This is a genomic window from Effusibacillus dendaii, assembly GCF_015097055.1.
GTDB classification, from domain to species: Bacteria; Bacillota; Bacilli; order Tumebacillales; family Effusibacillaceae; genus Effusibacillus; species Effusibacillus dendaii.
The window spans coordinates 1,550,001-1,602,774 of the sequence record NZ_AP023366.1 but is presented as its reverse complement, the minus strand read 5'-3'; the positions used below and the strand labels follow the sequence as shown (position 1 = coordinate 1,602,774).

The 52,774-nt window shown below is 49.1% G+C and carries 71 protein-coding genes, 1 rRNA gene, 3 pseudogenes and 2 riboswitches (2 of these 77 only partly in view); of the genes and pseudogenes, 49 read left to right on the top strand and 26 right to left on the bottom strand.

Annotated elements, in window-relative coordinates; translation table 11 throughout:
- Window positions 1-443 carry the 5' portion of a peptidylprolyl isomerase gene (locus skT53_RS08790; RefSeq protein WP_200760694.1) on the bottom strand. Its footprint begins 286 nt before the window's first position, so only the first 443 of its 729 coding nucleotides appear in the window; the start codon lies at window positions 441-443; the stop codon falls past the left edge of the window.
- Window positions 444-576: 133 nt separating this feature from the next.
- Here skT53_RS08790 and skT53_RS08785 point away from each other — a divergent pair, with 133 nt between their 5' ends.
- The 6 genes from skT53_RS08785 (at window position 577) to skT53_RS18515 (ending at window position 4,424) form a co-directional block, all read left to right on the top strand.
- Window positions 577-1,089, top strand: coding sequence for a low molecular weight protein-tyrosine-phosphatase (locus tag skT53_RS08785; protein ID WP_226375386.1), 513 nt, complete (start codon window positions 577-579; stop codon window positions 1,087-1,089).
- Between the two features lie 13 nt (window positions 1,090-1,102).
- Window positions 1,103-1,933: an inositol monophosphatase family protein gene (locus skT53_RS08780; protein WP_200760693.1), complete on the top strand. Its 831-nt coding sequence runs from the start codon at window positions 1,103-1,105 to the stop codon at window positions 1,931-1,933.
- 259 nt (window positions 1,934-2,192) lie between these two features.
- Complete coding sequence (gene ytvI, locus skT53_RS08775) at window positions 2,193-3,293, top strand: sporulation integral membrane protein YtvI (RefSeq protein WP_200760692.1); 1,101 nt, start codon at window positions 2,193-2,195, stop codon at window positions 3,291-3,293.
- A gap of 31 nt (window positions 3,294-3,324) precedes the next feature.
- Entirely contained in the window at window positions 3,325-3,921 is a 597-nt protein-coding gene (locus skT53_RS08770) for a GNAT family N-acetyltransferase (RefSeq protein WP_200760691.1), read from the top strand.
- Between the two features lie 85 nt (window positions 3,922-4,006).
- Complete coding sequence (locus skT53_RS18520; RefSeq protein WP_226375385.1) at window positions 4,007-4,243, top strand: hypothetical protein; 237 nt, start codon at window positions 4,007-4,009, stop codon at window positions 4,241-4,243.
- Entirely contained in the window at window positions 4,233-4,424 is a 192-nt protein-coding gene (locus skT53_RS18515) for a 4-vinyl reductase (protein WP_226375384.1), read from the top strand. The genes skT53_RS18520 and skT53_RS18515 overlap by 11 nt, the downstream gene beginning before the upstream one ends.
- A 254-nt stretch (window positions 4,425-4,678) precedes the next feature.
- Here the strand turns inward: skT53_RS18515 and skT53_RS19160 are convergent, their stop codons facing one another.
- The gene (locus tag skT53_RS19160) at window positions 4,679-4,840 is read right to left on the bottom strand and encodes a hypothetical protein (protein ID WP_404828961.1); all 162 of its coding nucleotides are present in this window, start codon (window positions 4,838-4,840) and stop codon (window positions 4,679-4,681) included.
- Window positions 4,841-5,061: 221 nt separating this feature from the next.
- On the opposite strand from skT53_RS19160, the gene skT53_RS08755 reads away from it, so the two are divergent.
- Window positions 5,062-5,988, top strand: coding sequence for an SPL family radical SAM protein (locus tag skT53_RS08755; protein WP_200760690.1), 927 nt, complete (start codon window positions 5,062-5,064; stop codon window positions 5,986-5,988).
- Here the strand turns inward: skT53_RS08755 and cls are convergent.
- Window positions 5,983-7,425, bottom strand: coding sequence for a cardiolipin synthase (gene cls / locus skT53_RS08750; RefSeq protein ID WP_200760689.1), 1,443 nt, complete (start codon window positions 7,423-7,425; stop codon window positions 5,983-5,985). The two genes, skT53_RS08755 and cls, sit on opposite strands and share 6 nt — an antisense overlap.
- Window positions 7,426-7,566: 141 nt before the next feature.
- Between cls and trxA the strand changes: the two genes are divergently transcribed.
- From trxA to skT53_RS08730, 4 genes are all read left to right on the top strand, one after another.
- Entirely contained in the window at window positions 7,567-7,872 is a 306-nt protein-coding gene (trxA, locus tag skT53_RS08745) for a thioredoxin (protein WP_200760688.1), read from the top strand.
- A 49-nt stretch (window positions 7,873-7,921) separates the two neighbouring features.
- On the top strand, window positions 7,922-8,863 hold the full coding sequence (locus skT53_RS08740) for a 4-hydroxy-3-methylbut-2-enyl diphosphate reductase (protein WP_200760687.1): 942 nt from the start codon (window positions 7,922-7,924) through the stop codon (window positions 8,861-8,863).
- Window positions 8,864-8,952: 89 nt separating this feature from the next.
- Window positions 8,953-9,825 carry an S-layer homology domain-containing protein gene (locus skT53_RS08735; protein ID WP_200760686.1) on the top strand — a complete coding sequence of 291 codons (873 nt, stop codon included), beginning with the start codon at window positions 8,953-8,955 and terminating at the stop codon, window positions 9,823-9,825.
- Between the two features lie 62 nt (window positions 9,826-9,887).
- Window positions 9,888-10,574, top strand: a complete 687-nt coding sequence (locus skT53_RS08730; RefSeq protein ID WP_200760685.1) for a FadR/GntR family transcriptional regulator — start codon at window positions 9,888-9,890, stop codon at window positions 10,572-10,574.
- Window positions 10,575-10,607: 33 nt separating this feature from the next.
- Here skT53_RS08730 and skT53_RS08725 read toward each other — a convergent pair whose 3' ends face one another.
- On the bottom strand, window positions 10,608-11,255 hold the full coding sequence (locus skT53_RS08725) for an SGNH/GDSL hydrolase family protein (RefSeq protein ID WP_200760684.1): 648 nt from the start codon (window positions 11,253-11,255) through the stop codon (window positions 10,608-10,610).
- Window positions 11,256-11,414: 159 nt separating this feature from the next.
- Between skT53_RS08725 and skT53_RS08720 the strand changes: the two genes are divergently transcribed.
- From skT53_RS08720 to skT53_RS08670, 11 genes are all read left to right on the top strand, one after another.
- On the top strand, window positions 11,415-11,873 hold the full coding sequence (locus tag skT53_RS08720; protein ID WP_200760683.1) for a hypothetical protein: 459 nt from the start codon (window positions 11,415-11,417) through the stop codon (window positions 11,871-11,873).
- 207 nt (window positions 11,874-12,080) lie between these two features.
- Window positions 12,081-12,224, top strand: a riboswitch (cyclic di-AMP (ydaO/yuaA leader).
- 210 nt (window positions 12,225-12,434) lie between these two features.
- A complete protein-coding gene (gene ehuB / locus skT53_RS08715; RefSeq protein ID WP_226375383.1) occupies window positions 12,435-13,340 on the top strand; it encodes an ectoine/hydroxyectoine ABC transporter substrate-binding protein EhuB in 906 nt (301 codons plus the stop codon).
- Between the two features lie 33 nt (window positions 13,341-13,373).
- Window positions 13,374-14,006 carry an ectoine/hydroxyectoine ABC transporter permease subunit EhuC gene (ehuC, locus tag skT53_RS08710; RefSeq protein ID WP_200760925.1) on the top strand — a complete coding sequence of 211 codons (633 nt, stop codon included), beginning with the start codon at window positions 13,374-13,376 and terminating at the stop codon, window positions 14,004-14,006.
- Window positions 14,007-14,009: 3 nt separating this feature from the next.
- A complete protein-coding gene (gene ehuD, locus skT53_RS08705) occupies window positions 14,010-14,660 on the top strand; it encodes an ectoine/hydroxyectoine ABC transporter permease subunit EhuD (protein WP_200760682.1) in 651 nt (216 codons plus the stop codon).
- Between the two features lie 23 nt (window positions 14,661-14,683).
- Complete coding sequence (gene ehuA, locus skT53_RS08700) at window positions 14,684-15,505, top strand: ectoine/hydroxyectoine ABC transporter ATP-binding protein EhuA (RefSeq protein ID WP_318978603.1); 822 nt, start codon at window positions 14,684-14,686, stop codon at window positions 15,503-15,505.
- A gap of 5 nt (window positions 15,506-15,510) precedes the next feature.
- Window positions 15,511-16,005, top strand: a complete 495-nt coding sequence (gene ectA / locus skT53_RS08695; protein WP_200760681.1) for a diaminobutyrate acetyltransferase — start codon at window positions 15,511-15,513, stop codon at window positions 16,003-16,005.
- 75 nt (window positions 16,006-16,080) lie between these two features.
- On the top strand, window positions 16,081-17,373 hold the full coding sequence (gene ectB, locus skT53_RS08690) for a diaminobutyrate--2-oxoglutarate transaminase (protein WP_200760680.1): 1,293 nt from the start codon (window positions 16,081-16,083) through the stop codon (window positions 17,371-17,373).
- Between the two features lie 25 nt (window positions 17,374-17,398).
- Window positions 17,399-17,800 carry an ectoine synthase gene (locus skT53_RS08685; RefSeq protein WP_200760679.1) on the top strand — a complete coding sequence of 134 codons (402 nt, stop codon included), beginning with the start codon at window positions 17,399-17,401 and terminating at the stop codon, window positions 17,798-17,800.
- Between the two features lie 27 nt (window positions 17,801-17,827).
- Window positions 17,828-18,730: an ectoine hydroxylase gene (gene thpD / locus skT53_RS08680; RefSeq protein ID WP_318978602.1), complete on the top strand. Its 903-nt coding sequence runs from the start codon at window positions 17,828-17,830 to the stop codon at window positions 18,728-18,730.
- A gap of 152 nt (window positions 18,731-18,882) precedes the next feature.
- Window positions 18,883-20,367 (top strand): FAD-linked oxidase C-terminal domain-containing protein, encoded by a 1,485-nt coding sequence (locus skT53_RS08675; RefSeq protein WP_200760678.1) that lies wholly within the window; start codon window positions 18,883-18,885, stop codon window positions 20,365-20,367.
- The gene (locus tag skT53_RS08670) at window positions 20,348-21,667 is read left to right on the top strand and encodes a (Fe-S)-binding protein (RefSeq protein WP_200760677.1); all 1,320 of its coding nucleotides are present in this window, start codon (window positions 20,348-20,350) and stop codon (window positions 21,665-21,667) included. Before skT53_RS08675 ends, skT53_RS08670 begins: the two co-directional genes overlap by 20 nt.
- A gap of 51 nt (window positions 21,668-21,718) precedes the next feature.
- On the opposite strand, the gene skT53_RS08665 is transcribed toward skT53_RS08670, so the two are convergent.
- Window positions 21,719-22,996, bottom strand: a complete 1,278-nt coding sequence (locus tag skT53_RS08665) for an MDR family MFS transporter (protein ID WP_200760676.1) — start codon at window positions 22,994-22,996, stop codon at window positions 21,719-21,721.
- Between the two features lie 151 nt (window positions 22,997-23,147).
- On the opposite strand from skT53_RS08665, the gene skT53_RS08660 reads away from it, so the two are divergent.
- From skT53_RS08660 to skT53_RS08650, 3 genes and pseudogenes are all read left to right on the top strand, one after another.
- On the top strand, window positions 23,148-23,870 hold the full coding sequence (locus tag skT53_RS08660; protein ID WP_404828941.1) for a cytochrome c biogenesis CcdA family protein: 723 nt from the start codon (window positions 23,148-23,150) through the stop codon (window positions 23,868-23,870).
- 29 nt (window positions 23,871-23,899) lie between these two features.
- Window positions 23,900-24,550, top strand: a complete 651-nt coding sequence (locus skT53_RS08655) for a TlpA family protein disulfide reductase (protein ID WP_200760675.1) — start codon at window positions 23,900-23,902, stop codon at window positions 24,548-24,550.
- A 35-nt stretch (window positions 24,551-24,585) separates the two neighbouring features.
- Window positions 24,586-24,711, top strand: a pseudogene (locus skT53_RS08650) (YwbE family protein); the annotation flags it as partial.
- 53 nt (window positions 24,712-24,764) lie between these two features.
- On the opposite strand, the gene skT53_RS08645 reads toward skT53_RS08650, so the two are convergent.
- Window positions 24,765-25,022, bottom strand: a complete 258-nt coding sequence (locus skT53_RS08645; RefSeq protein WP_200760674.1) for a hypothetical protein — start codon at window positions 25,020-25,022, stop codon at window positions 24,765-24,767.
- 518 nt (window positions 25,023-25,540) lie between these two features.
- Here skT53_RS08645 and skT53_RS08640 point away from each other — a divergent pair.
- From skT53_RS08640 to skT53_RS08625, 4 genes are all read left to right on the top strand, one after another.
- The gene (locus skT53_RS08640; RefSeq protein ID WP_226375382.1) at window positions 25,541-25,939 is read left to right on the top strand and encodes a histidine kinase dimerization/phospho-acceptor domain-containing protein; all 399 of its coding nucleotides are present in this window, start codon (window positions 25,541-25,543) and stop codon (window positions 25,937-25,939) included.
- 90 nt (window positions 25,940-26,029) lie between these two features.
- Window positions 26,030-27,049 carry a zinc-binding dehydrogenase gene (locus skT53_RS08635; protein WP_200760672.1) on the top strand — a complete coding sequence of 340 codons (1,020 nt, stop codon included), beginning with the start codon at window positions 26,030-26,032 and terminating at the stop codon, window positions 27,047-27,049.
- A 75-nt stretch (window positions 27,050-27,124) separates the two neighbouring features.
- The gene (locus skT53_RS08630; protein ID WP_200760671.1) at window positions 27,125-28,837 is read left to right on the top strand and encodes an adenine deaminase C-terminal domain-containing protein; all 1,713 of its coding nucleotides are present in this window, start codon (window positions 27,125-27,127) and stop codon (window positions 28,835-28,837) included.
- A 20-nt stretch (window positions 28,838-28,857) separates the two neighbouring features.
- On the top strand, window positions 28,858-29,832 hold the full coding sequence (locus skT53_RS08625; RefSeq protein WP_200760670.1) for an NAD(P)H-dependent flavin oxidoreductase: 975 nt from the start codon (window positions 28,858-28,860) through the stop codon (window positions 29,830-29,832).
- Window positions 29,833-29,876: 44 nt separating this feature from the next.
- Here the strand turns inward: skT53_RS08625 and skT53_RS08620 are convergent, their stop codons facing one another.
- The gene (locus skT53_RS08620; protein ID WP_200760669.1) at window positions 29,877-30,995 is read right to left on the bottom strand and encodes a mandelate racemase/muconate lactonizing enzyme family protein; all 1,119 of its coding nucleotides are present in this window, start codon (window positions 30,993-30,995) and stop codon (window positions 29,877-29,879) included.
- A gap of 21 nt (window positions 30,996-31,016) precedes the next feature.
- The gene (locus skT53_RS08615; RefSeq protein WP_200760668.1) at window positions 31,017-31,586 is read right to left on the bottom strand and encodes a M23 family metallopeptidase; all 570 of its coding nucleotides are present in this window, start codon (window positions 31,584-31,586) and stop codon (window positions 31,017-31,019) included.
- 92 nt (window positions 31,587-31,678) lie between these two features.
- Here skT53_RS08615 and skT53_RS08610 point away from each other — a divergent pair, with 92 nt between their 5' ends.
- Window positions 31,679-33,133 (top strand): hypothetical protein, encoded by a 1,455-nt coding sequence (locus skT53_RS08610; protein ID WP_200760667.1) that lies wholly within the window; start codon window positions 31,679-31,681, stop codon window positions 33,131-33,133.
- Window positions 33,134-33,285: 152 nt separating this feature from the next.
- Here skT53_RS08610 and skT53_RS08605 read toward each other — a convergent pair whose 3' ends face one another.
- A complete protein-coding gene (locus skT53_RS08605; RefSeq protein ID WP_200760666.1) occupies window positions 33,286-34,008 on the bottom strand; it encodes a HoxN/HupN/NixA family nickel/cobalt transporter in 723 nt (240 codons plus the stop codon).
- Between the two features lie 244 nt (window positions 34,009-34,252).
- Window positions 34,253-34,432: riboswitch (cobalamin riboswitch) on the bottom strand.
- A 280-nt stretch (window positions 34,433-34,712) separates the two neighbouring features.
- Between skT53_RS08605 and tnpA the strand changes: the two are divergent.
- The 3 genes and pseudogenes from tnpA to skT53_RS08590 all read left to right on the top strand — a co-directional run.
- A pseudogene (tnpA, locus tag skT53_RS08600) lies at window positions 34,713-35,036 on the top strand (IS200/IS605 family transposase); the annotation flags it as partial.
- 7 nt (window positions 35,037-35,043) lie between these two features.
- A pseudogene (locus skT53_RS08595) lies at window positions 35,044-35,409 on the top strand (RNA-guided endonuclease TnpB family protein); the annotation flags it as partial.
- A gap of 133 nt (window positions 35,410-35,542) precedes the next feature.
- Entirely contained in the window at window positions 35,543-35,698 is a 156-nt protein-coding gene (locus skT53_RS08590; protein ID WP_200760665.1) for a hypothetical protein, read from the top strand.
- A gap of 105 nt (window positions 35,699-35,803) precedes the next feature.
- Here skT53_RS08590 and msrA read toward each other — a convergent pair whose 3' ends face one another.
- Both msrA and skT53_RS08580 read right to left on the bottom strand, forming a co-directional pair.
- Window positions 35,804-36,781, bottom strand: coding sequence for a peptide-methionine (S)-S-oxide reductase MsrA (gene msrA, locus skT53_RS08585; protein ID WP_200760664.1), 978 nt, complete (start codon window positions 36,779-36,781; stop codon window positions 35,804-35,806).
- 66 nt (window positions 36,782-36,847) lie between these two features.
- Entirely contained in the window at window positions 36,848-37,801 is a 954-nt protein-coding gene (locus skT53_RS08580; protein ID WP_200760663.1) for a TIGR03571 family LLM class oxidoreductase, read from the bottom strand.
- A 312-nt stretch (window positions 37,802-38,113) separates the two neighbouring features.
- Here skT53_RS08580 and skT53_RS19155 point away from each other — a divergent pair, with 312 nt between their 5' ends.
- Together skT53_RS19155 and skT53_RS08570 are read left to right on the top strand one after the other, a co-directional pair.
- Window positions 38,114-38,305, top strand: a complete 192-nt coding sequence (locus skT53_RS19155) for a YkvA family protein (protein WP_404828960.1) — start codon at window positions 38,114-38,116, stop codon at window positions 38,303-38,305.
- A gap of 266 nt (window positions 38,306-38,571) precedes the next feature.
- Window positions 38,572-38,808: a hypothetical protein gene (locus tag skT53_RS08570; RefSeq protein ID WP_200760662.1), complete on the top strand. Its 237-nt coding sequence runs from the start codon at window positions 38,572-38,574 to the stop codon at window positions 38,806-38,808.
- A gap of 360 nt (window positions 38,809-39,168) precedes the next feature.
- Here the strand turns inward: skT53_RS08570 and skT53_RS08565 are convergent, their stop codons facing one another.
- From skT53_RS08565 to skT53_RS08555, 3 genes are read right to left on the bottom strand one after another with little or no spacing between them, the layout of a single operon-like run.
- Window positions 39,169-39,495, bottom strand: a complete 327-nt coding sequence (locus tag skT53_RS08565) for a DUF1811 family protein (protein WP_200760661.1) — start codon at window positions 39,493-39,495, stop codon at window positions 39,169-39,171.
- 19 nt (window positions 39,496-39,514) lie between these two features.
- On the bottom strand, window positions 39,515-39,853 hold the full coding sequence (locus skT53_RS08560) for a histidine triad nucleotide-binding protein (protein ID WP_200760660.1): 339 nt from the start codon (window positions 39,851-39,853) through the stop codon (window positions 39,515-39,517).
- Between the two features lie 27 nt (window positions 39,854-39,880).
- On the bottom strand, window positions 39,881-40,144 hold the full coding sequence (locus skT53_RS08555; RefSeq protein WP_200760659.1) for a YqkE family protein: 264 nt from the start codon (window positions 40,142-40,144) through the stop codon (window positions 39,881-39,883).
- Between the two features lie 102 nt (window positions 40,145-40,246).
- Here skT53_RS08555 and skT53_RS08550 point away from each other — a divergent pair, with 102 nt between their 5' ends.
- On the top strand, window positions 40,247-40,657 hold the full coding sequence (locus tag skT53_RS08550) for a hypothetical protein (protein WP_200760658.1): 411 nt from the start codon (window positions 40,247-40,249) through the stop codon (window positions 40,655-40,657).
- Window positions 40,658-40,667: 10 nt separating this feature from the next.
- On the opposite strand, the gene skT53_RS08545 is transcribed toward skT53_RS08550, so the two are convergent.
- Entirely contained in the window at window positions 40,668-41,246 is a 579-nt protein-coding gene (locus skT53_RS08545; protein ID WP_200760657.1) for a hypothetical protein, read from the bottom strand.
- A 127-nt stretch (window positions 41,247-41,373) separates the two neighbouring features.
- Between skT53_RS08545 and mnmH the strand changes: the two genes are divergently transcribed.
- Window positions 41,374-42,417, top strand: coding sequence for a tRNA 2-selenouridine(34) synthase MnmH (gene mnmH / locus skT53_RS08540; protein ID WP_200760656.1), 1,044 nt, complete (start codon window positions 41,374-41,376; stop codon window positions 42,415-42,417).
- A 63-nt stretch (window positions 42,418-42,480) separates the two neighbouring features.
- Here the strand turns inward: mnmH and skT53_RS08535 are convergent, their stop codons facing one another.
- Window positions 42,481-42,798, bottom strand: a complete 318-nt coding sequence (locus tag skT53_RS08535; RefSeq protein ID WP_200760655.1) for a hypothetical protein — start codon at window positions 42,796-42,798, stop codon at window positions 42,481-42,483.
- A gap of 191 nt (window positions 42,799-42,989) precedes the next feature.
- On the opposite strand from skT53_RS08535, the gene skT53_RS08530 reads away from it, so the two are divergent.
- A complete protein-coding gene (locus tag skT53_RS08530) occupies window positions 42,990-43,727 on the top strand; it encodes a class I SAM-dependent methyltransferase (RefSeq protein ID WP_200760654.1) in 738 nt (245 codons plus the stop codon).
- Between the two features lie 122 nt (window positions 43,728-43,849).
- Window positions 43,850-43,978 carry a hypothetical protein gene (locus skT53_RS18850; RefSeq protein WP_264176007.1) on the top strand — a complete coding sequence of 43 codons (129 nt, stop codon included), beginning with the start codon at window positions 43,850-43,852 and terminating at the stop codon, window positions 43,976-43,978.
- A gap of 124 nt (window positions 43,979-44,102) precedes the next feature.
- Here skT53_RS18850 and skT53_RS08525 read toward each other — a convergent pair whose 3' ends face one another.
- The gene (locus skT53_RS08525; RefSeq protein ID WP_200760653.1) at window positions 44,103-44,348 is read right to left on the bottom strand and encodes a hypothetical protein; all 246 of its coding nucleotides are present in this window, start codon (window positions 44,346-44,348) and stop codon (window positions 44,103-44,105) included.
- A gap of 146 nt (window positions 44,349-44,494) precedes the next feature.
- Between skT53_RS08525 and skT53_RS08520 the strand changes: the two genes are divergently transcribed.
- Together skT53_RS08520 and skT53_RS08515 are read left to right on the top strand one after the other, a co-directional pair.
- A complete protein-coding gene (locus skT53_RS08520) occupies window positions 44,495-44,731 on the top strand; it encodes a hypothetical protein (protein WP_200760652.1) in 237 nt (78 codons plus the stop codon).
- A gap of 102 nt (window positions 44,732-44,833) precedes the next feature.
- On the top strand, window positions 44,834-45,070 hold the full coding sequence (locus tag skT53_RS08515; protein ID WP_200760651.1) for a hypothetical protein: 237 nt from the start codon (window positions 44,834-44,836) through the stop codon (window positions 45,068-45,070).
- 101 nt (window positions 45,071-45,171) lie between these two features.
- Here the strand turns inward: skT53_RS08515 and skT53_RS18845 are convergent, their stop codons facing one another.
- The 4 genes from skT53_RS18845 to skT53_RS08500 all read right to left on the bottom strand — a co-directional run bounded on the left by skT53_RS18845 (window position 45,172) and on the right by skT53_RS08500 (window position 46,115).
- Window positions 45,172-45,297 carry a hypothetical protein gene (locus skT53_RS18845; protein WP_264176006.1) on the bottom strand — a complete coding sequence of 42 codons (126 nt, stop codon included), beginning with the start codon at window positions 45,295-45,297 and terminating at the stop codon, window positions 45,172-45,174.
- 92 nt (window positions 45,298-45,389) lie between these two features.
- Window positions 45,390-45,590, bottom strand: a complete 201-nt coding sequence (locus tag skT53_RS08510; RefSeq protein WP_200760650.1) for a spore gernimation protein GerPD — start codon at window positions 45,588-45,590, stop codon at window positions 45,390-45,392.
- Entirely contained in the window at window positions 45,574-45,888 is a 315-nt protein-coding gene (locus tag skT53_RS08505) for a hypothetical protein (protein WP_200760649.1), read from the bottom strand. Before skT53_RS08505 ends, skT53_RS08510 begins: the two co-directional genes overlap by 17 nt.
- A 5-nt stretch (window positions 45,889-45,893) precedes the next feature.
- A complete protein-coding gene (locus tag skT53_RS08500; protein WP_200760648.1) occupies window positions 45,894-46,115 on the bottom strand; it encodes a spore germination protein in 222 nt (73 codons plus the stop codon).
- A 122-nt stretch (window positions 46,116-46,237) separates the two neighbouring features.
- On the opposite strand from skT53_RS08500, the gene skT53_RS08495 reads away from it, so the two are divergent.
- Both skT53_RS08495 and skT53_RS08490 read left to right on the top strand, forming a co-directional pair.
- Window positions 46,238-46,456 carry a spore germination protein gene (locus skT53_RS08495; protein WP_200760647.1) on the top strand — a complete coding sequence of 73 codons (219 nt, stop codon included), beginning with the start codon at window positions 46,238-46,240 and terminating at the stop codon, window positions 46,454-46,456.
- A 12-nt stretch (window positions 46,457-46,468) separates the two neighbouring features.
- On the top strand, window positions 46,469-46,774 hold the full coding sequence (locus skT53_RS08490; RefSeq protein WP_200760646.1) for a spore germination protein GerPB: 306 nt from the start codon (window positions 46,469-46,471) through the stop codon (window positions 46,772-46,774).
- Here the strand turns inward: skT53_RS08490 and skT53_RS08485 are convergent.
- The gene (locus tag skT53_RS08485; protein ID WP_200760645.1) at window positions 46,771-47,004 is read right to left on the bottom strand and encodes a hypothetical protein; all 234 of its coding nucleotides are present in this window, start codon (window positions 47,002-47,004) and stop codon (window positions 46,771-46,773) included. The genes skT53_RS08490 and skT53_RS08485 overlap by 4 nt on opposite strands.
- Window positions 47,005-47,183: 179 nt before the next feature.
- Here skT53_RS08485 and skT53_RS08480 point away from each other — a divergent pair, with 179 nt between their 5' ends.
- Entirely contained in the window at window positions 47,184-47,402 is a 219-nt protein-coding gene (locus tag skT53_RS08480; protein WP_200761063.1) for a hypothetical protein, read from the top strand.
- 15 nt (window positions 47,403-47,417) lie between these two features.
- Here skT53_RS08480 and skT53_RS08475 read toward each other — a convergent pair whose 3' ends face one another.
- On the bottom strand, window positions 47,418-47,822 hold the full coding sequence (locus skT53_RS08475; protein ID WP_200760644.1) for a hypothetical protein: 405 nt from the start codon (window positions 47,820-47,822) through the stop codon (window positions 47,418-47,420).
- An 89-nt stretch (window positions 47,823-47,911) separates the two neighbouring features.
- Between skT53_RS08475 and skT53_RS08470 the strand changes: the two genes are divergently transcribed.
- The 3 genes from skT53_RS08470 to skT53_RS08460 all read left to right on the top strand — a co-directional run bounded on the left by skT53_RS08470 (window position 47,912) and on the right by skT53_RS08460 (window position 49,010).
- Complete coding sequence (locus skT53_RS08470; protein ID WP_200760643.1) at window positions 47,912-48,457, top strand: Hsp20/alpha crystallin family protein; 546 nt, start codon at window positions 47,912-47,914, stop codon at window positions 48,455-48,457.
- A 92-nt stretch (window positions 48,458-48,549) separates the two neighbouring features.
- On the top strand, window positions 48,550-48,867 hold the full coding sequence (locus skT53_RS08465; protein ID WP_200760642.1) for a hypothetical protein: 318 nt from the start codon (window positions 48,550-48,552) through the stop codon (window positions 48,865-48,867).
- Window positions 48,864-49,010 (top strand): hypothetical protein, encoded by a 147-nt coding sequence (locus skT53_RS08460; RefSeq protein ID WP_200760641.1) that lies wholly within the window; start codon window positions 48,864-48,866, stop codon window positions 49,008-49,010. The genes skT53_RS08465 and skT53_RS08460 overlap by 4 nt, the downstream gene beginning before the upstream one ends.
- Here skT53_RS08460 and skT53_RS08455 read toward each other — a convergent pair.
- The 3 genes from skT53_RS08455 to skT53_RS08445 all read right to left on the bottom strand — a co-directional run bounded on the left by skT53_RS08455 (window position 49,007) and on the right by skT53_RS08445 (window position 50,074).
- A complete protein-coding gene (locus skT53_RS08455) occupies window positions 49,007-49,456 on the bottom strand; it encodes a sporulation membrane protein YtrI (protein WP_200760640.1) in 450 nt (149 codons plus the stop codon). The two genes, skT53_RS08460 and skT53_RS08455, sit on opposite strands and share 4 nt — an antisense overlap.
- Window positions 49,456-49,785 (bottom strand): YtrH family sporulation protein, encoded by a 330-nt coding sequence (locus tag skT53_RS08450; RefSeq protein WP_200760639.1) that lies wholly within the window; start codon window positions 49,783-49,785, stop codon window positions 49,456-49,458. Before skT53_RS08450 ends, skT53_RS08455 begins: the two co-directional genes overlap by 1 nt.
- Window positions 49,786-49,852: 67 nt before the next feature.
- Window positions 49,853-50,074, bottom strand: a complete 222-nt coding sequence (locus skT53_RS08445; protein ID WP_200760638.1) for a DUF1450 domain-containing protein — start codon at window positions 50,072-50,074, stop codon at window positions 49,853-49,855.
- Window positions 50,075-50,225: 151 nt separating this feature from the next.
- On the opposite strand from skT53_RS08445, the gene skT53_RS08440 reads away from it, so the two are divergent.
- Window positions 50,226-51,008, top strand: a complete 783-nt coding sequence (locus skT53_RS08440) for an enoyl-CoA hydratase/isomerase family protein (RefSeq protein WP_200760637.1) — start codon at window positions 50,226-50,228, stop codon at window positions 51,006-51,008.
- A gap of 642 nt (window positions 51,009-51,650) precedes the next feature.
- A 16S ribosomal RNA gene (locus skT53_RS08435) occupies window positions 51,651-52,774 on the top strand; it runs 425 nt beyond the window's last position.

The following is a 52,774-nucleotide window of genomic DNA, read 5'->3' as shown; positions in this document are numbered from 1 at the left end:
CCCGGTCCGCCGGTTCCGGTTCCCAGAGGGTCGCCTGTTTGGATCATGAAGGTCTTTACAATACGGTGAAAACGAATTCCGTCATAAAAATGGTCACGTGCCAAAAACACAAAATTGTTCACGGTAACAGGTGTTTCATTGGCGTATAATTGGATCTGGAAATCCCCTTTTGTTGTCTTCACTGTAGCCGTATACGACTTCTTTGGATCGATTGTCATTTTGGGCGCTTCTTTGTACTTGTTATTTTTGTTAGCCGTCGGCGCCGTTTGGTTGGGAGCTTGTCCTTGCTGCGTATTCGTTTGGTTGTTTGGGTCCGATTGGGATGTGTTCTGTTTGTTTTGGTCAGGTGTCCCGGTGTTCTGATTTTGAGTACCGCACCCGACGAGCAGGGTAATACCAAGTAAAGCAGAAATTGTTGTGAACCATACGGTCTTTTGTTTCATGTACGTAACCTCCTCGTACAGAACATTAGCATAAAATTCGCAAACTGCAAACTTTATTACTCCGAAAAGACGGTTTTGTTGTGTATAATAAGAGTAATGGTTTGTTTGGAATAATCTGGGAGTTGAACGTATAATGAACAAATCCCCAATACGTATTCTGTTTGTCTGTTTAGGAAACATCTGCCGCTCTCCGTTAGGGGAAGGGATTTTTAAACAGTTGATTCGGGAGCAGGGACTGGAAGACCGTTTTGTAGTCGATTCAGCCGGAACAGCCGGGTATCATACGGGCAGTCTGCCCGATCCCGGATCGCGGCGGGCGGCACAGCGAAGGGGTTATTCGATTGACGATCAACGGGCACGCCAAATCAGCAGTAAAGATTTGGAAGAATTTGATTATGTCATTGCGATGGATCGATCGAACCGCCGCAACATAGAACGGCTGGGCAAGGGAACAGCGAAACTGCTGTTGCTGCGTGAGTTTGACCCAGAGCTGCGGACGGAAGAGTCCGATTTTGATGTGCCGGATCCGTGGAGTTTGGGTGATGACGCGTTTGAAGAAACGTATATGATCATCGAGCGTTCTTGTCGGAAGCTGCTGCATATGCTAATAGACCGGCACGGACTGCGAATCGACAGGCAGAATTAGGAGGCTGGAAGCGATGTATGACCGGTTTGTCGCCGTAGCGGAGCAGGCCGCCCGCGAGGCTGGAAATTTGATCCTTGATAAAATTGGAAAAGCGACAGTAGTCGGTGAGAAAACGTCGAATGTTGATCTGGTCACAGAAGTGGACAAGCAATCGGAAGCGGTGATCCGTACGGAGCTGCTGGCCGCTTTTCCGGAACATAAAATTCTTGGCGAGGAAGGTGTGGCACCCGGTTCGCAAGCATCGGCGGAAGCGCTTTCGAAATCTCTATCTGCCGAATATCTCTGGATTGTCGATCCGATTGATGGAACAACCAATTTTGTGCACGGATTTCCCGTCTGCACGGTATCAATCGCTCTGGTTCATAAAGAAGAAGTGATCGCCGGGGTGATTTATGATCCGTTCCGGGATGAAATGTTTTCGGCCAAACGAAACGGCGGTGCGACGTTGAACGGTGAACCGATTGCTGTTTCTGATGAAGAAACGCTTGATGTGAGCTTGTTGGCGACTGGATTTCCAGGTGACAAACAGTGGGCACGGGCTGTCAATCTAAGAGGAATCAACGCGTTAAGTCCGGTCTGTCGAAACATACGGGCGGCCGGTTCTGCCGCATTGCACCTGGCGTATGTGGCATCCGGGCGATTAAGCGGATTTTGGGAGATTGACCTGAACGCCTGGGATTTGGCGGCAGGCAGTCTGCTGGTACAGGAAGCAGGCGGCATGGTGACCGATACGGAAGGTGAACCCTACACGCTGCACGTGCGGCATATTGCAGCCAGCAATGGGAAAATTCACAGTCCGTTGATTCACATTTTGCAGCAGGCAGATGCGACGGGTATTCGATAGGGAAAATTTTTGGGCAGGCTTGGTAGGGACGCTGTTGCAGGCTTATTCTACCAGGCCGTTTTTTTCGTATACTATAAAGAAAACTTGAAAGAAACTTGGCTTACGCCAAGCCCTGGGCGCAAGCCAGCTAAAGTTATACCTGCGAAAGTGGCATCACGAGTTTGTATCTCTGAAATTTGGTGAAGACTGGAAATTGATAGATTCCATCTGATATATTGTTGATAACCCATTTGCATCTGCCTGTTTTGGAGGGGATACAGTGCTTGATTTTATAATGAAGTACCGAATTCAATTAATCAATTTCGCTTTGTTTCTGGCAGCTGTGTTCCTGATCTATTTACTGTTGAAGTGGTTTCTTCCATTTATTCTGCCTTTGTTGATTGGCATTTTGGTTGCCCTTCTGATCGAACCTCTGGTTCGGTTTTTGCACAGGACCATTCGTATCCCGCGCTGGATTTCAAGCCTAATCGCACTTCTGTTGGTGTGCGGTGGTGGACTTGCACTGCTTGTCGTAGTCAGTGCAAAACTGGTCATTGAACTCGCGGCCCTGATCAGGCAAATTCCGGATTGGGTTAATTATATGGTCAATCGGTTCTACGGTGACGTTATGAATTGGATTATTCTGTACAATAACAATTTAGGCGAAGAACTAAGAACGAAAATCAATCAAAATCTGATGACACTTGGCGAATCAGTGGGACGGATCGGTGTATCGATTGCGCAGTCGGCGCTGCAGGCAATCAGTTCCATTCCGAATTTGTTGGTCATTCTGCTGCTATCGCTGTTTATCAGTTACTTTATCAGTAAAGATTTTCTTCATTTCAAGCGGAAACTCCGTACGTTTGTCTCGGTTGATGTCAGGGAGAAAGGGCAGGTTGTTTATGGCGATTTGATGGCTGCCATCGGCGGTTATATTCGAGGACAGACGATTTTGATTACGATTACGGCTGTACAGGTTTTGGCCGGATTGTTGATTTTGCGGGTGCCCTACGCGTTTTCTCTGGCGCTTTTGGCCGCTTTTCTTGATATTTTACCGCTGCTGGGAACCGGTACATTGTTCGTTCCCTGGATTCTGTTTTCTTTGATTTCGGGAGATTTCAAGTTGGGGATAGGGCTGTTGATTTTGTATGGATTTGTCCTGGTCGTCCGTCAGTTGTTGGAACCTCGCATCTTGGCAGGGACGCTTGGTGTCGATCCTCTGTCCATGATTGTTGTCATGTACGCAGGTTATACGGCTGCCGGATTTATCGGATTGCTGCTGGCCCCTTTTATCCTGCTGACATTCCAATCACTGATCAAAGTACAGGCGTTTCATGCGATCCTGGGCGTGGATTGCAAAAAAAATCCGCCGTCTAATTAGGGAGCTGTCGGTGAATTAGGGGGATAGCCGTTTGCCTAGATTTCGTGATGGAATTTGTCTGTTGGATCTGGATCATCGGTTGGTGGAGGCGGCCGATTGTCTGCTGCAGGTCAACCATCAAGTCCTGCAGGGCTATTTGGCGGAAGAACTGTTCGGATGGTCAATTTCGCGATTTGTTTGTCTAAATAAAAAGATTGTCGGGCTGATCCGATTAAGCAAACTTGATGTGGAAAAGGGCTATGGCCTGCTTGGCACCTGGTTGCATCCTTCCGTGTGGGGAACGGGCGTCAATCGCTTGGCGAAAGACGCCTTTTTGCAATTGATATTTGCAGAGCATCCTGCCGTTAAAAAAGTCTATTTGTGTATCAGTGAAAACAATCTGCGGTCTGTCAGGGCGGCGAAGAAACTGCCCTACGCAGAAGACTTGCCTGAACAATTGGTGCCGACCGATCTTGTTGAGGCAGCCGCATCATCTGTTACGGGGGCGGCGGTTGACGCAGCCAACCCCGCCGCAACAGATATGGTATTTGAGGCCGCGACCTACTGTGGGAAATCGGAATCCGGGCGAAAGTGGTTTTTCGTGGACAGGCTGTCCTTTCAGCAATTCATAGAGATAAATAAAAAATAAAACTTGATCTGCGTCAATTCATCAATCAGCCGAATGAGGGACAGTGAAGGAGGGATAATCAAACAGCGACAGGGAGGAGAACCGTATGGCAGAGTTTACATTTAAAGATATGAAACAAGTCAAACGAAGCAAGTTGGGAAATCAAGTCCCGCTCGAACTATTTCGGGCCATTCGTTTGATTGGCATGTATCAGGGCCTGCCTATGGGCGGGAAAGCCACCACCGCTACCGTAGGGCGTACAATCGGCGAAAATATGCCCGTAAGTTCGATTGAGGACTTCATAAAAGATCATTCGTCAGGATGCCAACGGTGTGAGAATTGACGTCGAAGATTGGTCTTGTGAGGGGTTGCCTGTATTCGAAGGAAAGATGGTTTGCGATCTGGAAGGCTCCATCATGGAGGGAGCGCTCAGAAAAATTCCGGGTAAGCAGGTTACAGTCTGGGAAGTGAAATGCAATGTGAATGGAGATGAGCATTGCGAATACGAGGTCACGTTCTATTGAAATGGGGCGGGATAGGCGTTTCAGAGTGGCCCTTAACTTTTTGGCGAGTTGACTTAACCCGGCCGGATCGAGGATTCGCATTTTCTTTCGATCATCCATTTTCAGAAGTTTCAATGTTTCAAAATGGGCAAGTTTTCGGCTGAGGGCGCCAATCCATTCATCGGACTGGTATAGTTTCTCGCTCATAGCCAGCAGAAAGCGGTAGGTCGTGTCAGGGTTGGTTTCCAGAACAGACTTGAAGTCCCTTTTGTGAATCAGAGAAACAGTGGCGTTCTCAAGTGTTTCTGCGTTTGCATAGTGGTTTTTTTCCTGCAGAAAAGAAAAATGCCCGAAAAAATCTCCCGGAACAGAAAGCGTATGATTTGCTCCTTTCCGGCAGGAGACAGTTTGGTGAGTTTCACTACACCCTGGCTGATAAGGTACAGAGTGTCTGACGATTCCCCCTCGCGAAATATAAATTCCCCCTGTAAATCAAGAATAACAAACCTTCAAGCATTCTATGTGATCTTGATCACATGCGAACGTATGTGTGGTATAATGGATATTGCGAACGAATATTCGCGTTTTTTTACAGGAATGAGGCCGATGGAGCCTGGAGGCAATCAAGGTTGGCGCAATCTGATTTGGGGGCGACTTTATGATAAAACGACACATACTCCGAATGAAAAGCAAAACGGTGCTGAATCGGGTAACAACGCCCGTTATGCCGTTTGTCTGGTCGATTAATCCGTATCGCGGGTGTGCACACGGCTGTGCGTTTTGCTACGCGCGCGGCACCCATTCCTACATTGGAATGCGAGCGGACGACACGTTTCGAACGCATTTGTTTGTAAAAGAGGATGCACCGGCTGTTTTGCGGAGAGAGCTGTCGAAAGGAAAATGGAAAGGCGGCTCGGTAGCTATCGGTACGGCCACAGACCCTTATCAACCGCTTGAGAAACAGCAGCGAATTACACGTGGAATTTTGGAAGTTTTGGCGTTGTACCGTATTCCAGCAACTGTTACAACACGTTCGCCTCTGGTGCTGCGGGATATCGATCTATTGCAGGAACTGAACCGCTATACCCGCTGTTCGGTCAACATTTCAGTCAATACGTTGGATGTAAACGTCTGGCGGGCGATCGAACCGGAATCTCCGCATCCGAAAGAACGTTTTGATACGGTTGGCAAACTGCGGGCAGCTGGCATTGATACGGGTGTTTTTATTGCGCCCGTCCTGCCTTTTCTCACAGATGAACAGACCGTCTTGGAATCGCTGCTGCAATCCGCGAGGAAAGCGGATGCTTCGTTTATCTCGGTTTCTTTGCTGCGATTGAAACCGGAAGTCAAAACATGGTTTTTTGCACAGTTGCAGAACTGTTTCCCCGATCGGGTTCCTCTGTACCGTTCGCTTTATGCGGGCACTTATGTGGATGAACGGTACGCCAAATCATTTCGCGAAAAATTGAATCCGCTTTTGGAGCAGTATGGCTACGGGAAAACGCAGCTGTCGGCCGCTGCTCATGATGAATCCGATTTTTTGAGTGACACACGTTCCCCGGAGCAGTTATCGTTCGCTTTATAACAAAGGTGAAAGCAGGCGCGCGGACGATTCCAAAAATTTACTGATGATCTTGCGATTGGCCAAGTAATCATCCAGTGTAATCTCCCGGCTGTCTGCCATGTGCTGCTGCATAATCTGCTCCAATTGGCTTACCACAGCCGGTTCGTAGATCAACGCATTCACTTCAAAATTATATTGAAAACTGCGAACATCCAGATTGGCCGTGCCTACAGAAGCTGCTTCTCCATCGACGGCAATCGTTTTGGCATGGATAAATCCGTTTTGGTACTCATAAATTCGCACACCGGCCCGCAGCAGTTCCTCAAAATAAGACCGGGTGGCCAAATGAACGATATAATAGTCCGGTTTGGCCGGAAGGATAATGCGCACGTCAAGACCGCTTAAGGCGGACGTTTTCAATCCCATCAAAATACTTTCATCCGGGATCAGATAGGGAGTCACAATATAGATTTTTCGGCGTGCAGATGCGAACATGCTAAAATGCGCCTGCCAGATCGCTTCCCAATCGGAGTCAGGGCCGCTGGCCGCAATCTGAATGGGAATTTTTCCGAATGAGTCCTGCTGCGGAAAATATTCGGCTTCCGAAATATATTCGTTGTAGGCTACATACCAGTCCCGCAGAAAAATAAGCTGCAAATAATAGACCGATTCGCCTTCGAGCCGAATATGCGTATCCTGCCAATGTCCAAGCGGACCTTTGCCAAGATATTCGTCTCCGATGTTTAACCCGCCTGTAAAACCGATTTTGCCATCGATGACGATCAGTTTTCGGTGGTTGCGAAAATTGATCCGGCTCGTTAACCAGGGAAAGTAGACTGGCAAAAAAGAAGTGATTTGAACACCTGCTTGCTGCAGATTTTTTATATATGACGGTTTTAGTTTACGGCTTCCTATTCCGTCATAGATCACCCGCACATGAACGCCTTGCCGCGCTTTTTCAATCAGAATTTTTTGCACTTCGGTGCCAATCTGATCATTTTTCAGGATGTAATATTCCAAATGAATATGCGACTGGGCCTGCCGCAAGGCACTTAATATCGATGCGAACGCTTGCTTGCTGTCCGCATATAGTTCAATCCGATTATTCTCTGTAATCGGCGAATGGGAATTAGCAAACAGCAAACGCATCCATTTTTTTTGGTTGGTAGTACCTGCCGCCAGTTCATCTGTCCGTTTGACATGACGGGCCGCATGCATATGAAGCGCTTGTGAAAACTCCTCCGGCAGGGTTTTCGATTGCAATCTGCGATGTTTTCGATATTTCTGCCCAAACATCAAATAAAAGAGAAATCCCACAACCGGGAAAGCAGCCAACACCATCAACCATGCCAACGTTTTGGACGGATTTCGCTTTTCCATCACCAGCAAAACGGCAATCATCGTAAACCATAGAAAATAAACAAGGGTAAGATAAAACTGCCAATCAATATTTTTCATATGGATGATGTGCACCTTTTTCCTGAAGAGTAAAACATACGATTCAGTCTGCCCGTTCCTGTCTCAATTGTAAACTAAATCACAGAAATTCGATATTACCGAATATATACTGAACATACAATTAAAAAAGGGGTGGAAGCTATGGCAAACGTTAAATCGTTAACGAAAGATACATTTGAGGAAACCATCCGGCAGGGAAAAGTACTGGTCGATTTTTGGGCCACGTGGTGCGGTCCTTGCCGTATGCAGACGCCGGTTGTCGAAAAGCTTGCAGAAGAGATGCCGGATGTTACGTTTACAAAAGTCAATGTGGATGATGAAGCGGAACTGGCTCAGCGGTTTGGAATTATGAGTATTCCCACACTGCTCATTTTTGAAAATGGCCAATTGCAAAAAACAATGGTCGGCTATCACGGAGAAGGGCAACTGAAGGAAGCATTATCGTAATGTATGGTATACTAGACCTGCCTGATTTTATTCAGGGAGGTCTTTTTTAATGGAAATCTTAAAAATTACGCCAAGAGGATATTGTTACGGGGTCGTTGATGCCATGGTGCTTGCCCAGCAGGCGGTCAAGGACCTTAATTTGCCGCGCCCCATTTATATACTCGGCATGATTGTACACAACCGCCATGTGGTGGAGGCATTCGAAAAACAAGGGATTATCACCTTAGACGGCAAAAACCGCCTGGATTTGTTAGAAGGGATCGAAACAGGCACGGTCGTGTTCACCGCACACGGAGTTTCACCGGAAGTGCGGCGGCGGGCAGTCGAAAAAGGACTTACCATCGTGGATGCGACTTGTCCGGATGTAACCAAAACACATGACCTCATCCGTGAAAAAACGGCGAACGGTTATGAGGTGCTGTATATCGGAAAGCAAGGTCATCCCGAGCCTGAGGGAGCGATTGGCGTTGCGCCGGATCATGTGCATCTGGTGGAACGAATTGAAGATCTTTCGGCCATCCCTATCAAAGGCCGCAAAATCCTGGTCACGAACCAAACGACGATGAGTCAGTGGGATGTCAAAGAGTTGATGAACAAGATTTTGGAGATCTATCCGCAGGCGGAAATTCACAATGAAATCTGCCTTGCTACACAGATTCGCCAGGAGGCGGTGGCAGAGCAGGCGACAAACACCGATTTGGTCATTGTAGTAGGCGATCCCCGCAGCAACAATTCAAACCGTCTGGCCCAAGTGGCGCAGGAACTGGCTGGAGTGCCTGCCTATCGGGTGGCGGATGTGACAGAAATCGATCCGCAGTGGCTGATCGGTAAAAAAGTGGTGGGGGTCACATCAGGTGCGTCCACGCCAACTCCCATTACGAAAGAAGTGACGGATTGGCTGGAACAGTTTGATCCGGATAACCCGGCTACTTGGCAAAAAAAACGTACGGTAAACCTGGACAAACTTCTGCCGACACATCGGGCAAAGTAACGTGTAACTGATTTCCATTCCATTACGTCTAATCGAGTAAACCGTAAAGTATAAGGTGAGCTCCTTTTCTCTGGAATGGAGGGATTTGCATGAGAAAACAGGTGGTTGTATCCTTTATGGCCGGGCTTGTGGCGGGAAGCATCGGGACGGCGCAGGCGCAGCCGGTTTTTACCGATATTGAATCCCACTGGGCGGCGTCTTGCATTACCAGACTTCAGCAAGCGGGCATTTTGCATGGAGTCGGAGACGGCAGGTTTGCGCCGGATGATTTTGTTACGAAAGAACAGTTCTTCGGTTTGTTGTTGCGTGTAACGGGAATGCCTGTAGAGGACCAGACCGGGTCGGGCCTCTTTGTGACAAGAAAACAGGCGGCCGTTTGGCTGTCCCATATTCTTCCGCCGATGAATACAGGTATTGCGGGCGGTCTGAATGCGCCGTTTACCGATACGAACGGATTGACGAAAGAAGAGCAACAGGCCATTTCTCAACTGTATCATTTGGGCATCATGCTGGGGGATAGCGGTTCGTTCCGTCCTGACGATTATTTGACGAGAGCGGAAACAGCCGCCCTGATCGAGCGGGTTATGGATCGCATCTCGAGTGAAACGGGAGGAAAAGCGATACAGGCGGAAAAAGTCGATCTGGCAACGGCAGGAACTGCTGTGAAGGAATGGGTCAACCAAGTGAAATCGGCGGCTGGTCTTTATTCCAAAACGGTTGACGGCAAAACGTACATCCTCGTTTCACGGGGCGAAATGCCAAACCCCGGCTATCAAGTCGTGATTCGTCAAGCGTTGGAAACAGATCAAAAAATCCGGCTGGATGTCACCCTTGCAAATCCGAAACCTGGTTTCATGTACCCACAAATCATTGTCACACCTTTTGATTTGATTGCTGTGCCAGCGACAAATAAATCGGTTGAACTGATCCACATGACGGAGTCGGATCTCAGCAAGCGGTGACCGCAGCTGTCAAATGTGATATAGTGAAGCTATCGAATAACCTCGCGTAACGGGGTGGAAACATGCAGAAGCTGAAGACGCAAAAAGCGTATGAACAAGTAGCGGACTATATCCAAAAACAGATTTTGCAGGGCGTGTACAAACCAGGCGACAAGCTGCCAACATTACTGGAAATCTCGGAAATGCTGAGTGTGGGACGGGCCACTGTACGGGAGGCATTTTCCGCTTTACAGGCGAAGGGACTTATCGAGATTCGGCATGGCGAAGGGTCTTTCATCCGGAGTATCGACCTGAAGAATTTTCAGGAACCGATGAATATTGCTCTTTTGAAAGGCAAGGATTTGCTCGAGTTGCTGGAAGTGCGCAAGATTTTGGAGGTTGGGGCAGCAGAATTGTCTGCGCTGAATCGAACGGAAAGCGATTTGGAAGACATGCGGCAGGCGCTTGATATCATGGCTGCACATCAGGAGTCGGAAAAAGAAAGTGTCGAGGCAGATTTTCGTTTTCATTTGGCAATCGCCAAAGCGGCAGGCAATTCGATGCTGTATTCACTGATTCGCACGATCGCGCCGACGATGGAAAGTGCAATGCTGCGTTCCCGTTCGATTTCGGGTTCCCCGCGCGACCTGATCCAGGAACATATTTATATTTACCGGGAAATTGAGAGCGGCAACGCGGAACGGGCCAGCCACCGTATGTACGAACATATCGATAATGTGACCAAGCGTATCAAAACCAGTCTGAAATAAGGAGATCCCCTGACCTACATCGGCAGGGGATTTTCACTGCATATAAGGCAGCAGATTTTGGGCAATCAAAAGATGGCCTTGATTGTTTGGGTGGATCGGATAGGGACCAAACGGAATTCGGCGATACAGATCTTCCAGCCGACCTGTTCGATAACCGGCGATCAGTTGCGGTTCGTTTCCGGAAAACCAGGTATCGGTTGGAGCGATTTGTAGTTGGTGGCGGGCTGCCGCGAGATGAATGGCTTCGTTTAAAATTCCAACCGCTTCGACAGCCAACGGAGTATTGGGAAAAGGATTATATTGTGTGCAAATCACAATAGGGGCTGTGCTCCATTTGCGGATATAGACAATCAATTGATGGACATTTTGTTCGTACGTGGCCGCGGCTCGTCTGACGGTCTGGGGCGTAATTCGCTGTGAACGGATCGCGTGTAAAATCAAATCGTTGCCACCAATCCAAAGGCTGATCGTGGTCGCCTTTTGCAAAGGAAGCGGGTCATTGCTAACAACCGCATTTAACAGCGCATGGCTGGTCCAACCGGAGTGGGCGAGACGAAGTACGGAAACGGGAATGTTTCGATGTCGAAGATAGCTCGCGATGCGCTCCGTATATCCGTATAAAGGGGAGGTGGCACTTTTTCCTACCGTAATGGAATCTCCTAATGCCGTATAGAAAACCATAGTTCACCTCCCCGACAGACTTTTTTTTATTTCATTCAGAGTCAGAAGTTTTTGGTACGGGCATTTCTCACGGGAGGATGTTTTTTTCTGTCCCAATCGTTCAAATGCGTGAATGGATCCACGGCAGTTTGTGTATTGTGCCGGATAGGGAGGGGGAAAATGAGCGTCTGCGGAGAGCTTTTCCGCGATCATTCCCGTACGATGAGAGGAAGCCATAACAGGAAGGGAGAGAACAATTTGGCGGTTACCTATCAAGAAGCGCTGCGATTTTTGGGGAAGCCTGTATGTGCGGAATGCAAAGGGCACCAAAAACATTATGGCATCGTGCAACGGGTAAGCCGAAAAGGAATATTGCTGCAGCCGATCCCGGTACATGCTTCGGCGAACCGTAAAGACAGCCAGGTTGACTTTACAACGGCGGATCGACCGGCTGCGATGGATGCGGAAACGGTGTTCCTGCCTTTCTTGCTTCCGCTTACCACTTTATTTTCGCTGGGCGCATATGGAGGGTATGGCACACCATACGGATACGGGTACGGCAGACCGTATGGATTCGGTAGGCCTTATGGTTATGGGTATGGAGCACCGTACGGGTACGGTGGAGGTTATTGGTGGTGACAATCGCGAATGACCGGATTTGAGGAGCAGACAGGGCAGGATTTGGGAGGAAAAGTCTGGATATAACTGATAATTCCGGCTGATATGGGGAGAGACAGTCTCAGCTGAAATAATCAGAATATTTCCGGGGTGAATGGAAAAAATCGAATGTGTTATCATAAGTACAACAAATAAATGAATGGTTTATTCATTCAACGTATTTATTATTAAACAAACAGGCTGAATTCCATTGTATGGAAGCGGGGGAACCAAGTTCCTGGGGTTAATCCTGGCTATGCCAGGAGGGATGTGAGAAACTTCTCTGCCATCCTACCCGACAGCTAACCTCGTAAGCTAACGCAGGGAAGATCCAAGATTGCAAATCGGCGGGATGCAGACTATTTTCTTTTTCTGCCGCTTTTGCCAGGTCGCGGATTCGGTCGTTGTATTCATCTTTTGGTGATGCGCGCGTCAGACCGGTGCAGACTTTTTCTTGGAACTTCGGTTCCGTGAAAAAGCAGCACCGGTCTTTTTTGTTGCATGGCCTGGATGTGCGAGATGAGATCAGAAAGGAGAAATGAAATGAAAAGCAAAACTTTGCAATCAAAATGGGCTGCGATGTTGACCGGTGTTCTGGCTGCCGGGCTTTTATTGGCAGGATGCGGCGGCAGCACAAGCGGGTCGGCGCAAGATTCCGGCAAACAGGAAACTGCGTTTGAAAAAGCAAAACGGCAGGGGTATGTGACAGTCGGTTTTGCCAACGAAAAACCATACGCCTATGCGGCCCCGGACGGCAAATTGACAGGTGAAGCGGTTGAGGTCGCGCGCGCCGTTCTGAAAAACCTTGGGATCAAAGAAGTAAACGGTGTATTGACCGAATTCGGGTCGTTGATTCCGGGGCTGAAAGCAAAACGTTTCGACATCATTACGGCGGGTATGTATATTACGCCGGAGCGGGCGAAGCAGGTCGATTTTGCCAATCCTGAATACAGTATTGGGGAAGCGATTGCCGTTAAGAAGGGGAATCCGATGAATCTTCACAGTTATAAGGATATTGCCGCCAATTCAGAAGTGAAAGTTGGTGTAATGGGGGGCGCCATCGAGATCGATTATCTGAAAAAGAGCGGGGTGTCGGATAGCCAAATCGTGATTGTATCCGATCAGCCTTCTGCCATCAACGCTCTGCAGGCCGGACGTGTAAACGCCATTACAATGACCGGTCCTTCTTTGCAGGCAGTGATGGATTCAGCGAAAGATCCTTCGATTGAGAGGGTCATGGATTTCGAACAGCCGGTGATCGATGGTAAAAGTATACGCGGTTATGGGGCTGCCGTTTTCCGCCAAGGGGACGATGATTTCCGGCAAGCGTATAACGAGGAATTGAAAAAACTGGAGGATTCAGGCGAACTTCTGAACATTCTAAGCCCGTTCGGATTTACCAAGCAGGAACTGCCGGGCGGTAAAACGGCAGAAGAATTATTGAAATAAGGAAAGGGGTGCAGAACCATTTTTCCGACTGACCTGTTTACACCCCTTCTGCACGGGGTAGAAGTGACTCTGCAAGTAATGGCCTGTTCTGCGGTTGCAGCTTTGCTCCTTTCATTCACCGCTGGGTTGTGTCGTTTGTCAAAATGGGCATGGGTGCGAATGGCTGCAGCCGTATATGTGGAATTTTTTCGGGGTACTTCATTGCTGGTGCAAATGTTTTGGCTGTTTTTCGCTTTGCCAATATTGGGAATTGAACTGGAGCCGATGACAACAGGTGTTCTGGCGTTAGGACTGAACTATGGCGCTTACGGTTCGGAGATTGTCCGTAGTTCGATTCAGGCGATTCCAAAAGGGCAGACGGAAGCTGCAATCGCGTTGAACCTGACCTCGTTTCAGCGGATGCGGAGCGTGATCCTCCCGCAAGCGTTTACTCTGATGCTGCCCGCTTTCGGAAATCTGTTGATTGAACTTTTAAAAGGCACATCGCTTGTTTCGCTGATCACATTATCCGATTTGACGTTTACCGGTATGCTGATGCGAACCGCAAACATTGCCAGAACGCCGGAGATATTGGGGCTTATTCTTGTCATTTACTTTGTTCTTGCGTACTCCCTGACTCTTGTTGTGCGTTGGTTGGAACGGAGAGTTTCCGCAGGGAGGGTGTAAAAGATGTGGGATTGGGAGTTTGCATATTCGATTTTGCCGAAGTTGTTGAAAGTGGTTGATGTGACCATTGAGGCCACATTATCAGGTTTCGTACTGGCCGCTTTGTTAGGGATGCTGTTGGCTTTTGGCCGCCGGTCAAAGCGAAAGCCGATTGCATGGGCGTCTGGTTTGGTGGTCGAGTTTATCCGCAGCACGCCGCTTTTGATTCAATTGTATTTCTTATATTTCGCGCTTCCGTTTTACGGTATTTCGTTACCCGCCTTCACAGTGGGCGTGATTGGATTGGGTCTGCATTACAGCACCTATTTGTCCGAAGTGTACCGGGCCGGCATTGAAAATGTGCCGCGCGGACAATGGGAAGCGGCGATTGCGTTGAACTTTTCCAGATCACAGACATGGATGCGGATTATTTTACCGCAGGCCATTCGGCCAGTTGTGCCGGTTTTGGGCAATTACCTGATCACGATGTTTAAAGAAACGCCGCTTCTTTCTACGATTACGGTAGTAGAACTGATGCAAACCGCTAAAATGATCGGTTCCCAGTCGTTTCGCTATCTGGAGGCGTTCACGATTGCCGGATTCCTGTTCCTGCTGTTAAGTTATCTGTCTGCCATTTGGGTTCGCCGAATGGAATTGAGGCTTGAACAAAAATAAGCAAAGGAAGTGGGAGGATGAGCATGATCCATGTGTCCAGTTTGTACGAGGGATATGAGAATGTGGAGGGAAATCCGATTGTCCGCTATCGGAAAATCAGCAAATCATATGGCGATCTGCAGGTACTAAAGGAAATCGATCTGGATATCTATCCGGGGGAAAAGGTGGCGGTGATCGGTCCGAGCGGATCCGGCAAAACAACACTCGCCCGTTTGCTGATGACGCTGGAAGAACCGACGGCCGGCACGATTGAAGTGGATGGAGAACTGCTGTGGCACAAGAGAGTAAAAGGCAGACTGACGCGGGCGGACGAAAAACATCTGCATCGTGTGCGAGGCAGCATTGGCATGGTGTTTCAACATTTTAACCTGTTTCCGCATATGACCATTTTGCGCAACGTGACGGAAGCGCCCATTCGGGTGCTCGGTCTGTCAAAAGAGGAGGCGGTGGAGAGAGCCAAGATCATGTTGGATAAAGTCGGGCTGTTGGATAAGTTGGACAAATATCCGGGCCAACTGTCGGGTGGTCAAAAACAGCGTGTGGCGATTGCGAGAGCATTGGTCATGCGGCCGAAAGTGATGCTGTTTGATGAACCGACATCTGCCTTGGATCCCGAATTGGTTGGGGAGGTGTTGACAGTGATCAAAGAAATTGCGGCGGAAGGCGATATGGCGATGCTGTTGATTACACACGAAATGGAGTTTGCGCGTGATGTGGCAGATCGTATTTTGTTTACGGACGGCGGCAAAATTGTTGAGGAGGGCTCCCCCAAACAGATTTTTGAAAATCCGAAAAGTCCCCGGCTGCAGATGTTCCTTAATCGTTTTCGGACAAATGGATTCTAAAGGCCATGCACTTGACGTTCCGAAATATGACCGAACAGGACGGAGCTGACGTTTGGACCATTGTAAAGGAAACAGGTGTATTGGATGTGAATTCGGTCTATGCCTATTTAATGATGGGCAAATACTTCCCTCACACCTGTGTGGTTGCCGAATACAATGGAAAAATCTGCGGATTTATCACCGCTTTTCTGCCTCCCGGCAAGCCGGACACGATATTCGTCTGGCAGGTGGGTGTGGCAAACACGCAGCAGGGAAAAGGGATTGGAAAATCCTTGTTACGTTTTCTGATGACAAGGGATGTATGTCGCGGAGTGCGTTTTCTGGAAACGACCATTTCCCCGTCCAACCGTCCTTCCGAATCCTTGTTTCGAGGTTTTGCGAGGGATTGGAAGACAGGCTGCAGGGTTACCGAATGTTTCCCGGTGGAGCTGTTTTTAGATGGGGCGCATGAAGCGGAAATGTTGTTCCGGATTGGTCCGTTCTCACAATTGAACTGTTGAGTTTCGCCCATAAGCTGTCCGAATGAATGGTTACTAGAATAATTGTAATCTGTCAGATTGATAAGGAGGAATGAGATGAAGATTTTGGAGGAAGTGACAAACCCGTTGTATGTGTTTGAGCAGTTGGAATCGGAGGTGCGCAGCTATTGCCGGAGTTTCCCGACCGTGTTCAGCAGGTCCAGCGGCTACAAGGTATGGGATCGGAAAGGCAAGGAGTACATTGACTTTTTTGCCGGTGCCGGGTCTCTCAACTACGGGCATAACAATCCCAAAATCAAACAGAAGCTGATCGAATATTTGATGAAGGATGGGATTACACACAGTCTGGATATGGCTACAGAGGCGAAGGAAGAGCTATTGGTCGGTTTCCGCGACGTCATTCTGAAACCTCGAAAGCTGAATTACAAAGTGATGTTTCCCGGTCCGACAGGAACCAATTCGGTAGAAAGCGCCCTCAAACTTGCTCGAAAGGTGACGGGACGGGAAATAGTCATGAGCTTCACGAATGCGTTTCATGGTATGACAGTAGGCTCTCTTTCGGTTACCGGCAACAAGTTTAAGCGCAGGGGGGCCGGCATGTCCCTGACGAATACGGTCTCGATGCCATTTGACGGCTACCTGGGGAACCAAGTCAACACGGCAGAATACATCGAGAGGTTCCTCGAAGACAATGGCAGCGGCGTTTCTCTCCCTGCAGCCATTATCCTCGAGACGGTTCAAGGCGAAGGTGGCATTAACGCGGCCAGTTTTGAATGGCTGAAAGAAATTGAAAGTATTTGTCGTCGGTGGGAGATTTTGCTGATCGTTGATGATGTGCAGGTGGGATGTGGCCGAACGGGTCCCTTTTTCAGTTTTGAACCGGCGGGCATCCAACCTGATATTATCTGCTTGTCGAAATCAATCGGCGGATATGGCATTCCGCTGGCTCTGACGTTAATTAAACCGGAACATGATGTCTGGGAACCAGGCGAGCATAACGGAACTTTCCGCGGGCATAACCTCGCCTTTGTGGCTGGCAGGGAAGCCCTGCAGTACTGGGAAACCGATCAGTTCAGCAAACAGATTCAGCAAAAAGGGGAGAAGGTCAATCGTTTCCTGCGGCAATTGGTGGAGAGATATCCGGAAATGCGCGGAGAAGTTCGCGGTCGCGGGTTGATCCAGGGAATCGCTCTTGGAGTAGACGGATTGGCTGAGAAAATCTGCGCGGCTGCGTTTGACAAAGGTTTAATTATGGAAACGTCCGGGCCGAGCAGCGAAGTGATTAAATTGCTGCCGCCCCTCATTATTGATAACGAAGGATTGGAAAAGGGGTTGCAGATTATAGCGGCCAGTTTCGAACAGTGCCGGAGAGATTTGCCAGTTAACTAGACGAGGTGGGGAGAGGAGAATCGATATGATAGTGAGGAAATTGAAGGATATTATCGGGACGGAGCATGATGTGGATACGCCTACATGGAACAGCAGGCGGCTGCTTTTGAAAAAAGATGGTGTCGGATTTTCTTTGAATGACACGATCATTAAAGCGGGCACCGAAACATTGATTTGGTACAAAAATCATATCGAAGCGGTGTACTGCATCGACGGGGAAGGAGAAGTGGAGGTCATTGCGGACGGCACGATTTACCACATCCAACCGGGAACCATGTATGTGTTAAACGGCCATGAAAAACATTACTTACGGGCAACAACGAGAGATATGCGGGTCATCTGCGTGTTTAATCCGGCATTGACAGGACGTGAAGTGCACGATGCGGACGGCGCGTATCCGCTCGATGAAAGTGAAGCGGGGGCATGAACAAACAAGGGAACAGGGGGGGTAACTATGAGTTCAAACGCGATGACCGGCGACCGTCAGCGGATGATCGATCTGTATCCTTCACGAGTCAGCCGTACTCCGCAGATTTTGGACCGGAAAGATGCGGTGCTGCATGGCGGGGATTCCGCACCAGGACCGTTAACTCGCGAACAACTGCAATTTTATGATCAACACGGGTATCTGTTTCTGGAAGGTTTCTTCTCAGGAGAAGAGGTTCAGTATTTTCGGGATGAATTGCAGAATGTGTGGGAGGCAGGCAAACATTCGGATGCGCCGGAAATTATTCGGGAACCGGAAAGTGAAGAGGTTCGTTCCGTGTTTGCCGTACACCGGAACAACCAGGTGTTTAGGGAACTGGCGCAAGGACCTAAATTGGTGGATATCATGCGGCAAATTTTGGGCAGTGAAGTGTATATCCACCAATCCCGAATTAATTTTAAACCGGGGTTTAAGGGGAAGGAATTTTATTGGCACTCGGATTTTGAGACTTGGCATGTGGAAGACGGAATGCCCCGCATGAGAGCGCTAAGCTGTTCGATCGCGCTGACCGATAATCATCAGCAGAACGGTCCGCTGATGGTCATGCCGGGCTCGCACCGACATTTTGTTTCGTGTGTGGGAGACACGCCTGACGACCATTATAAACAGTCCTTGCGCCGTCAGGAATATGGGGTCCCCGACCCGGACAGCCTGACGTGGCTCTATCAGAAGTTTGGCATTCAGACGCCGACAGGAAAAGCGGGATCGATTCTATTGTTTGACTGCAATATCATGCACGGATCAAACAGCAATATTACTCCGATTGCAAGAAGCAACGTGTTTCTCGTCTATAACAGTGTTGAAAATAAGCTGGTAGAGCCGTTCCACGGCAAAAAGTCACGTCCTGATTTTATCGCCGAACGCCAGTAGGTGTAAGCTTGTATACGTCTTTTGGAGCTGTAAGCAAAAAGGCTCCAAAAGACGTTTTTTGTTTTATTTTACATTGTAAAAATCAGGTCATCCGATCTCCTGCCAAATATGATATTCTATTTTATAGAGATTATAAGCAGGGAGGATGCGGAATGCTGAAACCGCAGGTTGCGAAAGAATTGAAAGCCATTGTAGGAAGCAATTGGCTGTTGGATACACCGGAGGATTGCCTGGCTTATTCGTATGACGCTACGCCGCTTTACCAAAGTATGCCAGACGGAGTGGTGATGCCGGGTACGGTGGAAGAAGTGGCTGCGATTGTTAAAGTCTGTGCGCGGGAAGGAATCAAAATCGTTTCGCGCGGGTCCGGTTCCAATCTGTCGGCAGGTACGGTGCCGGTGGAAGGGGGGCTGGTGGTGGTGCTGACGCGAATGAATCAAATTGTGGAAATTGATTCGGATAATCTGACCGCCACTTTTGAGCCGGGCGTGATTACCGCTCATCTTCATCGAGAAGTGGAAAAATTAGGCCTTTTCTACCCGCCTGATCCCGGCAGCATGAACGTTTCTACGCTCGGCGGCAATATTGCGGAATGCGCCGGCGGATTGCGCGGGCTGAAATATGGTGTGACGAAAGATTATATTATGGGACTGCAGGCGGTTTTGCCAAACGGCGAGATTTTGCGAACGGGCGGAAAGTCGGCGAAAGATGTGGCCGGTTACGATCTTACGAAATTGTTGGTCGGATCGGAAGGTACGCTGGCCGTTATTACGGAAGCGACTGCCAAACTGATTCCATTGCCGGAAAGCAAACGTACCATGCTGGCCAGTTTCCGTGATCTGACCGGGTCAGCGCGCGCCGTGTCACGCATTATTGCGGAACGGATCATTCCGGCTACCATGGAATTTTTGGATAATGGCACGATCCGGGTGGTGGAGGATTTTGCCCGAATCGGTCTGCCGGTTGATATGGGTGCGATTTTGATGATTGAACAGGACGGTCCGGAATCGGTCGTTGAGCGGGATATTCAAAGGATGGCGGACATCTGCCGGAAAGAAGGGGCGGTTGAGGTGAGCGTCGCCAACTCGCCGGAAGAAGGTGCCAAATTGATGCAGGCCCGCCGCTTTGCGTTGTCTGCATTGGCTCGCATCAGTCCCACCACGATCCTGGAAGATGCCACGGTGCCTCGTGCCCGTTTGGCGGAAATGGTGGAACAGGTCAACGTGATTGCCAAAAAATATGGTGTTAACATCTGCACATTTGGCCATGCAGGTGACGGCAATCTGCATCCGACCTGTATGACCGACGAGCGGGATAAGGAAGAAATCCATCGTGTCGAGCAGGCGTTTGAGGAGATTTTTCTGGCGGCCATCAAGCTGGGAGGCACGATTACCGGAGAGCATGGTGTCGGCATGGCCAAGATGAATTATCTCTCCCTGAAGGTGGGAGAAACCGGTATCGAAGTGATGAAATCGTTGAAACAGGCAATTGATCCGCAAAACATTATGAATCCGGGCAAGTTATTTGCCAAGGATACGAGACGTCGCGTGGTGATTGGCGGAGGCGCGGCGGCCGAACAATCGGTTTCTCATCAGCATGGAAATGGATGTGAATGCAATGAGCACACAGCAGGTTGAAACAGCAAGTCAAAACGGCATCCTCCAGATGATGGAGACAATGCATTATGACGATATCCTGAACTGCATGCGCTGCGGATTCTGCCTGTCGGCCTGTCCCACTTACCGGGAGACAGGCAGGGAAACGGCATCGCCACGCGGTCGCATTGCGATGATGAAAGCGGTGGCAACTGGCCAACTGGATGTGAGCGAGAAGTTTGATTCTGATATGTATTTCTGTTTGGGCTGCCGCGCCTGTGAAACGGCCTGTCCGGCGGGCGTGCCATACGGAACGCTTTTGGAAGGCGCTCGCGAAGTAGTGGAAGAAAACCGGAAACGTCCGCTGATTACCCGCATTATCCGCCATGTGGCGATGAAGAAACTGATTCCGCAAGCGAAACGAATGGAACAGGTCAGCCGTCTGCTCTATTTTTATCAAAGATCGGGATTGCGCCGCTTGGCTCGCAGCAGCGGACTGATGAAGCTGCTGCCCAAAAGCATGGCGGAAATGGAAAAAGCGGTGCCGGAAGTGGCATCGCCTGCCGCCCGTAAGGAAAGAAAACGGATGCTGCCGGCCAAAGGCGAAAAACGCCTGACAGTCGGTCTGTTTACCGGTTGCGTGATGGACGTCATGTTTTTCGATACGAACGAAGCAACCGCCAAATTGCTGTCTGCGTTCGGCTGCGACGTGGTGTATATGGAGGGACAAACCTGCTGCGGCGCTCTGCACGCTCATGCGGGCGATAAACAGGAAGCCAAACAGTTGGCCAAGCAGAACATCGAAGCGTTTGAACAGTCCGGGATTGATGTCTTGATCAACAACGCGGGAGGCTGCGGGGCTGCCCTGAAAGAATACCATCACTGGTTCCACGGGGATCCGGAGTGGGAGGAACGGGCCGAGCGTTTTGTCGCCGCACAGCGGGATATGAATGAATTGCTGGCGACTCTGCCTGTGCCGAAAATGCGCTCGCTGCCATACCGGGTTACGTATCAAGACTCCTGCCACCTGGCGCATGGCCAAAAGATACGGCTGCAGCCGCGCGAACTGATTCAAAGCATCCCCGGCATCGAATATGTCGAACTGCCGGAAGCGGATCGCTGCTGCGGTTCGGCGGGCATTTACAACCTGACCAATTTTGACATGTCGATGCAGATACTGGACGGCAAAATGAAACAGGTGGAAGGCACCAAAGCGAATCTGGTGGTTACTTCCAATCCGGGCTGTCTGCTGCAGATGCGGGCCGGCATTCAACGGGCCGGTTTGGAAGGCCAAATGCGGGCTGTCCATATCGCCGATCTGTTGTATGAAGCGGTTGAATAACGGGCATGCCCCTCTTTAAGTTGTCGGCTTAGAGAGGGGCTTGTTTTCATTCTATTCATTTCTCTTTAACTTTTCTTTCTTCCGCCATGACACAGACGGAGAACGTGTAGGGTGCGTCCGTTCTTTGACTGCTTCTGACAGCGGCTCTGCAAGGGCAGGCCATGATCGCAGCACGTAGTAGGCCAAGGCGGTCCCGACACAAACTGCCGCATAAACAATCCAGGGCAGATAAGGGGCGTTCCAGTTTTTGGAGAGCGTCATGATCTGGCCACCGCCCATATTCCCCAATGCTTCTCCTGCTCCCCAGACAAACGAGGCGATGCCGAAATAGGTGCCGATCGCTTCCGGTTTGGCCAATTCGGATACGACCGTATCGACAGTCGGCATGATCAGCATTTCACCAAACGTGAAAATCGTAACACTGATCAACAAATGGAAAAATTGGCTTGACCACATTACGCTCCCTAAACCGATCCCCATTAACAGCATGCCGTTTGCCAACACGGTGAGAGGATGCCAGACCCGCGACGTGTAACGGGTGATGGGCGCCTGCAGGAAAATAATCAGGACGCTTGTAATCGACCAAAGGAGCGCCACTTTTTGCGGACTGGGCATGATTTCAGCCGCCCGCAGCGGGATTGAGAAAGTAAACTGTGCGTAAAGCGCCCACGTCACAATGGTCACAAGGCTGAACAACAAGAAGGGGCGATCTTGCAGGATTTCGATTGAGAATCCTGCGCTTTGATTGGCATCTGCTCGGGCGATGTCGGCCGGAAGCAGGAATTGATGGGACAATGCCATACCGAAATAGATGACTGATGCGGCGATAAACAGACTTAATGTGGACCCGGAAACCAGCCAGGCACCGAGCAGGGGGCCGGCTGTCACCCCAATATTGGCGGCAATGCCGCGGAATGAGAAGGCGGTCGTTTTGTTTTCCCCTGAAGCGTAAAGAGCAATCCCCGATTTGGCTGGTGGTGTGTATATCCCGCCGCCGATGCCGGTAATCGTAGACACTATAAATAAGAGCGGGAGAGTCGATACAAAACCGTAGCCGAGCAGACCGATTGCACGCAGCAAAAGCCCCAGCACCAATGTCCGTCGTTGGCCGATCCGATCGTTCAACCAGCCGCCCAAAAGGCTGCCGATCAGATAGGTAACGGAGCCGGTTCCCAGTATCAGCCCCACTTGGCTTACGGAGATTCCTTTCTGATTGGTTAAAATAATCGTTAGCAGCGGCAAAATCAAATAATAGCCGAGATGGGTAAATAAAATTCCGCTCAACAACACCCACAAGGGGCGTCCAAACGAAAGGGATGCGATCTGCACAAAATCACCTCGTGCCATAGCATCCCCGATTTTTCCAGTAAATACAACCGGCTGAAACATATGGTGTTCTGGATTTTAAGAGCGGATCTTCACAGAAAATTCACCATGGTTGGTTTATAATGGGAACAGGAAACCGGATGGGGTGATTGTTGTGTTGGACGGAACGAATTTGAACGTATGGATCGCGTTTGCGGCAGGACTCCTTTCTTTTCTATCCCCCTGCTGTCTGCCTTTATATCCTTCTTATATCTCGTATATTACAGGTATCTCTTACAATCAAATGCAGGGAGATCGGGACCAGGTTGGGGTTCGTAAAACGGCGCTTGTTCATTCGCTTTTCTTTGTGCTTGGTTTCTCGATTATCTTTGTAGCATTGGGGACCGGTGCGGGTTTCATTGGACAATTGTTCTATAATTATAAGGATCTGATCCGGCAAATTGGAGCGATATTGATTATCGTAATGGGACTATTCATGGTCGGCTTTATCAAATGGGAGTACCTGATGAAAGAGAGGAAGTGGCATATGCGGAACAAACCGGCCGGTTATCTCGGCTCGGTGTTGGTGGGAATTGCTTTTTCGGCAGGGTGGACGCCTTGCATCGGACCGATTCTGTCATCTGTCATATTGCTTGCCGCGACCGATCCGGTAAACAGTGCCTGGATGATGGTGGCGTATTCGTTGGGATTTGCTATTCCGTTCCTGATTTTGGCTTTTACGCTGGGCTCCGTTCGATGGTTGATGAAATACGCCGGCGCACTTGCCCGAGTCGGCGGCGGTATCATGGTTGTGATGGGGGTTTTATTGTACACAAATAAAATGACGGATATCACCAAATACTTGATTCAACTATTTGGATTTAATAGTTTGTTATAGCGAACGAAACGAACAGCAGGAGGCTGAACATGAAAAATTGGAAGCTGCTTTTTAGCATCGTGTTGGTGGTGGGGTTGGTGGTGTTTACCGTGTTTTCGCAAACGACAAAAGGGAAATCAACCGCCGGACAGACACCGGAATCAAAAATGCAACCGTCTGCTGGTCAACAGTCGAATTCGCAACAGTCGGCTCAGCAGCCAACGCAACAGCAGTCAGCCGGGCAACCGAATACTTCGCAACCGGCAGTTTCCCCGCAGCCGGGTAAGATGGCTCCCGATTTTGCTTTGCGGGATATGGCGGGCCAGACGGTCCGTTTGAGCGATTTACGCGGCAAACCGGTTTTGATTAACTTCTGGGCCTCCTGGTGCGGACCGTGTCGTCAGGAAATGCCCGATTTGGTAAAAAAATCGGAAACCTACAAAGATCAGATCACGTTTGTCGGCATCAATTTGACTTCGAGTGAATCGGATGCAAAAGACGTGCAGTCGTTTTTACAAGAATTTCACGTAAAATATCCAATTTTGCTGGATGAAGAAGGACAGGTGTCCAATCTGTACCAGGTCCTCGGCATTCCAACAACGGTTTCAATCAATCCGGACGGGATGATCGTTGATCGTATTACCGGGGCGATGAATGCGGATCAAATGGAGAAAGTAATGCAAAATCTGCTGAAAAAATAAAATACTGAAGAATATAAGAATCCGTCCCTCTGACCACGGGTAATCTCACCCGAGGAATCGTAAAGGATATTTTGACTAAGTCGCCCCAGCATCCGCATGGGATTAAAGTGCGGCTTACCGACGGCCGAGTGGGGCGCGTGAAGAGGATCATCCATAAATAAAACGGATCGAAGGAAATCTTCGATCCTTAAAGTAGATGTGGGTTTGGTTGGGATTAAACTACAACCGCTACTGCATTGAGTTCTCTAAAGCTGACATTGACGATGGAACCTGCAGGGAAACCGGCGGTAGCAGTAGTCAGAACCATTTCGAAGTTGTCGATATCGACCGCTATAATACGCCCTGTAAATGTAAGTCCGTTGACACTGACCGTAACCAGAGTAGAAGACCGCGCAAGACCGCGCAAACGTTGGCGGAATGTCGGGCCACGGAAGCCACCACCATAACCGTCACCGTAGAAGCAATCGCCCATTTTTTCCCCCCCCCTCTCTGAGGTGTTCTATTTAAACCTCACTATACTTTATTCTTTTAGAAGAATTTTGTAAGGGACAAACATTATAGTCTATTGAATTATTTTTTTAGCTGCGTCACTCACCTATTTGCAACACTCTACATACAATACAGCGTTAAAGTGGATGGCTGGGATTTTCTCTGGTCCCTTCTTTGTTTGGTTACGGACTTTACTTAACAAAGCTGACATTGCCGATGGAACCTGCAGGGATAAAACGGCCAAGGTCAAGGCTTGCAAGTAGCTTACCGTTTCATTAAGGAAGGGGCCGGAGAATGTCTCCGGCCTGTTTGCCTATAACCAAACACCCGATTCTGTCAGTTTATATAATCCCAAAATTCTTAAAAAAGGAATGATATATCCCTTTATTGAATACAACGGGGATCCGATTTTATTTTTGATATTCAGGGGAAGATTATACGGGAAAAGTGTATATGTAATGCTGTCTGTTTCCCCCGTTCGAGACGCAAAAGGGAATGTTGATGGGTGGTCCGTTACACTTAGGAACCGAGTGGAAGAAAGCCCAGGAACTCCTTCAAAACACTCAAAAATTGTCTGTGGTGGGACAATTGGCTGCGGGAGTCGCTCACGAGATCCGGAATCCAATTACAGCTATAAAAGGATTCATTCAATTGATGAAAACCGACTTGGTTGTGAAAAAAGAGTATTTTGATATTATGTCGTCTGAAATCTCGCGAATTGAATTAATTCTTAGTGAACTTTTGATTCTTGCGAAGCCGCATGCTATTGAATTTGAGAAGAAAGACGTGCGGACGATATTGGCGCAAGTGATTACTTTGTTGGAAACCCAGGCCATCATGAAAAATGTTCAAATCACAACGGAATTTCAAACGGCGATGAGCCTTCTTATCTCCCGTTGACACAAATACCGTCTAAATTAACCTCCACATTTTTGAAAATAGGGAGGTTCATTGTGAGAAATTTACTCAATCAAAAATTGGGGTGATTCGATGAAGGCACTGGTCCACACAGAGAAAACAGGTTTTGACGGACTTTCTTACCGCGAGATGCCGGATATACTGCCAAAAGCAGGAGAGGTAAGGGTAAAACTGAAAACGGCAGGCTTGAATCATCGCGATTTATTTGTCCTGAACCGCCACAAACCAACCGACCCGCCGTTAATTATCGGTTCAGACGGCGCGGGGGTGATCGATGCCGTGGGAGAAGGAGTGCAGAACGTTCAAGTTGGAGATGAAGTGGTGATTAACCCCGGCATCGGATGGAAAGAAAAAAGCGATGCACCGCCTGAAGGTTTTGAGATTCTTGGTCTTCCTGATCATGGTACGTTTGCGGAACAGGTTGTCGTTCCCGCTGACAATGTGGTACAGAAACCTCAATATCTAGACTGGGAAGAAGCGGGCGTTTTTTCATTGGCTGCCCTCACTGCTTACCGGGCATTGTTCACAAGAGGCCGTCTGCGGGCCGGTATGACAGTGCTTATTCCGGGAATTGGAAGCGGGGTAGCGACGTTTTTACTGCAATTTGCAAAAGCTGCAAAAGCAACGGTATATGTTACTTCCCGTTCTCAAGAAAAATGTAAGAGGGCCCTGGAACTTGGAGCTGACAAAGCGATTGACAGCAATGAAGATTGGAATCAAGCACTTGGTGGAGAAAAAGTGGATCTCGTGATTGAGAGCATTGGAGCCGCTACGTTCAATAAGTCGCTCGATCAGCTGCGTCCAGGAGGTACCGTTGTTACCTTTGGAGCATCAGCCGGAGATGACATTCAAATCAATATTCGCAAGTTTTTCTATGGGCAGTATAACCTCCTTGGTTCGACAATGGGCAGTGCGGAAGAGTATAAAGAAATGCTCCAGTTTATGGAAGCTCACCAAATTAAACCGGTACTGGATCAAATGTATCCGCTGAATCAATTTAAACAAGCTTTCAACCGGATGGAGGAAGCAGCTCAATTCGGGAAGGTTGGTTTTTTTATGGGGGGAAATCGGTATTGGACACTGAGAAGGTAAAGCCAGCAGGCTGTCCTATTTTTGTAGGCGTTTTACCGATTTTTCTGGTAATCTATTGACAAGGGGGGGCTATCGATGCAACAGAGACTTCGTCCGGTAGAGCCGGATGCGTATTTTGCCATTCTTGGCGTAGCAAAGGGAAAAGTGAAAGCCGATTTATACCTGCGAGGGGCAACAGTCATAAATGTGTATACCGGTGAACTGCAGGAAGTGAACGTGGCGGTTAAAGGGAAGCATATCGCCTACGTGGGAATGTCAGATGCGATGGTTGGACCTGAGACGAAAACGGTGGATCTGGAGGGCCGTTTTTTGTGTCCCGGTTATATCGAACCGCACTGCCACCCATTTAATACATACAACCCGACCACATTGGCCCGATTTGTATTACCGCGCGGCACCACAGCGATGGTGAACGATAATATGGGCTTGTATTTGCGGGTCGAACTGGACCGGTTTTTGGAATTGATCGAACAGATGGGAACGTGGCCGATCAAAATGTTGTGGAGTGCGCGGGTGGACCCGCAAACAGAGGCGGAAGATCTGCGTCCGTTTTTTGCGCCGGAACGGATGAAACGGCTGCTTGCCCATCCTTTAGTGGTACAGGCCGGTGAGTTGACCGCCTGGCCGCAGTTGTTAAACGGAGACACACAGATTGCTGAAAACTTGCTGCAGACGATGCAAATGGGAAAACGGATTGAGGGGCATTTGCCGGGCGCTTCGCTGGAAACCTTATCGATGCTGGCGGCTGGCGGGCTAACGGCTGAACATGAAGCGATGACGGCGGAGGAAGTCATCCGGCGGCTGCGAATTGGATATTGGACGACGCTGCGCTACAGTTCGCTGCGGCCGGATCTTCCCGAAATTGTACAGGGACTGGCCGGGTATCACGGTGATACGAAACGGATCATGATGACAACAGATGGTTCAACCCCTGCTTTTTTGGCGGAAGGATTTACGGACGAACTGCTTCGGGTGGCGATGAACAACGGTATGGATCCGATCGTGGCGTACCAAACAGTGACGATCAATCCGGCGACTTATTATGGATTGGACGGTGAAATCGGGGGGATTGCGCCGGGGCGTTTGGCCGATATTCTGGTGCTGGAAGATCTCCGGGAACCGACGCCGATCGCAGTGATGGCAGAAGGGCGCTGGGTGGCACGATCCGGCAATCTGCTGGAAAGTTGGCCAGGAGTGGATTGGCAGACAAACGGAATGGGCAAGTTGCAGGTAAATTGGCGTGTTGCCGAATCCGATTTTACAAGAGAAGAAAATTTGCCGATCATTCATTTGGAAAATCCGGCGATTACCCGACTGTTGGAGGATGCCGGGGACCGCACGGTGCTGCATGCGGCGCTGGTGAATGAGCATTCGATTGTGGAAGCGAATTTGACGGGTATGGCGGATCGGATGGACGGTTTTGCCTGCTCGAACACGGCTTCAATTGGAATTTTCACGTTTGGCCGTGATCGCGCATCCATGGCCCAAGCGGTCAACCGGGTGCTTGAGATCGGTGGCGGTGTCGTGATTGTCGAGAATGGCCAGATCCTTTTTGAAATGGAACTCCCGCTGGCCGGGGCGATGGCGGAACAGGAGTTGGAACCGCTTATTCTTCAGGTGCAAACGCTAATTCGGCTGCTGAAGGAACGGGGGCATACGCATTATGACCCGATTTTTACGATGTTGTTCATATCGGCCACTCATTTGCCGGAAGTGCGCCTGACGACTGACGGGGTGCTGCATGTAAAAAGCGGTCACGTGATTCGTCCGCCCCGTACCCGAAACTAAGCCTGTGGAGGGGAAGCAAATTGATCAAAACAAGAATGACAGAACTGCTTGGCATTGAATATCCGATTATGTGCGGCGGCATGTTTCTGGTGGGGCGTGCCGAACTGGCGGCTGCTGTTTCGGAGGCGGGCGGCTTGGGCACGATTACGTCGAAGACGCAGCCCACTGTGGAAGACTTGCGAAAAGAGATTCAAAAGGTGAAGTCACTGACGAAAAAACCGTTTGCTGTCAACCTGAACCTGTTCCCAAGCACAACCGAAACGCCGAATGACCAGTATATCGATGTGCTGTTGGAAGAGGGCGTGCGAATCGTGGAAACGAGCGGTCGCAGCCCGGAGCCAATTATTCAAAGATTGAAAGACAATAACGTGGTTGTGATTCATAAGGTGCCGGGTGCCCGATATGCAGCATCCGCCGAAAAAATCGGGGTAGATGCGGTTTGTGTGGTCGGCAACGAAACAGGCGGACACCCCGGTATGAGCGATGTGGGAACACTTGTGATGGTAGCTAAAGCGACAGAAAAGGTAAAAATACCGGTAATTGCCGGCGGCGGTTTTGCTGACGGACGGGGGTTATTGGCGGCGCTGGCTTTAGGGGCAGAAGGGATCATCATGGGAACCCGTTTCATGGCGACCAAAGAAGCTCCCATTCATCCGGACGTAAAACGTTGGATGGTCGAATCGGACGAAAACTCGACCATCGTCATTCAACGGGCGATCGGCTCTGCTTCTCGCGTGGCGTTGAACAACGTAAGCCGTAAAGTGGATGAACTGGAGAAAGAAGGAGCGACCTTGCAAGAGCTGCTGCCTTATATTTCCGGACAGCGCAGCAAGAAGGTGTATAACGAGGGCGATGTGAACGATGGCGGGATTTGGTCTTGCGGGCAATCGGTCGGCTTAATCCACGACGTTCCGTCTGTCAAACAGCTGATTGACGGGATTGTTCAGGAAGCGCAGCAGGCATTGCAGCGTACACAACAAAATTTTGGGATTTAAGTTTGATTCGTGTAACGAAAAGCGGTTGGGACGGATTCTCGCACTTATACGTATGTTCGGCCGTCCCAACGGTATTTTTCGAGGATGGACAAATCAAGTTCGATGCCAATGCCGATTCCTTGCGGCAGGGTTACATGACCGTTTTCCGGTTGTAAAGGAACGATCGATGTAAACGGATTTTCCATAACGTCCCATTCGACCGGCTCGATACTATCATCGTTCATTTTGCTCCAGGCGGGCAGACAAGCCTGCGCAAACAAGGTGTACAGGCGGCACAGTCCTCCGTCATAGGAGTGGGGGGAAACCCGCAGTCCGAAGTGGCGGGCCAACTGGAGCGATTCGCGAAAACCGTCGATCCCGTCCATATGCATCACGTCCGGATTGAGTATATCGATCGCGCGGGTCTCCAACAACGGCAGAAAATCGGCAACAGATTTCAGATTCTCTCCACCCGACACGGGAACTGACAGACTAGCGCGCAGCAACTTGTAATCTTGCACCTGGTTCATGGGAATCGGCTCTTCTATCCACAGCCAGTTCGACCATTCGGAAAACAGTCGCTCCCATTGTCGTGCAGTTGCTGCATCATAGCTTTGATTGGCATCCAGCGCCACTTGCAGTGTGCCGCCGAATTGACGCTGCAGCGCCAGGATATGTGATTGATCTTCGGCAAAAGAGCGGCCGCCTATTTTGACTTTGATTTGGTCGAATCCGTCTGCTGCCGCTTTTTCCACTAAATGAAGCGAACGATTGATCCAGTCGGGAGTATCGCTGTACGACTGGAAAGATGCATATAGAGGGATAGAGGACCGCCAACTCCCGCCCCACATTTCACAAATGGAAAAACCGGCCGATTTGGCGGCGATTTCCGTCAGCGCTTGACTTACGCCGGAAGCCGACCGCTGGTGCCACTTTTTGATGATCTTGACAAGCGACAGACGATCGGTTGCTTTTTTACCGATCAAAAATGGGATAATGCGCTCCCGAAACCCTTTTTCCAAAACGGGCAGCCAGTCGATCACTTCGCCCCATCCCTCGATGCCGGAACGGGTGGTGATGCGAATCAGGAAACAGGAACGGTATTTTTTATATCCGTTCGCGTCCCCGTAAGGATGGGTAAGACGGTACAGCAGAGGAAACGTGTCCACTTTTGCGATTTCCATAAAACAACTCCTTAGTGAGACCTAGCGAAGGTGAGGCAAAAAGTTCCACGGGTTTACGGTTATCATCGTATCCCCCTTGATACCGGTCGCAATTCCAAAGTGCAGGTGCGGACCGTCCGACTGACCGGCAGCGCCCACGCGTCCGATCTCTTGCCCTTTTTTCACAGCCTGTCCGGGCTTTACTTCAATATCCTTTCGGTACATATGGCCATAGATGGTCATCAGACCGTGCCGGTGTTTAATCACAATCCAGTTGCCAAACCCCTCTGCCGGACCGGCATACAACACGACACCATCTGCGGACGCATCGATTGGGTCGCCGTAATCGGCGGCCACGTCAATTCCGGTGTGAAATTCTTTCTGTCCGTTGATAAATCGCCATCCATAATCGGATGAAATTTCTTTTGTTACAGGAACAGGCCATGTAAACAAATCTGTTGGAATGGGAGTTCCATTGACCGCTGAGGATTTGCCATTTTCATGTGCCATCACGGCAGGCGCCAACGGCGCAGGAGGTGCCAAAACAGTATCGGGCACAACCAGAGCGGTCAGCAACAAAATGGACAGCAGTCCCAGCTTTTGCAGTTGCATGAAAAACCTCCAATTGACTCCTTTAAATAACAAACATCACCAGTATGTGACAGATTGGGGAATTTTATAAAATTGCACAGCAAAATTGACAGTTGATTCATGAATCGGGTGAACAGATGGAAGCGGTTGGAAGTCGAGTAGATTTGGGATTGTTGATGTTGCTTGCGCTTGTCTACATAACGTCCCAACTAACGGAATGGGTTTCGTTTCAGGTGGCGCTGGGAGTTCTTGTTGTTTTGGTAATCGTAAAATTTCTTACTGTTTCTCGCGGAATTACACTTTTTCTGAGTTTGCTTTTCCTGGTTTGCGGAGCAGCCATTTTGCTTCACTTGCATGTTCCGCTAATCACATGGTCGAAAGTGCTGTCTCTTAATGTGGCGATCGTTATGCTGTTTGTGTTTGCTCCGTTGTTTGGCATTCCAGTACGTTCCCGCAGGTATGCCGATGCCCTGCAGGAAATGTATCGCTCTCACATTCGGAAGAAAAATTCTTTTTTTCTGGGTACTCAACTGTTAACACACTTGTTGGGGGTTGTCCTGAATATCGGAACCGTTTCTGTCGTGTATGACCTGGCTTCTGTGAATCCAAGGGTTCGCTCGAAGCGACTTCTGGCAGCCGCGTTAAATCGTGGGTACACTACGTCGCTCTATTGGTCGCCCTATTTTGCCGCAATGGCGTTGGTTACTTCCAATTTGGGCGTTGCATGGGTGCAGCTGTTTCCCTATGCGATTGGATTTGTATGGATCAGCTTTACGGTCAGCTTTTTGATCGAGTGGGCAAACGCGAAGCGAACGGTTGGGGAGGAAGCGGTTGAAACTGAGCTGTTGTTTGATGACAGAAACGGCAGTGCGGTTGAAGAGTTGGCAACTGCGGCTCGTCCCGAAACGATGCGTCCACCTTCTCCTGTTTCGATGCGGCCGATAGGACATCTGGCTTTTTATTTGCTGTCCGCAACCGTTTTCGTACTGCTGCCAGAGACTTTTTTGTCGCTGCCGATCGTGATCATTATCTGTTTTGTATCGGTGTTATACCCGCTCATTTGGTGTCGATTGACCGGTTCGCTGGCAGACTACCGGGAAGGGTTGCATCGTCATGTACATGTTTCGCTGCCCGGTTTGCGGAAGGAGATCGTTCTGTTTTTGGCAGCCGGGTTTTTTAGCGGTGCGATTGGTCAGTCGCAGGTTGGGGATTATGTGCCGGAGCTGTTGGCGTTTTTTCACGGGGCTGCTGCCGTTTGGTTCTCTGTTTTCACTTTGTTGTTGGCGTTAATCACAGCACTCCTCGGTATCCACCCGATTATCCTGATGACGATTCTTATTTTGGGGGTGAATCCTGCCTCCATTGGCATGACGCCGCTACATTTTGCGCTGCTGTTATTGGGCAGCTGGGGGATTTCCAATACGATTTCGCCGGCTACGGCGGTCAACAATTTGCTATCCGTTTTCCTCCAGGTGGATGTGTTTCGGTTGTCGATCCGCTGGAATTTGGCGTATTCGCTCATCTTAAGCGCATTACTCCCTATCTATCTGTTTTTCTGCCAGGTGTGACATAACAAATCGAATCAGAAAAACGGGGCAAGCGCTCAAGGGGCATGATGTACAACTTGGCAACTTGTTGCCGTAGTTGTACAGATCCCCGCATGGGGGCAAGTACCCAAGGGGCACAAGTCACGCTTTGGCATCAAAGATGCCAAGTCGTGCTATGTTACATGTCCACCAATCAGGATACATCCAACGATCAGGCTGTATAACGAGGTGGCGCTGATTACGCCCGTAAACAGTTTGCTTTTCGCTCTTACCTTTAAGTATCCTAAAGTGGAGAAAAGAGCAATGATGGACGTGGAAAATATCAGTCCGATGACAAAAAACATTACAACGGTTAATCCGCCGAACAGATTGCCTAACCCGGCTGCTGTGGTAAACAGAATAATTTGTGTAGGAGTTTCCGCGCCAAATCCATGAATCATGCCAACGGCAAATGCCCCAATATTACTGACTTGTAGATTGATCTCCCGTCTTTTTACAGGAGTGCGCGTAATCTTGGCACAAATCCATTCATAAATCCGTATAGCTCCGATAAAGATAAGCTTCCAGCGACTCATGACCATATGCCTTTCATGTTTTCTAAATAACGATAGGAATAACCATATCCCTAAAGCAACCAGCGTGAATCCTACGAGTTTCTCCATCCAGAAATCTACCCATTCTGGTAAACCGCGTCCGAAAAAGATAGCCAGCGAACCGAGAATCAAAATAACCAATCCGTGCCCCAAGGAATACATGGCAGCCAGAAGCATCCCTCGTTTTGAACTTTTTTCGACTCCCACAAGATCGGTTATGGCCGCAATATGATCCCAGTCTACTCCATGTCTGATGCCAAGTAAGATGGCTAAACCAAAGCTCAGTAAAATATGCCAATCCATAGTAACACCTCTTTATAAAGAAAATTCGCCCAGCCAAAGGCTTTGGCGAGCCAAAGTTACACCCAACAAAGTGACAGGCACTTTGTTAGGGCCCCATCGCCCTTATGCCGATAGGATAAAATATGGATGTCTATCGACATAAAATAAAACCCTCAACAAATAACCTGTTGAGGGAAAATTCACCATACCAGATGTACGAAGTCATCCATGACTATGGATTATACACCACCTTTCCTCGAAGGTTTTTGGCTCATTCAATCAGGTAGGTCTCCTGACTTCCGCGTCATCGATTCTCCAAACCTTCCCTAGTTCAACTAAGTGGTATTTTATGGAGTCTCTCTTCGGTCACAGTAGCGGGACTGTATAGGAATTTCACCTATTTCCCTGTTATGCCTGAAAAGGCACCTGATTGCTTGTATTAAGTTGTAGACTACAATTATACCTTATTCTACATTCTACAATACGCAAAAGATTCCTGTAAATAGATGCCAGATTTGATTCAAAACGGTCATCTGACACAATCATAGTAACGAAAAGTTTTTGTTTGGCACGCTTGACTTCCAGTTTACTCTAACAGATACAATACGGGCATCTACCATTCTTTTTCGGAGGAGAGACGCCCATATTGAACCCACTCCTTTAGGGGTGGGCTGAAGCGCGTTGCCGTTCCATGATTAGACTGATATAATCATGGTATGGGATAGGAATATCGTCATTCAAAAACAACCGTATCGCTCATCCACTATCATTTTGTATTCAGTCCGAGATACCGACGAAGAGTTCTCGTTCGCCAGGTCGAATTGCGATTCAAGGAACTGGTGAGCGAGATTTGTGCGCAAAACGACTGGCTGATTCTCGGAATGGAAGTCATGCCGGATCATGTTCATTTGTATCTCCATTGTCTCCCCACGGATTCTCCATCTGGCATCATGGCGAAGATCAAGGGGGTCACATCCAGACGACTGCGAAGTGAATTCTCGCATCTAAGACATTTCCCCAGCTTATGGACACGTTCATTTTTTGTGAGTGCGCTATTGCCGCCAGAATTTTCTGCACAAGCTATCCACCCGGCTGATTCGCGAGAACCAAGTGATCAGCTTGGAAGATTTGCGAGTGCAGAACATGCAGCAAAATCACCGACTGGCGAAAAGCATCGCCGACGCCAGTTGGTCGGAATTCCGGCGGCAGTTGGAGTACAAAGCCGCATGGTACGGGCGGCAGGCGGTAATCGTTTCGCCCACATTCCCGTCGAGCCAGCTTTGCTCCCAATGCGGGCACCGCAATAGTGAGACCAAGGACTTGTCTGTCTGCGAATGGACATGCCCACAATTTGGCGCCACCCATAATCGGGATGTCAACGCCGCGAGAAACATCCTGCGCGAAGGCTTGCACCTTCCCAGCACGTCCGCCTATGCGGACTCAACCGTGGGACACACGGGGATCGCTTGGAGCCGCAAGGCGGAACTCCCAGGTATGGGAATGCTACCAAGAATCCCAGCTTTAGCCGTGTGGAGTGTCAAAGGGAGGAATCGAAATGGAGCAGCAATATTTTGTTGGGTGGGGGACATTGGCCCTAATTAACGCAGGTTTAGCCCAGTCTAAGAATAGAACCGGACTCAATTGGTTTTTGCTTTCTTTATTATTAGGTCCCCTGGCGACATTCATCTTACTGTTTGTTGAGAAGCGTTAACAAACCATTCAAAAAGCGGATTTCATCCTTGGTAAAATAGTCATCTGAGGTGAAGAGAAAACCGGACAAAAAAACTCCCTGCTGTTGATGCAAGGAGCTTTCCTGTCATGAACGTGTAAAAAAGTGCACGTACTCCCCATACCCTTCCTTCTCCAAATCTTCTTTCGGAATAAAACGGAGAGCGGCGGAGTTGATACAAAAACGCAGGCCATTCGGGCCGGGCCCGTCGTTAAATACATGGCCGAGGTGGGAGTCGGCCTGTTGGCTGCGCACTTCCATCCGCACCATGCCATGACTGGTATCCGTTCGTCCTTTGATGCTGGAACTGTGCAGCGGCTTGGTAAAACTGGGCCATCCGCAATCGGAATCAAACTTGTCCAAAGAACTGAACAGCGGCTCGCCCGAGACGATGTCCACGTAGATGCCCTCCTGTTTGTGGTTCCAAAACTCATTTTGGAAAGGAGGCTCCGTGGCATTTTCTTGCGTGACCGCGTACTGCATGGGTGTCAGCCGTTTGCGGAGTTCCTGCTCGTTTTTGCGCAGCGACCAATGCCGTTCGATAAAAGCGTCTCGCCCGGAACCCTGGCGGTATCTTTTGTAGTGAGCTGGATTTTTTTGGTGGAAATCCTGATGATACTCTTCCGCTGGGTAAAAAGGTCCAGCGGGTACGATTTCCGTCACAATCGGTTTATCAAATCGTCCGCTTTCGCTGAGTTCCTGTTTGGACTTCTCTGCAAGCCTTTTTTGTTCCTCGTTGTGGTAAAAAATAGCCGTACGGTACGACTCGCCCCGGTCATAAAACTGGCCCCCCGAATCGGTAGGGTCGATTTGCCGCCAGAAGAGGTCGAGCAGTTTGCGGTAAGGAAACACATCAGGATCAAAAGTGATCTGCACCGCTTCCGCATGCCCGGTAGTTTCGGAGCACACCTCTTCATAGGTGGGGTTTACCGTATGGCCGCCCGTGTAGCCGGACACGATTCCATAAATCCCTGGCAGTTCTTCAAATGGTGTGACCATGCACCAAAAGCATCCTCCGGCGAACGTCGCCAACTCACGACGTCCTGCGCTCTCTTTATCGCTCATCGAAACCGACCTCCTTTTCATGTTTCTTTGTTTATGCACAAATCCCACTTTTCCAATTGTAGCATTTTACTCATGCGCAGGAAAATGAGGCAAAACCTCTTCCGCAATCTCCTGCAGAACTTCCAGCGCAGGCCGCGTCGCTTCCTTCTGGGGAGCAATCACCACATGATTGATACCGGCGGATCGCATTTCTTCCAAATGTTCAAGCAGAAACTCTCGCCCGGTTGTGAAGCCAAAACGAATAGGGATCGGGTCTGCTTTCGGATCTTCTACCAGGTTGAGAAATAAAGGCTGACTAAACGGTTTGAACACGCCTGGCGCGTATTGCTCGACTTTCGTGCGAAACTCCTTGATTGCATGCGACTGCATGTACAGCGGACGCGCATAGTTCATCCACCCGTCACTGTGTTCGGCAATCCAGTCCATCGTTTGCTGCGCCTGTCCAACGACAAGGGTAGGAACGTAGGAGAGCGCCTGTGGAACCATTTCGCCGGGTGGTACTGTTCCGAGCGGAGAAGAGACACCCGTGTAAGGCTGTGTGGTGAGCCGCTTATAAAAATCGAACGCGTCACGAAATCGGGCGCTTCGTGTCTCGGGATCCAACCCGTATCCGGCGAAGTCAATCGGCCTGTCGCCGGAAGACATTCCCATCACAAATCGTCCGCCCGAAAGCTGGTCCAACGTGTTTGTCTCTTTGGCCAGGCGCAGTGGGTGCCGGTGGGTAAGCACAGTAGACGCGGTGGCCAGCGCGGTCCGTTTTGTCAGGCTCATCAAATACGTCAGGTACACGAAAGAGTCGTACTTATTCCGCACATCTCCAAAGTTTGGGTCCCACAACGACACATCCTGAACCCACAGGGCAGTAAACCCGCTCTCATCCGCCATTTTCGCGATTCGTTCCTGATCCTCCTGCAAAGCAGGGTCACCATCGAAAGCCTCAATTGACATAAAGACACCAAGGGTGAGTCGATCGGGGGCGTACATCCGACGAAATACCCTATTCTTCATTGCTTGAGTCATCCAAACATTCTCCTTTATAGCGTGACCTGGCACCTATGGTGCCTTGGCACGACTTATGCCCTCTGGGTATATAGCGTGACCTGGCACCTATGGTGCCTTGGCACGACTTATGCCTGAACTTCATTTTAGAGAGCGAACGCTAAAATGGAAGTAACGTGGCTCACAGAAGTGTCCACTTCGAATCCTTATAGAATGCCCAACTCCCTCACTAACGAAAAATTCCTCTATAAAAAAGGATTGGAAAAAGGTGATATCCGGAATACGGTCGGGCAGTAACGCATAGTAAAATGGGGGTGATTGTCTATACAAGGAGTGGGGGAATTCTTGTTTGGTAAATTAAAGGCGTGGGCGAAACAGTTAGAAAGGAAACTTTTTGTACTTTATTTGGCTTATAAGGATAATCGCACACCTTGGTTTGCAAAATTTTTCGCTGTCTGTGTTGTCGCTTATGCGTTTAGTCCGATTGATTTGATTCCCGACTTTATTCCCGTTTGGGGTCCCTGAATAATGCAATTATTGTACCGTTAAGTATCATGTTCGCTTTAAAAATAATTCCAAAACGGGTGATTGACGACTGCAAAGTTAAAGCTGACCAAACCGGTGGGAGCCATAAAAATACAAATGTATAAGATTTTGTGCTTTAAGCCACCTAAGGTCGTCCATCGTTTGCTTTCCTCAGTTTTGGGGATAAAAGTTAGCCATGAAGTGTAATATTACGGGCGAACAGTCTTGGTTTTGCATATTATACAAGGGACTTGGGGGGAGAACCAATGCCGGCATTATTTACATTCGGTTTTTTTAAAAACGATCAACTTACGCAAGGCAGTTCAGTCGGGTTTGGACAAAACGTATTTCAAAATCGGAACTCGACAAAACAAAACAACGGCAGCATTACGATTGGTGATGGAGTTAACTGGATAGGGTTCGGTATGAATTTAAATGGAGATCAAGACGCACAAGATATGACCACCTTTGATGCGCAAGACTTTGCCGGCCCACAAGTATAGGTAAATGAAAAATAGTTAAAGCGAGGAGAATAGGATGCTGGTCCCGGTAAGTTTGTGGTTTGGATTCGTTAAATCAAATACTATAACGCAAGGTGGATGTACGGGCCTGGGGATAAACATCATCCAAAATCGGAATTCGACCAAACAAAACAATGGCGCCTTGACGGTATCAGGAGGATTCACGGGTACCCGAATTTCACATCTTATCAATGCGGACTCTGATCTTTTCGATTTGCCCGCTTATGATGCGAATGACTTTACTGGACTACAAATTTAAACTCAAGCAGAAACCGGCTCTCAATCGTGGCCAAAAATCAGCCGTGAGAACCGGTTTATGGTTTTTGGAACGCTGTTACACCGTTACACAGGCGGCTCCTTCGTCAGCATCGCAATCGGGTAGGCCACGGGGAATGGGTTGTTGGATATTCGGCCGTGCGCCATGACACCGTCAATATGGGAAACGGTAAATACGCCGCCCGGTTCTCCTTCAATAAAAAATTGGCCCCCAATTTCAATCGATTGTGCATCCATCAGATAAGAAGCCGCCAGATACCAGCGAGTGCGAACAACCATCGCTTCGCTATAATCGCCCTCGTCAAACAATTGTTGCCCGCGTTCTTTCAGACGATCCATTTCTTCTTTCAATTCTTCCACAGTCATTTGACTCAGCATTTTTCCGCTCGCCATAGTTGCGGTCAACCTCTGTTTACGCTTTCCATTCGAGTTGGCGGCCACCAATCAAGTGATAGTGAATGTGAAAAACAGTTTGCTGTCCGTGCGTCCCAATGTTCGTAATGACGCGGAATCCGGATTCAGCCACACCCATTTCTTTGGCTACGTTTTGCAATCCCAAATGAATGTGCCCGATCAGTTCCTTGTCTTCCGGCTCAATTGCCATCAGAGACGAAATGTGTTTTTTCGGGATCGTCAGTATGTGCACCGGAGCGATTGGATTGATGTCGTGAAACGCTACCACGTGCTCGTCCTCGTACACTTTTTTGGAAGGGATTTCTCCCTTTACAATTTTGCAAAAAATGCAATCCATCTGATATCACCTATCCTATGTAATGAATTATTTATATTTGCGCCAATCTTGGTTGCTGTTTTTGAGAAGATATTCAAAATCGTTTTCCAGTCGCTTTTGTTCCGCCTTGCGGGCAGCTTCTTCCTGCAGCCGTTTTTCCGCTTGACGTCTGTCTTCTTCTGCCTGCAGTTCCGCCTGTTGGCTTTTTAATTTGGCAAGCGTTTCTTCGTTCAGCAGATCCTTGAGGGTAGCAGGTTTATCGGTTGTTTGCGGCTTTGGCTGATAGGCTTGCGGCCGATTTTTCTTTGCCACAAATGTCACCTCGGTACGGTTGATTTCTGTCAGTCATTGCTATTATAGCACTATGCCGGTGGGTATTCTATAATGGAAAGGATTGGCACAGGAGGGATTGGTATGTTGGTATACCCGAAACAGTTGAAGCATGAAGAAGACCAGTTGGTGATCCAGATTCCCGATGCGGCAGCCATTATCGAAAAATGGCTGGGCCTTGGGGCGGAGTACAAAGAACTGTCGATCCGTTGGGCGGCAGGCCGTGACGGGACAGGCCCGCTTGTGATAATGGGGGTGCGCCACGAAGGACGGGGATTTGACATCGCGTTTCGGAAAGAATGGTGGGATGATTTGACGGATGGGGAGGAGACGCTCGTCATTCGTTATGGTGAAGATATGGAGGATGAGGACAAACAGGTGAAAGTGACGATTCCCGCCGAGTCATTCGAAGATTTTACCGAGTTCTGTCGGCAACAGGCGGCTGAGTATCCGGATCGAATGATACTGGCGGAAATCGCACGTTTTTTTGAGTAGAATAATCCGTTTAACGGTTTTCTTTCTCTTTCAGTTGTTCCATTGGTTGGTCGAGGTCGGGGGAATCGGTGTTTGTTGTAGGTGAAACATGAATCGGGTTCTCTCTGCAAGGTTCTTTCACCGGAGTGGTTGTTGAGTGACCATTAAACAGTGTTTCGGTTACACCATCCAACTTATCCATTACTTTGCCGAATCCATATCCAACGAGAAAGGCGAGGCCGATCGACGGGGCTATTGAATCGGAAATTTGCAGAAACAACAGTCCGCTTTTTAGCAAAAGAACAAACATAACGGCTGTTCCGGCGCTCATAATTGGACGCAGTCCATACCAGATCCACCATTTGCGGATATTTAACAGCCCTTGGATATTATGCCAATAGAACAGCCGCAGACAATATAACGTTCCTCCAATTGCTCCGGAAAAGGCGTAACAGAAGTAATTTTTCAATGTATATATGTCGGGCAATCCGCGAAGCTGGTAATCGAACACCCCGATCCGCAGCAAGAGAATCAATAAGAAACTGCCAATAAACGCCGAAAGCAGGTACAGAAGTACAGCGGCTTTCAGCAAACGTTCGGATGAAAACAACTTGGGACCTCCTTTCGGGGATGTACTATAAGATATGAAAATGGGGGACAAGGCGTACCAGTCTGATGTTGGAATTTGTCGTTATTTCGGTATAATGGGGAAAAGACACATAAAGGGATGAATGGCATTGTCGCGAGATGTCAAGTATGAAGATATTGAACGAAGACAGGGGATCACCCTGATTGATGTGCGTTCGGAAGGTGAGTACCAGGAGTCGCACATTCCGGGTGCTGTAAACATACCACTCTTGAATAATGAAGAACGGGCCCGCGTAGGAACCGTTTATAAGCAGGTTGGCCAGGGGCAGGCAAAAGAGTTGGGTTTGCAAATTGTGTCCAGCAAACTTCCTGATCTGGTCAAACAGATTCAGCAAGCGGCCGTTGATACGCAGCCTGTGGTTTATTGTTGGCGGGGTGGCATGCGCAGCAAAAGCGTTGCAACGGTTCTTGACCTGTTGGGAATCCCAGCCCTGCGTTTGGAAGGTGGCTATCGCGCGTATCGGGAGACAGTGACGGAACGGTTGGCCCATTTTCAACTGAGCGCAAGGTGTGTGGTGATCCACGGCATGACCGGCACCGGGAAAACGGAATTGTTGAAACGTTTGGCGGATGATGGGGAACCTGTCGTCGATCTGGAGGGAATGGCGGGGCATAAAGGTTCCGCTTTCGGCTCTATTGGGGAACACCCACGCAATCAGCGCATGTTTGACTCTTTGCTATTGGACAGGCTTGAAGAATTGAAGGGCGCGCCCTATCTGATTATCGAAGCGGAAAGCAAGCGGATTGGCCGTGTCAATATGCCTGATTTTTTGGTTGAGGCAAAAGAAGCGGGGCTGCATATTCTGCTGGAAGCGCCTTTGTCTGTTCGGGTAGAGAGGACGCTTGACCAGTATGTGGTCGACGATCCGGACTTTCATGAAAAAGTAACACATGCTCTGCAATCGATTGAAAAAAAGTTGCCGCCGGATGACCGTAAATTCGCTTGGCAGTACATTGAAGAGTATCGGTACGATCAGTTGGCCGAAATCCTCCTTGTGAAATATTACGATCCGCGCTATGCTCATTCGATGCAGCAGTATCACGGTCCGTTTCAGCGGATAGATGCAACCGATCTGGAAATCTGCAAGGAAGAGGTCAAGCAGATCATCCATAACCAATTGATAACGGTTTAAAAAGACCGACGAATGAAGCCAGATGAGGCCTTTCGTTGGTCTTTTTTCCTGTAACTGATTTTTTTACCACAAGAAGAACGGCGCCAGCGCCAATAATGTGAAAAATGGGAGAAAGAACAAAGGGGCAAAAGGTCTGTAATACCCATACCCATAGTAAGGGTAATACACCTGTTCGAAGTCCGTTTTGTCAGGTTGGTCGGCTGTAACCGCATTTTGTTCCGCCGCGCTTCCGTTTACCGGAACTCCTCTTTGCGGCAGCGGCTGCAGCCAAATACCGTCACGGGTTACTCTGTGCACAATTCCGTAATATCTTCCCGATTGGCAATGTGCTATAACCGGCTGCCCGATAAACTGCCGGGCGTGTTCATACGTGACCGCCATGCGAATCCTCCTTTGGTATCGTTTGCTATCATTCTACGAACGGACAAATGTCCAAGCGTTCCGCTAGTGCTGATTTTTTGAGGAATCGGCAAAGATAGGCGTTTTGCCTTAGGCGTCTGACCGTAACGGGCATTTGTGCTTTTGAATGTATTAGAAAAAAGGGCGACGGATAGCGAGAGGGGAGAGCGGATATGGATTATCAGGATTTATTAGCCAAACAGGGAGTCGGCAGTGCGCATCCAGGTGGATTTGCCGCAACAATCGATTTTTTGAAAGATGTTTCTTTTTTACCTGGCAGCAAGATTTTGGAGGTGGGCTGCGGAACGGGCAGAACCGCCTGCTATTTGGCAGGTCAAGGGTATGATGTGACGGCGTTGGATATTCGTCCGGCGATGCTTCGGAAAGCGAGATTTCGGGCGCAGCGCCAGCGGGTGTTTGTACGATGGGTGGAAGGAGATGCCTGCGACCTGCCGTTTCCGGCCAATCAGTTCGATATCCTTTTGCTTGAATCGGTTACGGTGTTTGTGGATGCCAAACGGGCTCTCCCCGAATATCGACGTGTATTGCGACCGGGCGGCCGGCTCTATGACCGAGAGATGATGGCCAACAAATTGTTGCCCCGTCCGGTCAAACGGGCCATTTCGGAATTGTACGGAGTCAAGCAGGTTCCGACGCAAAAGGAGTGGCTCAAATTGCTCGTAAATGCGGATTTTGAAACCACGGGTGTATGGAAACCGGTTGCGGTACCGGGCGATTTTGTAAAAGCCGGGAGTTTTGATTACCCGGATCCTTTTCAACAGGTGGACGAAGATGTGTATCGAGATCCTGACGTGAAAAAAATGTTTGAACGCAATCTGCGACTTATGTCCCGTTGTGCGAAGTATCTTTCTTATGGGGTGCTGCTGGGCAGGAAAAACGGACGGTCTTGATGTGCAATGCGGATAAAATGGGTTATTTTACTGTAGGTTATTGTCCGTTTCGAGTGACTTGCAGACCGCATTAACTAGAACTGTGGATGGTTTTTCATAACACCCTAAGGAGGTTATAAACAATGTACGGCACGTTTGGTTATTACACGCAATGGGCAGTTGTATTCTTGATCATTTTTGTATTGTTCTTCCTGTTGGTTCCGTATGGGGCAGGGGCTGCGACAGTTTGCAAAACGGTCCCAGTCTATTGATCAAATTTTGCAAAAGGCCGAAGACATCTTCGGTCTTTTGCCTTATATGAGGCTGCTCTGACTATGGGAAAAGTTTGTCTTACATATTCGCTGCTCGTAAACCGAGTGTGAAATGTCCGTTTATCTAAAGTGCCGAAGCGTTAACAATGTTGTCTCCTCCCCATTCGGGAGTGTCCATGTGATCCGGATCATAATTGACTTGCGTTCCGACTGGCATATATACATTACCGTCTGTTGTTGTTGTCGGCCCAGTGTTTGATTTGCTGTTGTTGCGGTTGGAGACGCCGCTTTTGCCGATCGCAATGGTACTTGCCGTTGTCATCGAGATCACTTTGATCGTTCCGATATTGATCGTGATCGATACGTTCATCCGACAACCTCCTCCCCATGAATGTGATCCGTTCGTTTCGATATAGGCTCATGTCATTCTATGTGGGAGTCCGTCAATCGGTTCACCGACACAGAACCGCCGATTGAAGTATACAATATGGGGAATGGTGAAAGGGGAGATCTGGAATGGATGTAAGGGTTCGAATCGGCGGGATTATGGTCAACCGCTGTTCGCAAGATGCCACGGTTGCTACAGGGGTTAATTTTGTAACGAACAGTTCGATTCGCAAGATAAACGAAGGGACCCTCTGTACAAACGGCAAGATCGCATGGATGCCCGGCATTGTCAAGGCAAATTTCGACCCTGACTGGGTGGATACGCCTGCGTTTCAGATGGATAATTTCTTACTGGGGCCGTTTTAACAATCATGTAAACGTGTATACAGACTTATCGAATTAACGAATATCCATACACCAAACCTTACAGGAGGACAAGGGTAATCAAAGGGTACAAGGAGGATCGCCATGGCGGTCGGAATTTGGTTAGGGTTCCTCACATCCAACACTGTGGCACAAGGCGCGTCCATCGCACTGGGCGTCAATATTGTCCAAAACACCAACAAATCTAAATTGAACAATGGAAATACTGTTTACGCGGACAGTATCGTATGTCTGCCGGTCATCACCTATTTCATTATGGATTTGGATGCGATTGATACTTTAAGTTTTGACAACAATAATTTTAGCAGTCTGCAAGTGTAACCCCATATGAGAAAAAGGCCCGGTTTTGATTAACCGGGTTTGCTTTTTATACAAATAGAGACCCGCATCAACGGATCTCTGGCGCATGTGAAATTTTGCTCTCAGTAAACCGGTTGCGTCGTGCAAACGGTGGTAGTGGTCGGTACCAGCAGAATAAACAGTACAAAGATAATCAAGAACACGACTGCCCACCGGGTATAGCCTCCGAAAACCCCGTATCCGTCCATGAAAATTCCTCCTTTGTGATTGTTCACTTCAGTAAATGCGCAGGGTGGAGGAGAAGAAACGGACATCTGTCTATTTTTGTGGAACAACCTATTTACCCGACAGGGCCGCCGCCAGGAGCCACGACTGGAGCCAAAAGCGGCCCTATAACGCCGCGAGAAGTAGCAATGGCGGTGGGGGTGATTGTCTCGGCATCGCCTAATATGACAACCGCCGAGTTGGAAACCGCGTTTATTTTGATATAACCGACTTGAATGTCGCCGTTTTGTACCTGCATGTTAATCTGGACGGCCATTTTTGCTCTCCTCTTCGATCTCTTTTAAAATCTGGTCATACCATTGATCGTTCAGCAGATTATCATCCGAAATTTGATGATCCGTCTGGTTGTTATAGTGAAGTCGGGTGGCGGAATGGATGTGACGGGCACGCGTGATAAAACTGGCTGCACCGCGCGATCCCCCGGCAGTGAAAGATTGATAAAACGGTTCCACGAGTCGGGTGTCTCCCACTTGCAGTACTCCTGACAGCAAAATCAGCGTCACTTTCATTCCCTGCACTTGAGTAATCTTTGGACGGTCTCTTAAAAGCGGCATCTTTTTTATTTCACTCCCCAAACATCCGTATCGACAAAGTCAGGGTCGTTTGTGTTGGTGTTGCTGAACAATGTGAATGTGCTCGCTCCATCACCGGTTGAGAAGGTACCCGAACCGGTATACAGTTTCCCCGTTTCTTTGGGGGCAATGACAGCCGTATCTCCTACCTGAAATACTCCCGCAGTGGAAACGGTTATGATGCGAATTCCGCCTAGAAGTGCTGGCATGGATATATTCCGCCTTTCGTTTTTTGGTTTATCATATGAAATCGCTTGCCAATCGGTACAAAAGCGGAGACTGTTACGTACACTAGAATAAAAACACGATTGAGCCCCAAGGAGGAATTTAAATGCCAGCAATCCTTGGCGCCCTAAAAGTGATCAGCGTGGGGAGCAGCGGTGTGGTTCATGTAGGAGATGTTCTCATCATAGCGCCAAAAGCGGCGTCTAAAACGTATGCCGGTTCCGGTTCGTTTAACACGGGGGATTTTCCGTCCACGTACAATGTGGTCAGTTCCACGAACACGAACGACCAGGATTTGGTGGATGCCAATGTGGCCGGTTTGTAGTGAGGGAATGAAATGAAAATCGTTCAGAACATTCATATCGGTCATTTGACAATTAATACGGTTGGGACCGCATCTGTTGTACAAATCGGAAGCAGCGGACTGATTCGAATGTATGCCGAATCGTATGATATTACGGAGGCGCCTCCCGTGCTGCCTGCGCCAGTTGTGCCGACTTTGCCTGCGGTTGAGGGGCCTGTTCCAACCGCTCCTTCTCCAGCCGATGTGATCGTACAGGTTCCGGAAGGAATGGCAACGGAAGAAACGCCGCCAAACGGAAACTTTTTTACCTCTCCACCTGCATCGGGACCTGTTTTTTAGAATTCGTTTTGGCCCCATGTGTCGTCCAAACAAGCGGAATACCGACGGGCAGCTTCAAAATAGCGTTCTTGTGCGGCCTGGCAGGAGGGTGAATCGTCTCCGTACATTCGACATACCATTGCCCGTTCCCAGGCCAAACGGCAGGTGTTTTTCCAGGTTTGGTAGCAGGGATCAAATTTTCCTAATGGTGGTGCGGGAAGCAGGGTGTAAAACGGATCATCGTATGCCATCACATCCCTCTTTTCCATCGCAGAACTTCGTTTACTTACTATATGCGATGAGGGAGAATTCCACGAATCCCTGTTTTCCGCTTTACCGCCGTTTCGATTTCGGGAACGGGAACATAAAGTGAAGCAATAACAGGGACGATGACAGAGGGGAAAAGTCCATATCAAGAGGAGGAGGGCGAATGAAGAACCGGGCGCAGCGATTCTCTAATTTGGCGCGTTGGATGATTGTATTTTTGGTTATTTTCGTTCTTCTCATGCTGTTTCTTTCAGGAGGCGTCGGAACGGCCGGTCTGTTTGGGTTGTATACCCCATGGGTGGTTGCGTTTCTGATCATCTATATTCTGCTGATGCTGTTTGTAAATGGATTCTTTTCCAAAATCAAAAAATCGCGCGTTTGACAGACGGCCTCCTGATTAGGAGGTCGTTATGTTGTGAGCATGCATTTCTTCGGCAATCTGGGTCAGTGTCTGAATCAATCGGGAATAGATGGGTTTGACCGACGGGTAGAGGCGAATCAGCCGAACCAGATAGTCGGACAGTTCCTTTACTTCATGAAGCGTCAGGTATTCGAGATGGCGTACTTCAAAAGAGAGTTGCGAAAAAAGAGTGAATCCGGAACGCAGGATCGCATGTTCCAGCTTGGAGGCTGCTGTGGCAAAATCGGTGAAGACCCGTTTTCGGCCGCTTAAATACGCTGCCCTCTGTGTGCTGGAAGCGGTAATTTCTTTGGGAACAGCGGGGAGCGAAGCAATCACGGTCTCATTCCAACGCTGCAGGTTTCGTGTACGATGCAGCAATTGCGTAATCGCGAAAAACATGCAGGCGCCTCCTTTCGGTTTTTCTGCAGTGTATTCATTTATCACAACAAGATGTTCGCCTGCATACTGTAATGCAGGGAGTGATGCCTATGAATACAAATCCGATGGATTCGTTGCGTCAATTGGGACAACTGGGAGAACAGTTCCAAAAAATGTTCGGCGAGGATTTCCTGAAAACTGTAATGGGTTCGCAAAACGGCAACATGCCCAATCTTGGCAACCTGTTTGACGGAAACCCTCTGATGCCGAATGCAGGGTTTCCGATGCAAAACATGTTTAACGGGATGTCTTCCGGCTACCCGCGCGTCGATCTGTACCAGTCCAAAAACGAATTGGTGGCCGTAATTGAGGCGCCCGGTATAGAAAAAAGCTCCGATGTCAAAATCGCTGTGGAATCGAATCGCCTTCATATAAAAGGAAACCAAGGCAACCGATATCCCGGGGTGGCACGGGACCAATTTTTGATGTCGGAACGGCAAAGTTCGTTTGAACGGGAGATTCAGCTGCCCGTTCGTGTACTTCCGAACAAAGTAAGAGCCGCCTATCGACAGGGTATATTGGAAGTTCGCATGATCAAAGATACAGATCAAAATGCCGATTTGAAAGACAATACGATTCCGATCGATTTCGAATAGATGGGGGGTGAACGGCCATCTATCCGGCGTGGTACGAAGAAATTCTAAGTCTTCAAAAAAGGCTCGAAACGATCGAAGAGGAACTAAAAAAATTGCAGCAATCCGGCAAGTCCGGTTCGATCGAATATTATATTGAAAATCTGACAGTGGAAAGCATTCAAAACGGGATTTTGGATTTGGGGGTTCATATGGGAGACGAAATGGATACTCGCATACAAACAAGCGGTGATCAAGCGGGAGGTGGCGGGGAAGGCCGTAAATCAATCAAGCAACGCCTCCAGCAGGTAGAGCAAAATATGCAGGAGGTGAGAGACAGTCTGCAAAATTTGGAACAGCGCTGGCGCGACATTGAGGCGCAGCTCCAATCGTTTGAGCAGCGTGTGCGTTATTTGGAGGTATTGCATCTGTGAATGTGACATACCAGATTGGAACCCTGCATATCGGTTCGCTTACGAACCAGAGTTCATTGACGATCGGAGTCATGCAGCATTCGCCTGGCTTGGCGGACGATGACGAAGCAGAGTGGGAAGATACGGATCGGGAGGGGGATTAAGTAGGAGCCGCTTGCTTGATCCCCTCTATCCACATATGGATGGTTTCGTCAATGACGAGGATTTGGACTTTTAGTTGATAGGACTGGTTTTCAATGGTAAAAAAACGGCCGTCTACAAGTCCGATGACCAGTTGGGGGTTCGCTTTCAAACTGTTTAAGTCCCTGTCTAACAGAATACGCAGATGATCTTTCGCATACTTTGTGATGGCCAGCTTGGTAAACTCATCGGGTGCTGTTACGGTGACCTCAATTTTATGAACTTTGCTCTGTTTCTGTTTGTCTAACAAACTTTTTTTCAAAGTATCGACTTCTTCTTGCAGTTGGTTGTTCTCCGCGCGCAGTTTCCCCATTTGCAGATAAAGAAGATCCATGTCATGACCCTTCACGGCAACAATCAGTGTGGCCCCGCACAGCATTCCGACCAGAAACAATGCCAAGCGCTCCATTAGATACCCCGTTCGGAAGCGATCCATTTTACCAAATAAAATCCTACCTGACAGCCGAGGAAGGCAGCAATCAGATAGGCAAACTGTTTGACGACCGGGTTGAATTTCAGGTACCAGACGCCGTCGCCGATGATTTTGATTGCGTCCATCGAACCGCCTAGGGCGGCCACCAATGCCCATATTTTTAATTGGTCGGCAAGATCCAGCATGGTTTTCATAGGCGGATGATGAGTCAACATCGCCCCCACTGCTCCTACCAGTGAACCGCCGATTACAAGTCCGAGCGCTACAAAAAAATCAAGCACAATCGTTGAGAAAAAGCGATCCATTGCGATTCCCCCTCGTCACAACATATGACAAGCCGGTTCATAAAATAACCGCAGGTTTAGGGGGATTTTAGGGGGGTGTTGAATCCGCGATGTGTTTCAGTTTTTGCAGCAGGTGTTGAGGTGTATAGGCTTCCAGCAATTCGCCGTCTACATAAGTGAAAAACGTGAGATAACAGGCATTGCAGTGGTCAAGACAGGAATAAACGACAATTTCCGCGTCTGGCAACATCGCTCGGATGTCCGGAATCCACATTCGTGTTTCATTGGTTTCACAAATTTCAATGACCATCATGTCGCCTCCTTCTCCCAAATTTCTTTTTGCAGAGCTTTCTTCTTTATAAATTCATCTTCTCGAAAGAATTTTGAAGTGTCAAACAGGATCGTTTTATTTTCAGAAAATTTCCGCTATAATGAAAACGTATTCAGAGGGGGGGATCACAATGAAGAGGCAAGATTTGATTGCAAAGCAAGATGGGAATGTATTATGCCTTACGTTGAATCGTCCGGAATCTTTAAATGCGTTCAGTCCGGATATGATGGAAGGCATGTTGGAAGCGGTGGAATATGCAAGAAAAAATGAAGGGGTGCGAGCGGTTTTATTGTCCGGTGCAGGACGTGCTTTCAGTGCGGGCGGCGATGTGAAAGGAATGGGCCAAGGGAGCACGCCGCTGCTTACATATGATCATGTTGGGCGTTTAAATCGACTGGTGACAGCCATGAGCGAACTGGAAGTGCCGATTGTAGCGGCGGTTCATGGGTATGCGGCAGGAGCGGGAGTTTGTTTGGCGCTGGCCTGTGACAACATTTTAGCGGCGGAAGACAGCAAATTTGTGCTCAGTTTCTCGAAGGTAGGTCTTATAGCGGACGGCGGAGGCCTATTTTTCCTGCCCCGTACGATCGGATTGTATCGGGCGAAAGAACTGCTTTTCAATGCGGAACCGATTGATGCCCAGACCGCATTGAATTGGGGAATGGTCAATCGATTGTATCCTGCCAACCGATTGATGGAAGAGGCGCTGAGTTATGCACAAAAATTAGCGAATGGCCCCAGCCGTTCGATCGGAATGATTAAGAAAATCGCAAACAAATCGTTGATGGCTGATTTGGCGGCGATTTTGGAAACGGAACGGATGACGCAAGCCATGATTCGTACAACGGAAGATCATAAAGAAGGTGTGCAGGCGTTTATTGAAAAGAGATCGCCTAATTTCAAAGGGAGATAGTCTGCTTTCGGAAACAGCCTATTTTAGAAAGGAAAAACTATTTTTATTGAAGATATGTGTTGTTCGTCGTTCTCCGTTTTGGTTCTCCGTTTTATAGATGCGAAAATTGGATGGGGTACGCGGGAATTTCACGCGGCCCCTCTTGAGCTTAGTTTTAGTAGGATGCCCGGGTCACTTTTTGATTATGCTGCCTCTTTAAAGTGATAAGAAATAAGGAGAAATCCAGAGATTGAATTGTATGCGTGCATCTAAAGCCAAGATTTTGTTTCGCTTTGTTTTGCAAAAACGATTGATCCAAACTGTCGATCATGATACTATATCCCTTGTCGCCGTGAGCGAGCGGCACGAAAAAAGATAAAAACTTCCACTTGTTTTGGGCGTTTGAATCTGTTAAGATCATGTTTGTCGCTGCTTTTGGGAAGCACAACGAGTCGTTCTTTGTACCCAAAGGGCACAAGCACCCGAGGGGCACAAGCAACGCTAAGCCACCAAAGGTGGCAGTCGTTCTTTGAAAACTGAATCGTGTAGGGAGCCAGATGGATTCTTAAGGAAATCCCGATTCCTGCGGAACGGGATCCATTCACAGAGGTGGCTCCGCTAAGAGCGCCAACGTCCTGTTGGCAACGCGGAGTATATCATCCATGATATAAGAGTTTGATCCTGGCTCAGGACGAACGCTGGCGGCGTGCCTAATACATGCAAGTCGCGCGGGCGGAAAGAGAGCTTGCTCTCTGGAAGCCAGCGGCGGACGGGTGAGTAACACGTGGGTAACCTGCCTGACAGACTGGGATAACGCCTGGAAACGGGTGCTAATACCGGATAATCAGCCTTTAGGCATCTAAGGGTTGTAAAAGGTGCTACGGCATCACTGACAGATGGGCCCGCGGCGCATTAGCTAGTTGGTGGGGTAACGGCTCACCAAGGCGACGATGCGTAGCCGACCTGAGAGGGTGAACGGCCACACTGGGACTGAGACACGGCCCAGACTCCTACGGGAGGCAGCAGTAGGGAATCTTCCACAATGGGCGCAAGCCTGATGGAGCAACGCCGCGTGAGTGAAGAAGGCCTTCGGGTTGTAAAACTCTGTCTTTGGGGACGAATGGCTGAGAGAGGGAATGCTCATGGCGTGACGGTACCCAAGGAGGAAGCCACGGCTAACTACGTGCCAGCAGCCGCGGTAATACGTAGGTGGCAAGCGTTGTCCGGAATTACTGGGCGTAAAGCGCGCGCAGGCGGCCATTTAAGTCTGGGGTGAAAGCCCGGGGCTCAACCCCGGGATGGCCCTGGATACTGGATGGCTTGAGGATCGGAGAGGCAAGGGGAATTCCACGTGTAGCGGTGAAATGCGTAGAGATGTGGAGGAACACCAGTGGCGAAGGCGCCTTGCTGGCCGATAACTGACGCTGAGGCGCGAAAGCGTGGGGAGCAAACAGGATTAGATACCCTGGTAGTCCACGCCGTAAACGATGAGTGCTAGGTGTTGGTGGGGTCCACCCATCAGTGCCGAAGTCAACACAGTAAGCACTCCGCCTGGGGAGTACGGTCGCAAGACTGAAACTCAAAGGAATTGACGGGGGCCCGCACAAGCAGTGGAGCATGTGGTTTAATTCGAAGCAACGCGAAGAACCTTACCAGGGCTTGACATCCCGCTGACCGGTTTAGAGATAGACCTTCCCTTCGGGGCAGCGGAGACAGGTGGTGCATGGTTGTCGTCAGCTCGTGTCGTGAGATGTTGGGTTAAGTCCCGCAACGAGCGCAACCCTTGA

What these genes read in the sequence shown, in the direction of transcription:
- skT53_RS08785 (WP_226375386.1), top strand. Translation starts at nt 577, where the DNA reads ATGAACAAATCCCCAATACGTATTCTGTTTGTCTGTTTAGGAAACATC.
- skT53_RS08780 (WP_200760693.1), top strand. Translation starts at nt 1,103, where the DNA reads ATGTATGACCGGTTTGTCGCCGTAGCGGAGCAGGCCGCCCGCGAGGCT.
- skT53_RS18520 (WP_226375385.1), top strand. Translation starts at nt 4,007, where the DNA reads ATGGCAGAGTTTACATTTAAAGATATGAAACAAGTCAAACGAAGCAAG.
- skT53_RS08755 (WP_200760690.1), top strand. Translation starts at nt 5,062, where the DNA reads ATGATAAAACGACACATACTCCGAATGAAAAGCAAAACGGTGCTGAAT.
- cls (WP_200760689.1), bottom strand. Translation starts at nt 7,425, where the DNA reads ATGAAAAATATTGATTGGCAGTTTTATCTTACCCTTGTTTATTTTCTA.
- trxA (WP_200760688.1), top strand. Translation starts at nt 7,567, where the DNA reads ATGGCAAACGTTAAATCGTTAACGAAAGATACATTTGAGGAAACCATC.
- skT53_RS08740 (WP_200760687.1), top strand. Translation starts at nt 7,922, where the DNA reads ATGGAAATCTTAAAAATTACGCCAAGAGGATATTGTTACGGGGTCGTT.
- skT53_RS08735 (WP_200760686.1), top strand. Translation starts at nt 8,953, where the DNA reads ATGAGAAAACAGGTGGTTGTATCCTTTATGGCCGGGCTTGTGGCGGGA.
- skT53_RS08730 (WP_200760685.1), top strand. Translation starts at nt 9,888, where the DNA reads ATGCAGAAGCTGAAGACGCAAAAAGCGTATGAACAAGTAGCGGACTAT.
- skT53_RS08725 (WP_200760684.1), bottom strand. Translation starts at nt 11,255, where the DNA reads ATGGTTTTCTATACGGCATTAGGAGATTCCATTACGGTAGGAAAAAGT.
- skT53_RS08720 (WP_200760683.1), top strand. Translation starts at nt 11,415, where the DNA reads ATGAGCGTCTGCGGAGAGCTTTTCCGCGATCATTCCCGTACGATGAGA.
- ehuB (WP_226375383.1), top strand. Translation starts at nt 12,435, where the DNA reads ATGAAAAGCAAAACTTTGCAATCAAAATGGGCTGCGATGTTGACCGGT.
- ehuD (WP_200760682.1), top strand. Translation starts at nt 14,010, where the DNA reads ATGTGGGATTGGGAGTTTGCATATTCGATTTTGCCGAAGTTGTTGAAA.
- ehuA (WP_318978603.1), top strand. Translation starts at nt 14,684, where the DNA reads ATGATCCATGTGTCCAGTTTGTACGAGGGATATGAGAATGTGGAGGGA.
- ectA (WP_200760681.1), top strand. Translation starts at nt 15,511, where the DNA reads ATGCACTTGACGTTCCGAAATATGACCGAACAGGACGGAGCTGACGTT.
- ectB (WP_200760680.1), top strand. Translation starts at nt 16,081, where the DNA reads ATGAAGATTTTGGAGGAAGTGACAAACCCGTTGTATGTGTTTGAGCAG.
- skT53_RS08685 (WP_200760679.1), top strand. Translation starts at nt 17,399, where the DNA reads ATGATAGTGAGGAAATTGAAGGATATTATCGGGACGGAGCATGATGTG.
- thpD (WP_318978602.1), top strand. Translation starts at nt 17,828, where the DNA reads ATGAGTTCAAACGCGATGACCGGCGACCGTCAGCGGATGATCGATCTG.
- skT53_RS08675 (WP_200760678.1), top strand. Translation starts at nt 18,883, where the DNA reads ATGCTGAAACCGCAGGTTGCGAAAGAATTGAAAGCCATTGTAGGAAGC.
- skT53_RS08670 (WP_200760677.1), top strand. Translation starts at nt 20,348, where the DNA reads ATGAGCACACAGCAGGTTGAAACAGCAAGTCAAAACGGCATCCTCCAG.
- skT53_RS08655 (WP_200760675.1), top strand. Translation starts at nt 23,900, where the DNA reads ATGAAAAATTGGAAGCTGCTTTTTAGCATCGTGTTGGTGGTGGGGTTG.
- skT53_RS08645 (WP_200760674.1), bottom strand. Translation starts at nt 25,022, where the DNA reads ATGGGCGATTGCTTCTACGGTGACGGTTATGGTGGTGGCTTCCGTGGC.
- skT53_RS08640 (WP_226375382.1), top strand. Translation starts at nt 25,541, where the DNA reads ATGGGTGGTCCGTTACACTTAGGAACCGAGTGGAAGAAAGCCCAGGAA.
- skT53_RS08635 (WP_200760672.1), top strand. Translation starts at nt 26,030, where the DNA reads ATGAAGGCACTGGTCCACACAGAGAAAACAGGTTTTGACGGACTTTCT.
- skT53_RS08630 (WP_200760671.1), top strand. Translation starts at nt 27,125, where the DNA reads ATGCAACAGAGACTTCGTCCGGTAGAGCCGGATGCGTATTTTGCCATT.
- skT53_RS08620 (WP_200760669.1), bottom strand. Translation starts at nt 30,995, where the DNA reads ATGGAAATCGCAAAAGTGGACACGTTTCCTCTGCTGTACCGTCTTACC.
- skT53_RS08615 (WP_200760668.1), bottom strand. Translation starts at nt 31,586, where the DNA reads ATGCAACTGCAAAAGCTGGGACTGCTGTCCATTTTGTTGCTGACCGCT.
- skT53_RS08605 (WP_200760666.1), bottom strand. Translation starts at nt 34,008, where the DNA reads ATGGATTGGCATATTTTACTGAGCTTTGGTTTAGCCATCTTACTTGGC.
- skT53_RS08590 (WP_200760665.1), top strand. Translation starts at nt 35,543, where the DNA reads ATGGAGCAGCAATATTTTGTTGGGTGGGGGACATTGGCCCTAATTAAC.
- msrA (WP_200760664.1), bottom strand. Translation starts at nt 36,781, where the DNA reads ATGAGCGATAAAGAGAGCGCAGGACGTCGTGAGTTGGCGACGTTCGCC.
- skT53_RS08580 (WP_200760663.1), bottom strand. Translation starts at nt 37,801, where the DNA reads ATGACTCAAGCAATGAAGAATAGGGTATTTCGTCGGATGTACGCCCCC.
- skT53_RS08570 (WP_200760662.1), top strand. Translation starts at nt 38,572, where the DNA reads ATGCCGGCATTATTTACATTCGGTTTTTTTAAAAACGATCAACTTACG.
- skT53_RS08565 (WP_200760661.1), bottom strand. Translation starts at nt 39,495, where the DNA reads ATGGCGAGCGGAAAAATGCTGAGTCAAATGACTGTGGAAGAATTGAAA.
- skT53_RS08560 (WP_200760660.1), bottom strand. Translation starts at nt 39,853, where the DNA reads ATGGATTGCATTTTTTGCAAAATTGTAAAGGGAGAAATCCCTTCCAAA.
- skT53_RS08550 (WP_200760658.1), top strand. Translation starts at nt 40,247, where the DNA reads ATGTTGGTATACCCGAAACAGTTGAAGCATGAAGAAGACCAGTTGGTG.
- skT53_RS08535 (WP_200760655.1), bottom strand. Translation starts at nt 42,798, where the DNA reads ATGGCGGTCACGTATGAACACGCCCGGCAGTTTATCGGGCAGCCGGTT.
- skT53_RS08530 (WP_200760654.1), top strand. Translation starts at nt 42,990, where the DNA reads ATGGATTATCAGGATTTATTAGCCAAACAGGGAGTCGGCAGTGCGCAT.
- skT53_RS18850 (WP_264176007.1), top strand. Translation starts at nt 43,850, where the DNA reads ATGTACGGCACGTTTGGTTATTACACGCAATGGGCAGTTGTATTCTTG.
- skT53_RS08525 (WP_200760653.1), bottom strand. Translation starts at nt 44,348, where the DNA reads ATGAACGTATCGATCACGATCAATATCGGAACGATCAAAGTGATCTCG.
- skT53_RS08520 (WP_200760652.1), top strand. Translation starts at nt 44,495, where the DNA reads ATGGATGTAAGGGTTCGAATCGGCGGGATTATGGTCAACCGCTGTTCG.
- skT53_RS08515 (WP_200760651.1), top strand. Translation starts at nt 44,834, where the DNA reads ATGGCGGTCGGAATTTGGTTAGGGTTCCTCACATCCAACACTGTGGCA.
- skT53_RS18845 (WP_264176006.1), bottom strand. Translation starts at nt 45,297, where the DNA reads ATGGACGGATACGGGGTTTTCGGAGGCTATACCCGGTGGGCAGTCGTG.
- skT53_RS08510 (WP_200760650.1), bottom strand. Translation starts at nt 45,590, where the DNA reads ATGGCCGTCCAGATTAACATGCAGGTACAAAACGGCGACATTCAAGTC.
- skT53_RS08505 (WP_200760649.1), bottom strand. Translation starts at nt 45,888, where the DNA reads ATGCCGCTTTTAAGAGACCGTCCAAAGATTACTCAAGTGCAGGGAATG.
- skT53_RS08500 (WP_200760648.1), bottom strand. Translation starts at nt 46,115, where the DNA reads ATGCCAGCACTTCTAGGCGGAATTCGCATCATAACCGTTTCCACTGCG.
- skT53_RS08495 (WP_200760647.1), top strand. Translation starts at nt 46,238, where the DNA reads ATGCCAGCAATCCTTGGCGCCCTAAAAGTGATCAGCGTGGGGAGCAGC.
- skT53_RS08490 (WP_200760646.1), top strand. Translation starts at nt 46,469, where the DNA reads ATGAAAATCGTTCAGAACATTCATATCGGTCATTTGACAATTAATACG.
- skT53_RS08485 (WP_200760645.1), bottom strand. Translation starts at nt 47,004, where the DNA reads ATGGCATACGATGATCCGTTTTACACCCTGCTTCCCGCACCACCATTA.
- skT53_RS08480 (WP_200761063.1), top strand. Translation starts at nt 47,184, where the DNA reads ATGAAGAACCGGGCGCAGCGATTCTCTAATTTGGCGCGTTGGATGATT.
- skT53_RS08475 (WP_200760644.1), bottom strand. Translation starts at nt 47,822, where the DNA reads ATGTTTTTCGCGATTACGCAATTGCTGCATCGTACACGAAACCTGCAG.
- skT53_RS08470 (WP_200760643.1), top strand. Translation starts at nt 47,912, where the DNA reads ATGAATACAAATCCGATGGATTCGTTGCGTCAATTGGGACAACTGGGA.
- skT53_RS08455 (WP_200760640.1), bottom strand. Translation starts at nt 49,456, where the DNA reads ATGGAGCGCTTGGCATTGTTTCTGGTCGGAATGCTGTGCGGGGCCACA.
- skT53_RS08450 (WP_200760639.1), bottom strand. Translation starts at nt 49,785, where the DNA reads ATGGATCGCTTTTTCTCAACGATTGTGCTTGATTTTTTTGTAGCGCTC.
- skT53_RS08445 (WP_200760638.1), bottom strand. Translation starts at nt 50,074, where the DNA reads ATGGTCATTGAAATTTGTGAAACCAATGAAACACGAATGTGGATTCCG.
- skT53_RS08440 (WP_200760637.1), top strand. Translation starts at nt 50,226, where the DNA reads ATGAAGAGGCAAGATTTGATTGCAAAGCAAGATGGGAATGTATTATGC.